The organism is Mesorhizobium sp. M0011, assembly GCF_040324155.1.
Classification (GTDB): Bacteria; Pseudomonadota; Alphaproteobacteria; order Rhizobiales; family Rhizobiaceae; genus Mesorhizobium.
Genome location: NZ_JAMYVQ010000016.1, coordinates 1 through 57,671, shown reverse-complemented (window position 1 = coordinate 57,671; position 57,671 = coordinate 1). Strand labels below are relative to the sequence as shown.

General features: G+C 58.8%; 50 protein-coding genes and 2 pseudogenes (1 of these 52 running past the window's edge). 25 read left to right on the top strand and 27 right to left on the bottom strand.

Annotation, left to right across the window (positions count from 1 at the left end):
- From NKK51_RS18370 to NKK51_RS18320, 11 genes are all read left to right on the top strand, one after another.
- Nucleotides 1-177, top strand: the end of a protein-coding gene (locus NKK51_RS18370; RefSeq protein WP_352554197.1) for a hypothetical protein. It extends 870 nt beyond the left edge of the window; the window shows 177 of its 1,047 coding nt (coding positions 871-1,047); its start codon lies beyond the left edge, outside the window; its stop codon occupies nucleotides 175-177.
- A gap of 87 nt (nucleotides 178-264) precedes the next feature.
- On the top strand, nucleotides 265-486 hold the full coding sequence (locus tag NKK51_RS18365) for a helix-turn-helix transcriptional regulator (RefSeq protein WP_352554196.1): 222 nt from the start codon (nucleotides 265-267) through the stop codon (nucleotides 484-486).
- Between the two features lie 44 nt (nucleotides 487-530).
- Nucleotides 531-1,388: a hypothetical protein gene (locus tag NKK51_RS18360; RefSeq protein WP_352554195.1), complete on the top strand. Its 858-nt coding sequence runs from the start codon at nucleotides 531-533 to the stop codon at nucleotides 1,386-1,388.
- Nucleotides 1,369-2,226, top strand: a complete 858-nt coding sequence (locus tag NKK51_RS18355) for a hypothetical protein (protein ID WP_352554194.1) — start codon at nucleotides 1,369-1,371, stop codon at nucleotides 2,224-2,226. The genes NKK51_RS18360 and NKK51_RS18355 overlap by 20 nt, the downstream gene beginning before the upstream one ends.
- A 377-nt stretch (nucleotides 2,227-2,603) precedes the next feature.
- Complete coding sequence (locus NKK51_RS18350; RefSeq protein WP_352554193.1) at nucleotides 2,604-3,080, top strand: hypothetical protein; 477 nt, start codon at nucleotides 2,604-2,606, stop codon at nucleotides 3,078-3,080.
- A gap of 186 nt (nucleotides 3,081-3,266) precedes the next feature.
- Nucleotides 3,267-3,785 carry a hypothetical protein gene (locus NKK51_RS18345; RefSeq protein WP_352554192.1) on the top strand — a complete coding sequence of 173 codons (519 nt, stop codon included), beginning with the start codon at nucleotides 3,267-3,269 and terminating at the stop codon, nucleotides 3,783-3,785.
- Nucleotides 3,786-3,956: 171 nt separating this feature from the next.
- On the top strand, nucleotides 3,957-4,472 hold the full coding sequence (locus tag NKK51_RS18340; protein ID WP_352554191.1) for a hypothetical protein: 516 nt from the start codon (nucleotides 3,957-3,959) through the stop codon (nucleotides 4,470-4,472).
- A 140-nt stretch (nucleotides 4,473-4,612) separates the two neighbouring features.
- Nucleotides 4,613-5,098 carry a hypothetical protein gene (locus tag NKK51_RS18335; RefSeq protein ID WP_352554190.1) on the top strand — a complete coding sequence of 162 codons (486 nt, stop codon included), beginning with the start codon at nucleotides 4,613-4,615 and terminating at the stop codon, nucleotides 5,096-5,098.
- A 206-nt stretch (nucleotides 5,099-5,304) separates the two neighbouring features.
- Nucleotides 5,305-5,571, top strand: a complete 267-nt coding sequence (locus tag NKK51_RS18330) for a hypothetical protein (RefSeq protein ID WP_352554189.1) — start codon at nucleotides 5,305-5,307, stop codon at nucleotides 5,569-5,571.
- Between the two features lie 482 nt (nucleotides 5,572-6,053).
- Nucleotides 6,054-6,680, top strand: a complete 627-nt coding sequence (locus NKK51_RS18325) for a hypothetical protein (RefSeq protein WP_352554188.1) — start codon at nucleotides 6,054-6,056, stop codon at nucleotides 6,678-6,680.
- A gap of 185 nt (nucleotides 6,681-6,865) precedes the next feature.
- Nucleotides 6,866-7,120 carry a DUF3768 domain-containing protein gene (locus NKK51_RS18320; RefSeq protein WP_352554187.1) on the top strand — a complete coding sequence of 85 codons (255 nt, stop codon included), beginning with the start codon at nucleotides 6,866-6,868 and terminating at the stop codon, nucleotides 7,118-7,120.
- Nucleotides 7,121-7,164: 44 nt separating this feature from the next.
- Here the strand turns inward: NKK51_RS18320 and NKK51_RS18315 are convergent, their stop codons facing one another.
- Together NKK51_RS18315 and NKK51_RS18310 are read right to left on the bottom strand one after the other, a co-directional pair.
- Nucleotides 7,165-7,431, bottom strand: coding sequence for a helix-turn-helix domain-containing protein (locus NKK51_RS18315; RefSeq protein WP_352554186.1), 267 nt, complete (start codon nucleotides 7,429-7,431; stop codon nucleotides 7,165-7,167).
- An 81-nt stretch (nucleotides 7,432-7,512) separates the two neighbouring features.
- Nucleotides 7,513-7,839, bottom strand: a complete 327-nt coding sequence (locus tag NKK51_RS18310; RefSeq protein ID WP_352554185.1) for a hypothetical protein — start codon at nucleotides 7,837-7,839, stop codon at nucleotides 7,513-7,515.
- Nucleotides 7,840-7,902: 63 nt separating this feature from the next.
- Between NKK51_RS18310 and NKK51_RS18305 the strand changes: the two genes are divergently transcribed.
- Nucleotides 7,903-8,433: a hypothetical protein gene (locus tag NKK51_RS18305; RefSeq protein WP_352554184.1), complete on the top strand. Its 531-nt coding sequence runs from the start codon at nucleotides 7,903-7,905 to the stop codon at nucleotides 8,431-8,433.
- Between the two features lie 502 nt (nucleotides 8,434-8,935).
- A complete protein-coding gene (locus NKK51_RS18300) occupies nucleotides 8,936-9,115 on the top strand; it encodes a hypothetical protein (protein ID WP_352554183.1) in 180 nt (59 codons plus the stop codon).
- A 30-nt stretch (nucleotides 9,116-9,145) separates the two neighbouring features.
- Here the strand turns inward: NKK51_RS18300 and NKK51_RS18295 are convergent, their stop codons facing one another.
- The 9 genes from NKK51_RS18295 to NKK51_RS18255 form a co-directional block, all read right to left on the bottom strand.
- Nucleotides 9,146-9,967 (bottom strand): SDR family NAD(P)-dependent oxidoreductase, encoded by an 822-nt coding sequence (locus tag NKK51_RS18295; protein ID WP_352554182.1) that lies wholly within the window; start codon nucleotides 9,965-9,967, stop codon nucleotides 9,146-9,148.
- A gap of 105 nt (nucleotides 9,968-10,072) precedes the next feature.
- A complete protein-coding gene (locus NKK51_RS18290; protein WP_352554181.1) occupies nucleotides 10,073-11,128 on the bottom strand; it encodes an alpha/beta fold hydrolase in 1,056 nt (351 codons plus the stop codon).
- A 25-nt stretch (nucleotides 11,129-11,153) separates the two neighbouring features.
- Nucleotides 11,154-11,894 carry a hypothetical protein gene (locus NKK51_RS18285; RefSeq protein WP_352554180.1) on the bottom strand — a complete coding sequence of 247 codons (741 nt, stop codon included), beginning with the start codon at nucleotides 11,892-11,894 and terminating at the stop codon, nucleotides 11,154-11,156.
- A 50-nt stretch (nucleotides 11,895-11,944) separates the two neighbouring features.
- On the bottom strand, nucleotides 11,945-12,727 hold the full coding sequence (locus tag NKK51_RS18280) for an alpha/beta fold hydrolase (RefSeq protein ID WP_352554179.1): 783 nt from the start codon (nucleotides 12,725-12,727) through the stop codon (nucleotides 11,945-11,947).
- A 171-nt stretch (nucleotides 12,728-12,898) separates the two neighbouring features.
- On the bottom strand, nucleotides 12,899-14,293 hold the full coding sequence (locus NKK51_RS18275) for an epoxide hydrolase family protein (protein ID WP_352554178.1): 1,395 nt from the start codon (nucleotides 14,291-14,293) through the stop codon (nucleotides 12,899-12,901).
- 264 nt (nucleotides 14,294-14,557) lie between these two features.
- Nucleotides 14,558-20,056 carry a trifunctional serine/threonine-protein kinase/ATP-binding protein/sensor histidine kinase gene (locus NKK51_RS18270; protein ID WP_352554177.1) on the bottom strand — a complete coding sequence of 1,833 codons (5,499 nt, stop codon included), beginning with the start codon at nucleotides 20,054-20,056 and terminating at the stop codon, nucleotides 14,558-14,560.
- Nucleotides 20,057-20,150: 94 nt separating this feature from the next.
- Complete coding sequence (locus NKK51_RS18265; protein ID WP_352554176.1) at nucleotides 20,151-20,774, bottom strand: response regulator transcription factor; 624 nt, start codon at nucleotides 20,772-20,774, stop codon at nucleotides 20,151-20,153.
- 50 nt (nucleotides 20,775-20,824) lie between these two features.
- Entirely contained in the window at nucleotides 20,825-21,196 is a 372-nt protein-coding gene (locus NKK51_RS18260) for a response regulator (protein ID WP_352554175.1), read from the bottom strand.
- The gene (locus tag NKK51_RS18255) at nucleotides 21,193-24,156 is read right to left on the bottom strand and encodes a PAS domain-containing protein (RefSeq protein ID WP_352554174.1); all 2,964 of its coding nucleotides are present in this window, start codon (nucleotides 24,154-24,156) and stop codon (nucleotides 21,193-21,195) included. Before NKK51_RS18255 ends, NKK51_RS18260 begins: the two co-directional genes overlap by 4 nt.
- 342 nt (nucleotides 24,157-24,498) lie before the next feature.
- Here NKK51_RS18255 and NKK51_RS18250 point away from each other — a divergent pair.
- From NKK51_RS18250 to NKK51_RS18235, 4 genes and pseudogenes are all read left to right on the top strand, one after another.
- Nucleotides 24,499-24,915, top strand: a pseudogene (locus NKK51_RS18250) (organic hydroperoxide resistance protein); the annotation flags it as partial.
- Between the two features lie 139 nt (nucleotides 24,916-25,054).
- Nucleotides 25,055-25,330 carry a hypothetical protein gene (locus NKK51_RS18245; RefSeq protein ID WP_352554173.1) on the top strand — a complete coding sequence of 92 codons (276 nt, stop codon included), beginning with the start codon at nucleotides 25,055-25,057 and terminating at the stop codon, nucleotides 25,328-25,330.
- A 404-nt stretch (nucleotides 25,331-25,734) separates the two neighbouring features.
- Complete coding sequence (locus NKK51_RS18240; protein WP_352554172.1) at nucleotides 25,735-26,337, top strand: recombinase family protein; 603 nt, start codon at nucleotides 25,735-25,737, stop codon at nucleotides 26,335-26,337.
- 159 nt (nucleotides 26,338-26,496) lie between these two features.
- Complete coding sequence (locus tag NKK51_RS18235) at nucleotides 26,497-28,245, top strand: adenylate/guanylate cyclase domain-containing protein (protein ID WP_352554171.1); 1,749 nt, start codon at nucleotides 26,497-26,499, stop codon at nucleotides 28,243-28,245.
- Between the two features lie 638 nt (nucleotides 28,246-28,883).
- Here the strand turns inward: NKK51_RS18235 and NKK51_RS18230 are convergent.
- Nucleotides 28,884-30,650 (bottom strand): adenylate/guanylate cyclase domain-containing protein, encoded by a 1,767-nt coding sequence (locus tag NKK51_RS18230; protein ID WP_352554170.1) that lies wholly within the window; start codon nucleotides 30,648-30,650, stop codon nucleotides 28,884-28,886.
- A 625-nt stretch (nucleotides 30,651-31,275) separates the two neighbouring features.
- On the opposite strand from NKK51_RS18230, the gene NKK51_RS18225 reads away from it, so the two are divergent.
- The 3 genes from NKK51_RS18225 (at nucleotide 31,276) to NKK51_RS18215 (ending at nucleotide 37,606) form a co-directional block, all read left to right on the top strand.
- Nucleotides 31,276-33,783, top strand: a complete 2,508-nt coding sequence (locus NKK51_RS18225) for an ABC-three component system protein (RefSeq protein ID WP_352554169.1) — start codon at nucleotides 31,276-31,278, stop codon at nucleotides 33,781-33,783.
- A gap of 98 nt (nucleotides 33,784-33,881) precedes the next feature.
- Nucleotides 33,882-34,475 (top strand): ABC-three component system middle component 1, encoded by a 594-nt coding sequence (locus NKK51_RS18220; RefSeq protein WP_352554168.1) that lies wholly within the window; start codon nucleotides 33,882-33,884, stop codon nucleotides 34,473-34,475.
- On the top strand, nucleotides 34,472-37,606 hold the full coding sequence (locus NKK51_RS18215; RefSeq protein WP_352554167.1) for an AAA family ATPase: 3,135 nt from the start codon (nucleotides 34,472-34,474) through the stop codon (nucleotides 37,604-37,606). The genes NKK51_RS18220 and NKK51_RS18215 overlap by 4 nt, the downstream gene beginning before the upstream one ends.
- 929 nt (nucleotides 37,607-38,535) lie before the next feature.
- Here the strand turns inward: NKK51_RS18215 and NKK51_RS18210 are convergent.
- From NKK51_RS18210 to NKK51_RS18190, 5 genes are all read right to left on the bottom strand, one after another.
- Entirely contained in the window at nucleotides 38,536-39,243 is a 708-nt protein-coding gene (locus tag NKK51_RS18210; RefSeq protein WP_352554166.1) for a hypothetical protein, read from the bottom strand.
- 32 nt (nucleotides 39,244-39,275) lie between these two features.
- Nucleotides 39,276-40,457, bottom strand: coding sequence for a gluzincin family metallopeptidase (locus NKK51_RS18205; protein ID WP_352443026.1), 1,182 nt, complete (start codon nucleotides 40,455-40,457; stop codon nucleotides 39,276-39,278).
- A gap of 79 nt (nucleotides 40,458-40,536) precedes the next feature.
- Nucleotides 40,537-41,259 carry a TfuA-like protein gene (locus tag NKK51_RS18200; protein ID WP_352554165.1) on the bottom strand — a complete coding sequence of 241 codons (723 nt, stop codon included), beginning with the start codon at nucleotides 41,257-41,259 and terminating at the stop codon, nucleotides 40,537-40,539.
- 5 nt (nucleotides 41,260-41,264) lie between these two features.
- Complete coding sequence (locus tag NKK51_RS18195; RefSeq protein ID WP_352554164.1) at nucleotides 41,265-42,419, bottom strand: YcaO-like family protein; 1,155 nt, start codon at nucleotides 42,417-42,419, stop codon at nucleotides 41,265-41,267.
- Between the two features lie 23 nt (nucleotides 42,420-42,442).
- On the bottom strand, nucleotides 42,443-45,604 hold the full coding sequence (locus NKK51_RS18190; RefSeq protein WP_352554163.1) for an AAA family ATPase: 3,162 nt from the start codon (nucleotides 45,602-45,604) through the stop codon (nucleotides 42,443-42,445).
- A gap of 662 nt (nucleotides 45,605-46,266) precedes the next feature.
- Here NKK51_RS18190 and NKK51_RS18185 point away from each other — a divergent pair.
- Nucleotides 46,267-46,797, top strand: a complete 531-nt coding sequence (locus NKK51_RS18185; protein WP_352554162.1) for a hypothetical protein — start codon at nucleotides 46,267-46,269, stop codon at nucleotides 46,795-46,797.
- Here NKK51_RS18185 and NKK51_RS18180 read toward each other — a convergent pair.
- Nucleotides 46,794-47,111: a hypothetical protein gene (locus tag NKK51_RS18180; RefSeq protein WP_352554161.1), complete on the bottom strand. Its 318-nt coding sequence runs from the start codon at nucleotides 47,109-47,111 to the stop codon at nucleotides 46,794-46,796. The genes NKK51_RS18185 and NKK51_RS18180 overlap by 4 nt on opposite strands.
- 603 nt (nucleotides 47,112-47,714) lie before the next feature.
- Nucleotides 47,715-48,077, bottom strand: coding sequence for a hypothetical protein (locus tag NKK51_RS18175; RefSeq protein WP_352554160.1), 363 nt, complete (start codon nucleotides 48,075-48,077; stop codon nucleotides 47,715-47,717).
- Nucleotides 48,078-48,493: 416 nt separating this feature from the next.
- On the opposite strand from NKK51_RS18175, the gene NKK51_RS18170 reads away from it, so the two are divergent.
- Nucleotides 48,494-48,784 (top strand): hypothetical protein, encoded by a 291-nt coding sequence (locus tag NKK51_RS18170; protein WP_127297388.1) that lies wholly within the window; start codon nucleotides 48,494-48,496, stop codon nucleotides 48,782-48,784.
- Nucleotides 48,785-49,296: 512 nt separating this feature from the next.
- On the opposite strand, the gene NKK51_RS18165 is transcribed toward NKK51_RS18170, so the two are convergent.
- Nucleotides 49,297-49,551, bottom strand: coding sequence for a hypothetical protein (locus tag NKK51_RS18165; protein ID WP_352554159.1), 255 nt, complete (start codon nucleotides 49,549-49,551; stop codon nucleotides 49,297-49,299).
- A 368-nt stretch (nucleotides 49,552-49,919) separates the two neighbouring features.
- Here NKK51_RS18165 and NKK51_RS18160 point away from each other — a divergent pair, with 368 nt between their 5' ends.
- Nucleotides 49,920-50,192, top strand: coding sequence for a hypothetical protein (locus NKK51_RS18160; RefSeq protein WP_127297385.1), 273 nt, complete (start codon nucleotides 49,920-49,922; stop codon nucleotides 50,190-50,192).
- Between the two features lie 716 nt (nucleotides 50,193-50,908).
- Here NKK51_RS18160 and NKK51_RS18155 read toward each other — a convergent pair.
- Nucleotides 50,909-51,082, bottom strand: a complete 174-nt coding sequence (locus NKK51_RS18155; protein ID WP_352554158.1) for a hypothetical protein — start codon at nucleotides 51,080-51,082, stop codon at nucleotides 50,909-50,911.
- A 593-nt stretch (nucleotides 51,083-51,675) separates the two neighbouring features.
- On the opposite strand from NKK51_RS18155, the pseudogene NKK51_RS18150 reads away from it, so the two are divergent.
- Nucleotides 51,676-51,792: pseudogene (locus NKK51_RS18150) on the top strand (amino acid synthesis family protein); the annotation flags it as partial.
- Between the two features lie 399 nt (nucleotides 51,793-52,191).
- Nucleotides 52,192-54,387: an adenylate/guanylate cyclase domain-containing protein gene (locus NKK51_RS18145; protein WP_352554157.1), complete on the top strand. Its 2,196-nt coding sequence runs from the start codon at nucleotides 52,192-52,194 to the stop codon at nucleotides 54,385-54,387.
- 11 nt (nucleotides 54,388-54,398) lie between these two features.
- Here NKK51_RS18145 and NKK51_RS18140 read toward each other — a convergent pair whose 3' ends face one another.
- From NKK51_RS18140 to NKK51_RS18115, 6 genes are all read right to left on the bottom strand, one after another.
- Nucleotides 54,399-54,917 carry a YHS domain-containing (seleno)protein gene (locus NKK51_RS18140; protein ID WP_352554156.1) on the bottom strand — a complete coding sequence of 173 codons (519 nt, stop codon included), beginning with the start codon at nucleotides 54,915-54,917 and terminating at the stop codon, nucleotides 54,399-54,401.
- A gap of 13 nt (nucleotides 54,918-54,930) precedes the next feature.
- On the bottom strand, nucleotides 54,931-55,521 hold the full coding sequence (locus NKK51_RS18135; RefSeq protein WP_352554241.1) for an ankyrin repeat domain-containing protein: 591 nt from the start codon (nucleotides 55,519-55,521) through the stop codon (nucleotides 54,931-54,933).
- A 152-nt stretch (nucleotides 55,522-55,673) separates the two neighbouring features.
- Complete coding sequence (locus NKK51_RS18130; protein WP_352554155.1) at nucleotides 55,674-56,186, bottom strand: OmpA family protein; 513 nt, start codon at nucleotides 56,184-56,186, stop codon at nucleotides 55,674-55,676.
- 10 nt (nucleotides 56,187-56,196) lie between these two features.
- A complete protein-coding gene (locus NKK51_RS18125) occupies nucleotides 56,197-56,856 on the bottom strand; it encodes a L,D-transpeptidase (RefSeq protein ID WP_352443206.1) in 660 nt (219 codons plus the stop codon).
- 188 nt (nucleotides 56,857-57,044) lie between these two features.
- Nucleotides 57,045-57,383, bottom strand: coding sequence for a hypothetical protein (locus tag NKK51_RS18120; RefSeq protein WP_352554154.1), 339 nt, complete (start codon nucleotides 57,381-57,383; stop codon nucleotides 57,045-57,047).
- Between the two features lie 98 nt (nucleotides 57,384-57,481).
- Nucleotides 57,482-57,671 (bottom strand): hypothetical protein (locus NKK51_RS18115; protein WP_352554153.1); only part of this gene is annotated, 190 nt, incomplete at its 5' end.

The window sequence follows — 57,671 nt, the reverse complement described above, 5'->3', positions numbered from 1 at the left end:
GCCATCAAAAAGTACCGCTATCGTCCTGGTCACAGATCTGGAGCTGCGCAAAAAATTGCTGGAGATTTATTAGAGTTTGAAGGATTGAAACTCGAGGAAGATGCCATAAACAGTTGGCTTACAACAGCTGTTGATGAGCTAGAGTACAGCGCTAGGGCAGAGCCATCGACCTCCTAACCGGAATTCGGGTTAGTTAAACCGAATTCGTCCTGACAGGATTTCCGAAGTTTATGTGTCTCGCCGCAACCAACCGCGGAGAGAAGAATGAACTTCGTCAATGGGCGGCTTGTTCGCCTCAAATCCATTATCGGCCCGAACGGCCTTGTGCCGATGAGCAGGTCCAATTGGTACGCCAAGGTGGCTGCCGGGCGCGCGCCAGAGTCAGTGAAGTACGGTCGCTTGAGCTACTGGCGGCTCGGTGAGATCGAACTGTTTCTAGAAAACCCTGATGCGTTTTATCAGGCTAAGACGGGGGGTGCCGAATGATCCCCCGTCACATTGCGGATGATCACAATGGGCCTCGGAGGCTCGTGCTGATCGCTTCAGGAGCGTCCAAAGCGGATACCCAAAACTTCGGTTCATCCGAAGTTGCCATTGCTAAGACGGCAGTCGAGCCTGGTCGGACTTCGCCGAGCGCGGTGCTCGACCGACCAGCACTGATGCGTGCCGTCGATGTGTGTTTGGATGCGGACGCTCACCAGCTTTTCTTCGGTTCATGGCGTGACAAGCTCGTGGCTTTGATCCCCGCCTATTGCCTGCTGTTGGCCGTCGCGAAGGACGGGGAAGAAGCGATGCCCGCAATTATGCACCATCCTTATATTGCGAGCCTGAAACGCCGTCCGTCAGCAAACAATCCGGCACTTTTTGCTGTGCGCCTGATCACAAAGCCGCAGCGGGAGGACGATCACAAGGTTGCGTCGGACTATGCGGCAATGCTGCTTCATGCGCTGCATGAAGGGATTGAATCAGAAGACTTCGCGGAATGGGCCAGCACGAAGACGTTGCGCGGGTGCCGTAAAGCGGCCGCTACCTCTCGTCGCGAAGCGAGGGTCGAAGCGGCGAGCCCAACCACCTCGAACGCTCATGTAGAAAGCCGCGAGCGACTTGTTGCAGCCCGCGATTGTGAGGACGGGCTCGACGACCGTTGTGACGATCAGGGGCATATCGAGCCGGCCATCGTTTCGAACGCGGATGACGACGAGCGGGACCTTGCGCCAAGGGTGAACTGGGAGGATTCCGACTGCATCATTGTCTGCAATGGGACGCTCGGACGGGGTAGCTTCAGGATGCCCTTGGATAACGATCTCCCCCTGCCTACTCTTCTCCGTCGCCTGGCGGATTGGTTCGAACGTCGAGAAGCTCGTTCCGATGAGCATGACAATGCGTAAGCGGCCCGAGAGATTTGACGCTCAGGCCGCACGAGATGCTGAGGCGTTGCGCCGTTTGAAGGTGCAGAAGGTACTCACTGAGGAGGAGCTGGCGCGCCTTCAGCAAGCGCGCTTGGCCAGGTTTGCCCGCGGTGGCGTCGACGAAAAGAAGTGGAAGCATCTGAAGCGCTGTCGCGGTTCTGAATGTCCTCATTCATCCTGCTCGGCTGCGTGTATTTTCGGCGAGCGCAAGGAATTGAACCGCGTGGTGCGGCAGACCAGGCGACTGTTGAAGAGTTCGCCTGCACTGCTGCACTTCGTCACGATCGTGGACCCGACCTACTTCCTCCAACCTGGCCAGTTGCACGAGCTGTCGGTCGATGGCCTGTTCCAGAGCCTACGTCGTCGGTTGCGTGACGCTCCCGATAACTGGAAGGCGGCTCGTGTCATCGGTGCGGTGGACATTGCCTACGATCGTGACGCGGATAAGCGGGAATGGTGGGCTCCTCACCTGCATCTAGCGATCGCCGTTGAGGCCGATGCGAAGGAGGTGCGACGCGTGTTGAAGCCTCGTCGGCCCGCCCCTCCAGATATGGTCGGTCGGAAATTTCGACCGGTAAAGGTCAAGCCGATCACATCGCTTGCCAACGCCATCGGGTACAGCGTGAAGCCGACGGTAGATGGACGCGAAGCGATCTGGGACCGGCGAGGAAATACCGATCGCCGGCCTTTCAAGGTGCCCGAAGCTGCGCAGCTCGAACACGATACTTGGATGCTTAGGATGCGACCGCGGGAGCGATCATTTTTGAGCGGAATGATGGTGCTTCGAGGCAAGGTTGTGGCGAGGAAAAAGGGATAGCCACCGGCGTTTTGAAGTGTTCACGGGAATTGGAAATGCGGAATTCGAAGGGGGCTGTTGCAGTACATATACCATACTACCCGCCAACTACCCCTTTGCAGTACATATACCATACTACCCGCCAACTACCCCTTTGCACCCACCAACTACCTCGCCTTCATCAACAACTCACCCATCGCCCCTTTTTGAAGTGTTCATCGATAGGTCAGCCATCGCCCCTTTGATTACCGCCAATATCCAGTGAGGCCCTCGCTCACTTCTGCCCGGCCTCATCGAAATTCCTCATCACCACCACCGAAATCGCTCAGCCGGAATCCAATTCCACCGGCCAGTAAAGCGCTGTGCGCGCAAATTCCAAGCGCAACAAGGAGAACACCATGGATAATATGCATAACGAAGCTCAGATCATCTTTCGAACAGGCCCTCTCGCCCTGGTCGAGTTTCTGCTGGATCGGTGGGATCAGAACTGGCCCTCGTTGACGGTGTCGGATACCTACGTGGGCTTATTCCGGACGCTGGTTCAGGATATAACGGACTCGAACGCCTTCGACTCCGCGCTACGCCCGAGAGACGATGCTTTGATAGGCATCCCCGACAACGTCGACCCTCGCACGATGTCGCTTGGATCGCTGTTCATCCACGGCGCGATCATGGCTCTCAGCATTCAGAACCGCGGCTATGTCGAACCGGACCGTTTGATCAGTCTGTTGCTTGAGCTGCTCGAACTGAAGCCGCAGTTTCGTGTCGAGCGCCATTACGAGCGCGTCCGTTTCATTAGCCGTCAGCCTTTCCCGATAGCGGACGGCCTGAGCTTGGACTTCGATGTTCGCGTCCCGAAAGCCCGCTTTTTCTAGAGCGAGGGGCGGGCTCAGGATCACCACCCGGCCGGTTGCTAGCAATGACCAGCTATCGCCTTCACCTAACCACACATGCCGGCAGACGAAATGTAGAGCGCTCGGCTCCGAGCAAACCAACCACCATCACTCACCAGAACGGATGAACCGGCGTGCCGCCGGATCCCCAATGCTCAAGGAGACCCCATGGCAAAGCACAACATTCCCGACGAGATAGCGGCCACCGGAAAGCAGTCCTTAAAGGTCATCAGCACCCAGCCCAGACTTTTTGATTGGTTGGGAGAAGAGGTTAAAAATTCGAAGCCGCAGGTAATGATGCCGAAAGGTTGGGTCGATCAATTCGATGAGATTGTGATGGCGGTTGGTGAAACCGGCTGGTGGCACTTCGACGGATCCAAGGATGACTTCCTTGAAGCACTTACTGACCGTGTGAACCAGTCGGAGTCCCTAGTTTCCTGCAGCAAAAACATCCAAAAACTTATTGGTGACATGGCAGCTTGCCCAGTCGATGTCCGGAAGAAAAGCGAGCTTCGGATTCATTGTCTCTTCGCGCTCATTTACCTCCTCGGACACCGCGGCGACGACAAGGTCGAGTACTGGCAAGACAAAATTGGATTGCACGCCAAATCACGCAAAGCCTTCGAACGCCACCGCAGCGTCAAGATCGATGTTTCTCTCAAGCCCAAGAGGTTCGTTCCGCGCTGAACTGTGAGGACGCGTGATGACAACTTCAGCTTCGAGCGAGGCCGAGCGGAAGGTTCGTCCGCAGCCCCGTTGAACTGAGCTAGTCGTTCGCAACGCGTCCAACTCGCGAATTCCAATTTCCGATGTCGGTAAAGCGCTTTGCGCATCAGAAATCCATGAAAGGAATACCTAATGCCAACAACCTGCTGCAAAAGGCAGATCCGCAAGATCACCGATCAAGTCGAACTTATCGATTGGCTGGTCGAGCAGGTGAAAACGCACGAGCCAAGGATGATCAGCGGCGGTGAAGTTGCCTGCTTCGATTCAATCGCGCAGGAATTCAGATACGGCTGGTTCAGAAAACCCCCTTGGGGTGATTACCTTTCTGCTGTTTTCGACACTATCACTACCCAGAATCGCAAGGTGCGCTGTTCGCCCCTCGTCGTTGGGCTCTCGGCCGAGGCTTTAGCCCGGGTGATCGACAGGCAGGGCGCTGGTGCGGAGGACTTTATTGCGCTCTTGCTGCGGTCGTTGCGGCTGCAGAAGCGCATTGTTGCCACGGAGCGCGACGGCGAAATCAGGTTCAGAAGTACGAAGAGATTTCGGGAACACTACGGCTTCCGCTGTGAAGTTACAGTCAAGCACGGCCAGTACACCGAGCTCTACAGGAAAGAGGTCGGCGAACCGCCACCCTCACACTGGGGATGATCGTCGCGAAGCCGAGTTGCTCGGCTAGACCGGCACCTCCCTCAACTCGGCAGCCAATTCCGAAGACCGCTACACACTGCGCTCCCAGTCTTCGACTGACGCAGAGAAGGATGTCGGCAACGTCAACAAAGGAGACCAAAATGGTAACTACTGATCGACCTCGCCTGATTTTGCGACTCGATCCATTTCTCAGCTGGCTTGAAAGCTGCATGCTGCATCGAGAGCCACAGATCCAAGTGACTGAACAAGCCGTGACCTATTTTCAGGCGCTGATGAGGGGCGCGCGGGCTTACGGCTACGTACCCGGATCGGGTCGTGCTGAGTTGCTGCAGCATGTATCGGACGGATTTATCAGTCGGGGCAAGCCTGCTTCCTGCCACTACGGGTTGAACTGGCTGTTGGTGGACGTATTCGGCGAGTTGCTGCTGGAAGACGAACCTCACATCGAGCTGCACGAGTTTTGTCGTTTTCTAGTCGCAGCACTTGAGCTGAAAATCAACGTGAAGGATCTCGGCAAGAAGGGCGTCCGATTTCAGTCGTGCGTCGAGTTTGACGGTGCGGAAGGGGTAGCCATCGACCTCACGATACCTAACAAACTCAGGGAGCCCATCGATCCTGTCTATTAGGGGCATCCTCGTGAGCAGCGGTCGGACTGGTGGCAAGGTGACGGCTGCCACGTTCGTCCGGTCCCTAACGTCAATGCTCGGGCTTGCTAACGAGGTCACTATTAGGGAACGCGAGGTCGGGCTTGAGGTCGTCAGCACAAGCCTCCTTGTCGATCACGGTTTCCGCATCGCTTTGAAAGCGACTTCCACAAGCAAGGAGAATTGAGATGCCAAACTCTAGACGCGTCACGCCAGCGCTGCGCAAAATCACCGAGCGCAACGATCTGATTGACCTACTTGTACAGGAGGTTAAGTCGTCTCCACCCCAGATCGATGTGCCGGACGGCTTTATTGAGGTGTTCGATGTGACAATGGACGAATTCCGGATCAATGGGTGTCATGTTGACCTCGGCAATCAATGGTCAGAAAACCTGGCAAATTCATTCGGCGTCCTCGCGAACAGCTCGAAGATGGTAAGGGCTGCCCTTGTGTGAAATGGATTCCTGCCATGATCCTTGCTCGCGTGATGCAACAAGGTTGGGACGTTGGAGCTGACTACTTATTCGTTGTGCTGATCAGGGCTCTGTCCCTGCAGACCGAGTTACGCATTACCGAAACGAAGAAGCATCTCCGGATAAGAAGTAGAAAGAAATTCGAGTCTGCGCATCACGCTGTCGTTGACGTTCGGGTGCCAAATTGCGGGGGTCGTGAGGCCGTCGAACACGAGGTGATCTGATAGCTATTCGATCCCGCCGATGCGATCCCGCGAATGCCGGACCCCCGGATCCGTATTGACAAATAGGAATATAATCCTGTATGCTGATGATGCAAGCTGCGTCGGCTTTCGCGGCTGGGCCAGACCTAACAGGAGATGAAAAATGACCTTTGAGCAGCGACCGAAAACGCCTTGGCGGCCGCATGAAAATCACTTCGAAGGGGGCCTTCTGGCCCCCTTCGCTTTTCTGAGGGCGGGAGAATGAATGTCGCCTCCGAAACCACCCGGTCACTGATCGTCTTTGGGAGGGATGATGCTCGCAAGGCCCACGCGTCAGTGTTCCTGCTACCGGATGTCGAAGCAGCGGAAGGTGCGGCCAGGCTGATGGGGATGCATTCGCATCGTGTCGAACCCGGCGAAGCGACCGATATCGTCATGCGGCTACCAGCGGGCAAACTATTCGACAGCGGCAAGGCCTTCGTGCCATTCGTGAAGGGGGAGCTTTACACCCGCATCGTGACCCTTGCGGGCGTCGCTGACGAGCCTCGGCCCCACTCGGCCGGTGCGAATGACCACGACAGCCCCGAAAACGCTTCAGCGGGCTCGCCTGAGGCAGTGGCGGGCCATGCCGATGAGGGCCAAGGGGGCGGTTCAGGCGATGGCGGCGGCGATGGCGGTTCGCCCGACCTTTGGGCTCGGTTGGCTGTTGGCGATGTCGTGCTGGCATCGGAAGGACCCGATGAGGGATATTTCGAAGCCCGGATCATGAAGACGAAAGCCAAGGGCATTTTCACGCTGAAATTCAGGGATTACCCGGAAGCCCCGCAGGTCGACCGCAGCTACTACCAGCTCGGCCTGATCCACCCCCGCGAGCTGGCGAAGAAATAAGCGGCCTTGCAAACGGGCCGGGTTCGTCCCGGCCCACCACCCTCAATCACTCATCAATTCGAAGGAACCACCTCATGACATGCTCAACAGAGCGCGTCGGTCGGCTATCGGCAGCTGATCGAACCGCGCGCACTCGGGCCTTAAACGACCTACTGCGCCAGACCGGCGCTGGGGGCCGCATCGTGATGACCGCCGGTGTCGCTGCACTGCCTGCCCAAGAGATCGGCGCCATCCTACTGGCCATCGCCAACTTCGACGCGTTCAACGAGGACAACGATCCCTATGACACCCACGACTGCGCTCTGCTGTACGTCGGCGATCGGCAACTGCTGTGGAAAATCGACTACTACGACCGGGCGCTGGCGAACCTTTCGCCAGATGCCTCCGACCCAGCCGTCACCATTCGCGTAATGACCGTCATGCTGCCGGAGGAATACTGATGCCCTCCGCTGCACAGGGCACAGGGGTACATTCGTCAGCCCCTTTAGGCTTGCTTCGGCTTTCTGCCGGACGACAACGGCATAGGCTGCCGAGCCCCTTTGGCAGGCTCGACCAAAAGAGCTGCGGCGGGCACACCAAGGACAATTGCCAAGGCATCCAACGTATCGATGGTTACATTCTCCGAACCGCGCTCGATGCGGCCAACGTAAGATCGATCAATCTCCGCCGCCAATGCCAGCCGCTCTTGCGACAAACCTTGCTCAGCTCGCAGCTTGCGGAGATTCCAACCAATGATCTTGCGCACATTCATTGTGGGCAAGAAAGCAATATAAACGGCTTGACAATCGACGGACTGGCAGTCCCCTATTCCTTGTGGGGATTGCTTCAGGTTCTAAGCAAACCGGTTTCGAAGCTTCAGGGGGATTGATATGAAAATTGCAGTTGGAATTATCGGAATTCTGCTTGGGATGATTTCGATGCTGCAGTCCTGCGCGGTCGCGACGGGCGGAAGCATCGCGGCCAACCATGATCTAGCGGGCGCTGGGTCTGTTGGCTTGTTGGTCGGTTTGCTGTTCTTTGTCGGCGGCGCCTTTGCCTTCGGCCTGCCGCTTGTCTCGGCGATCATTTTCGTCGTCGGCAGCCTGTTTGCATTCATCGCCGCCAGCGCCTTCACCGACATGAAGATTTGGGCCATCGCCGACCTGATCTTGGCCGCCATAGCATTCTTCGCATGGAGGAGCGGTCGGGCAAGCAGGATCAAAACGTCGGAAGGAGCGTCGAAATGACAGTGCTCCTGCGCGGCTTGATTGCACTCATTGCAACTCTTCCCATGCTGGCAGTCTCGGCACATGCCCAAAGTGCGCAGGACTATCTGACCCAGCAGGCAACGATGTCCTACGCCATGGAATGTTGGTTCCGCGGCAGCCAGATTTTGGGTGTTCCGTCGACCAATGGCCGGGATGATGAGGAAGGGTGGCAGTTTGCTGCCGATGCCGACGGCAATCTCTACGTCAACGGCACTCGCGCGCAACCCGGTCCAAAAAAGGTGACTATTGAGGAGAACGGCATCGGAGTGAATTCAGTCATCAATGTCATGATGGCCTACGTGCAAGCTAGAGCTGTGGGGCAACCTCCCGAACTAGCAGCAGCCGGAATATCCATGTTCATCTCGGTCATGAGCAATCGGCCGCACGAACGGTTTGCGGTCTTCGACTTCAATAACATGAAGGTCTCGTTCGCCGATTGGGACAAGCTCAACAAGGCGTTTAACGGAGGTCTCGATATTCAATGCTCCGAGCAAGGCGGTGAATGAGCAGGTCCAATCAAGGCGCCACTGCCGAGCAAATAGCCTCAGACACCAATCAATCGATAGCCAGTTGCGTAGCTGCCTATTACCCGTGCTCGATGCCGATCACTGCTTGACGAACCCGACCGCAGACTTAGCTAGCGACGGCATGACTTCTCACAGATACACCTCAGGAAGGAGCCCGACGAAACCTGCTCCTGGCCAGATGAAAAAGACCACGGAAGGCTGTTGACCTGCCGTTGGGACTTTCCTGTCCCAGGTTGATGCATAGCGGTCGATTCTTAGATTGTCGCCGCTATGTTATCGCCGCCCGCAAGCTGTGCCATGTTGGTTCACCCTAGTGGCACCTGTTTTGCATCGCCCGCGACAGCAGGGGAAAACCAACGCCCCAGCGAGTCCCGTTATCCCTGGGACGGCCCGCCGCTGCCGCGAATGGGGCAGCGGGCTTTTTTCTTATTCGGTGAGACGAAAGGTCATGCCGTAAGTTGGCTTCCCAAGGGAGGAGCCGATGAAAAAGGAAGGCGATGGGCGTGTGGTCAAAGGCAATCAGCAACTGCTTGCCCGGCGTTTGTCTGAAGAAGTCGGCATTTCAGAACCTGAGGCGCGCGCTCTGATCAAGCTTCTCGGCACGGACTGGAATTCGCTGCTTCGTATCAGCAACTGCATCTCCAGGCGGGCTTCATGTTAGGTCAGGCATCACGAGATCATGTGGGCCGGGTCACGCCACTTGTGTGTGGTTATCGGAGCTGATGCCGTAACGGGCAGCGGGAACCTTGAGCGAAAGATGAGGCATCATCGTTCTGCGAGCGCTCTCGTATGCGTCCCAGTCCGCGATATCGGGAAGCGAAGGGATGGTGATCCATTCACCTTGGTCAAAACCCGCTAGTGCAGCTTCGACCATTGCCTCGGCCCTTATCACCACTTCACCAGGAAGATCGTGCAACGACATCCCGGCCGTTTCCCAGAATTCGGTTGCCGTGGCCCCCGGAAGCACGGTTTGAACCCGGACGTTTCTTCCCCCGAGCTCTTTGTGAAGCGAAAGCCCGAGGGCGAGGACGAATGCCTTTGAGGCGCCGTAGACACCGTTCAGGATCTCGGGGGTAATGGCCAGAACGGATGCGAGGTTGATAATCGCCCCGCCACCTCTGCTCACAAGTGCCGGGGCAACAGCGTACGTCAACCGCATCAGTGCAGTAACGTTCAGGGCGATGATGTCGTCCATTCGGTCCACATCGGACGCCAGCAGTGGCTCTGTGGCGCCGATACCTGCGTTGTTCACCAGCATCGTGATCCTGGTGTCCGTTTTGAGCAGCGTTTCGATGCGGCCGAGATCATTTCGGTCATTAAGATCCGCAGGCAGGACTTCGATCGTCCTACCAGTCTGACCGATGAGGCGGTTTGCCAATTCGTCGAGACGCTCACGGCTACGAGCGACAAGGATCAGATCATAGCCTCGGCGTGCCAGCCTATCGGCGTAAATCGCGCCGATACCTGAAGACGCGCCTGTCACGACAGCTGTCCCGTTCGCAGAAATGCTCATGGTCGTTTGTCCTCTTGTTCCTTGCGCCGGCAATGGCGCCTGTTTTTGAACCCGATGCAGTCACGAGAGACTTGTCACCAACGCCTGACCAGGCCGGTCGGTCGTTCAGAAGGCGTCGACGTCGATGATCGCCTTGGCGAAGATCGTTGGGGCTTCCTGGGGCAGATTGTGTCCGATGCCGCCATTGATGGTCCGGTGCTCATATCTGCCCGGGAATTTCTTGGCGTAGGAACCAGGCTCCGGGTGCGGGGCGCCATTGGCATCACCTTCGAGGGTGATGGTGGGCACAGTGATGACCGGACCCGCGGCAAGCCGACTTTCCAGGTCGTCATGTTCCGGATCGCCGTCAGCGATGCCAAGACGCCAGCGATAGTTGTGGATTACAATGGCGACATGGTCCGGATTATCGAAGGCTGCCGCCGTGCGATTGAATGTGGCTTCGTCGAAGTCCCACCGCGGCGATGCGATTTGCCAGATCTGTTTTGCAAAATCATGCCGATATTTCTCGTATCCTGCCTGCCCACGTTCGGTGGCGAAGTAATATTGATACCACCAGGCAAGTTCAGCTTTGGGTGGCAACGGCATCCTGTTGGATTCACGGCTGCCGATCAAATAGCCGCTGACGGACACGAGTGCCTTGCAACGTTCCGGCCAGAGCGCCGCAACGATGTTGGCCGTCCGCGCTCCCCAATCACATCCCCCGAAAATCGCCGTCGAAATCTTCAGCGAATCCATCAGGGCTATGACGTCGGCGGCGAGAGCCGCTTGCTGGCCATTCCGAAGTGTCGCAGATGACAGAAAGCGCGTGGTACCATAGCCGCGAAAGTAGGGGACGATCACGCGGTAACCGGCCGACGCCAACAATGGCGCGACATCAACATAAGTGTGGATATCATACGGCCAGCCATGGAGCAGCAAGACTGCCGGACCGTCGGCAGGGCCGTCCTCGGCATAGCCGATGTTCAGCAGGCCGGCATCGACTTGCTTCAGTACGCCGAATGAAGATTTCCCCGTAGGCATTGTTCCAGACGGGGCGGCCTTGCTGCAGGCGTCTGTCGTACCCATCGAGATAAATTGCACGGCAGCTACCGTGGCTGCTGCCGTGCCGAAGAAATTTCGGCGACGGTGGTCGATTGTCTCGGACGTCCTGGTCATGTCCATTGCTCAATCCTCGCCGTTCACGCGATCATGCCCGGTCGATCGTCACATCGGTGACTTCGATGGTGATCGGCACGAATTCCTGGTTGGCAACGCCGTTGGCATCATGCAGAAGGACGCGCCTTCGTGTTGGGAACACGAAACCACCAAATCTCTTCGGGTCATACGTGTAGTGGGCAACAGGCGGGCTGCCTGTCACGTCAGGCGAGTAGTCCATCCTCCGAAGCATGAACTTCTGGTCATAGTAGAAGACCTGGTCGGCGTTGTGATTCGCGATGCTTTCCGGGAACTTGACGGCAAGCCGACGCCAGGTGTTCCGCTCATCTTCGCTCCACGGAGCTATTTCCGTCGCCTCGACGCCAGGATAGGTGAATGCGAACGGCCCCGTGAGATAGTTCCAGACAGCCGCGCTGGTAAAATAGGCCACTTGCAATGCATCCCACGGCGTGCTGGCATCGATGAAGCCTGTCGGAAACGATTTGCGCGGGTTGATACGCTGTTCCACCAACCCACCTTCGAGTGTTGTGATCGCAACACGCTCAGGGTCGAGTTCCAGCAGCGACATACGGTCTGGCCCGGTGAAAGGCGCGAACGTAATGTGCTCACGGTGGGGATCAATCGTGACTGTCTGGTCCGAATATACGTCCGGCCACCCCCTTGCTCCCCAGAAGGGGCCGCCCAGTGACATCTGTGCGGTGATCTTGGTGACTTTGGCCCAATTCTCCAATCCACCATGCGCATCGAGTACTGCCGTCAATAGCCTGTCCATGGGAATGTTCCTTTGTTGTCGTTTTTCGGATTCACATATGGCTTGGTCGGCTATTTCGCCGGGGCGCTTGCCGCCTGTTCAATCAACCGTGCCACCTCTTTCGGGTGGGAGACGAACGGAACGTGGCTGGATTTGATCTCGGCCGTGATTGCGCCCATGCGCTTGGCGTAGAACCGCTCCAGATCTGGATTGATGGCTCTGTCCTGCTTGGCGACTAGGTACCAGGACGGGATGGTCTTCCAGGCCGCCCCCGTTACGGACGAAGCGAACGCGCTACCGATGATGGGTTTCTGCGCCGCTGCCATCACGCTGGCTTCCGCCGCCCCAACGTCCTTGGCGAAAAGGTCGCGAAACTGCGCTTGGTCGATGGTGACGAAGCCCGCCGCATCGGACCTGAGTGCGTGGCCGAGGGCGGATGGATACTTCCCTGTGTGCGCGCCTATTGCCTCGCCGGCTTCAGGCGCGAAGGCCGCGATGTAGACGAGTGCCTTCACGTTTGAGTTCCCCGCCGCGGCACCGGTGATCACCGCGCCGCCATAGGAGTGACCAACGGCGACCACCGGACCCTTTTGAGCCTCGATCACTCGCTTGGTTGTCGCGACGTCCTCGGCAAGCGAGGTCAACGCGTTCTGCACAGCAATGACGGGGTAGCCGTCGCGCTGGAGGATCGGAATGATGTGCTGCCAACCCGTGCCATCGGCAAAGGCGCCATGGACGAGCACGATCGTCGGTTTCGCGGGATTGGAAGCGGCAAGGGTTTCAGCCGCCGCAACCGGCTTGCTTGGCGGGGTCCCAACAGTGCTGGCACCGGCTGGGCCGATGGCGATCAGCATTGCGAGCGAGATCTGAGCGAAGCGGATTTTGGTCACGGCAATGTTCTCCATGTGAAGGCGCGGCCATGAAGGCCAAGCCGATTGGGCTGCGATGATTGGTTCGGAATATGGCTTTTGCCGAATGGCCTCGCCTCGCGGTGGTGGCCGGCGCGCGCACTGCGCGCCGGCTTCTCACGTCAGTTGACGCAGGGACCGGAACGCTGCTCGCATTTCGGCGGAGAACAGTTCCGGTTCTTCCCATTGTGCAAAATGGCCACCCTTATCGACGACATTGAAGTAGATCAGCTTGTGATAGCTGCGCTCGGTCCAGCTTCTCGGCGCGCGGTAGATCTCGCCGGGGAAAATTGTGACCGCCGCTGGGATCGCGATGTCCACCGCGTTGAAGTTGTTCGCATTGTTCTCCCAGTAGAGTTGTGCCGAGGAGATCGCGCTGTTGGTGAGCCAGTAGAGCGTGATGTCGTCGAGCATCTCATCCTTGGTGAGCGAACGCTCAGGCTCGCCACCGCTGTAGGTCCACTGAGCGAACTTGTCGTACATCCAGGCGGCCAGGCCTGCCGGCGAATCTGACAGCCCATAGCCCACCGTTTGTGGCCGGGTGGTCATCATGCTGCCGTAGGCGCCATTCTTCGCAAAGAAGGTGTTGAGCTGGTCGTATGCTGCCTTTTCATCGGCAGCCAAACCATCCGGTGCCGGATCGCCGGCGCGCATGAATTTGGCAACTTCGGGGGGTACGGTCGCCGGCATGTTGACATGGATGCCAAGAAGACCCGCCGGTGCGTGATGGGCCATCTTATCACAGACCACAGAGCCCCAATCGCCGCCGGCGGCGACGTAATGTTTGTATCCCAGGCGCCGCATCAAAACGTCCCAGGCCAGGCCGATTCGATCGGCATCCCAGCCAGGTTCAGTCGGTTGATCCGAGAACCCGTAGCCTGGCATCGAAGGCAAAACCAGGTCGAATGCATCCTCGGCGGTCCCGCCGTGTGCGGTCGGGTCGGTGAGTGGACCGATTACCTTCAGAAGCTCCAGAATCGAGCCTGGCCAGCCGTGCGTGATGATCAGCGGCAGCGCATTCGGATGCTTGGACTTGACGTGGATGAACTGGATGCGCAGGCCGTCGATCTCGGTGAGGAACATCGGCAGGGCGTTGAGCGTCTTCTCCACCTTGCGCCAGTCGTAGTCGGTCCCCCAGTACCGCACGAGCTTCTGCAGATTGGCCAGCTGCACGCCTTGGGATTCGTCCTGCACGGTTTCCTTGGCAGGCCACCTCGTTGCCCGTACGCGCCGGCGAAGATCGACAAGTGCTTCTTCGGGGACATTGACCTGAAATGGGTAGACTGCGCCTTCTTGTGAGGCCGCTGCCGGCTGCGCCGGAAGCAGACTGAACGTGCTTGTCGCGCCCAGCGTTGCAATGGACGCCGCTGCGGACAGGGAGAGAAAACCGCGCCGGGAGGGGGATGACAATGCAATCGCAGTGCCGGTTCTCGGCAAGGATGGGTCACTGTCGCCGTGGCGACCTTCAGAATTGCTGCCGGCGCGAATACTTTGTGTATCGTGGGGGTTCATCTTATTCTCCTTCTGAGATTGTCCGTGACGTAGCCGAGAAATGAAAAGGTTTCTGCGGCTACTGCAAGGTCAATAAGGACAGAAGGGTCTCCCATATTATAGTAGACCAACGTGTCGGCGATACTTAAGCATCGGCCGGCTTGAATGTAGTCAGGCATCCTACAAATAGTCCAAGGCGGATACGCACGCCAATGGTCAGACTTCTTTGCGAGGTCGGTCCATCGGAGTTGCCTATACGGCTTGGAGTGCCAGGATCTCGCTCGCCTACACGCCCTGAGAGTGTACGTGGATCAGTTCCAACGATTGGGGAATTGAAAATGAAAATGTAGATCCAGGACCATCGTTTCCTGCCGCCCAGAGACGACCGAGATGGCTCTCGATGATGGACCGACTGACGGAAAGCCCCATGCCCATGCCGCCGTTCTTAGTGGTATAGAAAGCTTCGAAAAGTTTTTCTACGGCCAGTGGATCGAACCCCGCCCCCGTGTCCTTGACGATCAAGCGAACACAATCGGCGTCGTCCAGTTCGGTTCGGATCGTGAGCTTCCTGGGGCGATCCTCGACATGGCTCATGGCGTCTGACGCGTTCAACAACAGGTTCAGCATCACTTGTTGAAGTTGAACACGGTCTCCCATGATCGACGGCAGGTCGCGAGCGAAGTCGGTCTGCAACACCACACGGCTTCTCTGAAGCTCGGTCGACGAAAGTGCGATCACCTCTCGGGTAGCGTCGTTAAGATCCACCGACTCGGTCGTGGTGCCCTTCTTGCCAAAGAGGGCACGCAGTCGCTTGATTACATCAGCAGCGCGGTGCCCATCTCGGATCGACCGTTGCGCTGTTCGGCGAGCGCCTTCAATATTCGGCGGGTCCGAAGCAAGCATCCTAAGACAAGTTGCAGCATTCGTGACAATTCCCATCAGCGGCTGGCTAACCTCGTGCGCTATAGAGGCGGTGAGAACCCCGAGCGTCGTAATTCTTGCCACATGCGCAAGTTCGGATCGGGCTTTGCCGATGGCCTCGTCGGCCAGGTGGTTGTGTGTGACGTCGTGGATCGCCCCGATATACTCCACATGGCCATCCTTGTTGCGCGCGCCGTGAGCGACCAAATGAAGATGCTTCACCGACGCGTCTGGCATTTGAGCCCGGTACCGGTAATCAAGGTCAGTCGCAGGCCCGCGGGCGATATCGATCATTTCCTGCAGCAGCGCATGGTCTTCCGGATGTATGCGTGTTGCGATCATTTCGAGCGTGACGGTATTGCCCGGTTCGAGATCATAGATCCGAAAGGTCTGATCCGAGAACTCCACCGTGTCCAAATCCACGCGCCAGTAGAAGCTGCCCGTCGAACTTAAATGCTGCGCCTCCCTCAACCATGTTTCGCTGCGGCGCAAATTCGAATAGAGCTGCGCATTTTCCAGCCAAATCGCTGCCTGCGAGGCGAGGAAATCCAGCACCGCAACGCGATCCGACGTAAACGCTCGCGGGGTCAGGTTATTCTCCAAATAGAGTGCACCGATTACGTTCTTCTGTTTGAAGATCGGTAGGCACAGGACGGATCTGGGTCGATTGAGCGACACGTACTCATCTTCGCTGTCGAGCCCATCTGAAGACGCATCATCCAAGACCAGACGCTCGCGCGTGCGCAAAACGTAGTGGAGTGCCGAAGCTGGGAGATCAGATGGGCTGACCGAAACGCTTTGGACCTGCACATCCACGTTTCCCAGCGTCGTTGTCGCCTGCGCCTCGATTCGCGGTTCGTTGCCGTTCATGAGAACGAGCAGGCCGCGCTCCGCTCCAGCGTGCTCGACAGCCAGGCGCATTAGCTTTCCCAGTAGGGTTGGCAGAACCAGCTCAGCCGATAATGTCTGCGAAGCGTTGTCGACCGCCTCATCATCCATTTGCGCTCGCGGCGCGTCGATCATCGCAGCCGGCTCTTGCCTCATGGTGGACGAGCTTAAATTTGGATACCGCGCTTTGATCTGCCTGATCTTAGTGTGCCCACCCCAACGTTCATAGCAGGACACCGCGTTGCGGAGATAGGCGTCGGATATAGTTTCAAGCCCGCGCGCCGCGTGGAATTGCCCTGCCAGCTCGTTAGCAAGACCTTCGTTTTGAACAAACCCGTATTCGCGCGCGAGGCGGACTGCGTCTTCGTAGAGATGTTGCGCGACAACTTCCCGCCCCTCCAGCCGCGCGATTTCGGCGCCAACCAATGCCTTGCGATTGGAGAAATTCTCCTGGCAATTCTCGGCCGACAGGACGATCTGGTCGTAGTGCTTTGAGAGCGCCTCCGACAGCTTCTTGCGCTCGTCGTCGGAAGCTCCATCGATTGCAGCTGCGCAGGTGAGAGCTGAATAGAAATCGTACTCCGCCTCCTCGATGGACGACCGCATTGCCCATCGAATTCCCGCCACCTTCGCCGATGCTTCCAGCGCTGCCGCATAGTCCGCCAAAAAGAACCGCTCCTGAAGCCTGAACACCCAGTAATAGCAGACCATCATAGCCAGTTGAGGCTGCGCTTCTACGTTCTGATTCGCCCATTCCTCGTCCTCAGGGCTGCTGCCGGCGTGCGCACCGCGAAGGTTGCGGATGAGGGAGAGCTGTCCCAAGAAGCGATCTGCCGGCAGGCCCAGTTGAATTGTGCTTGCAAAAGCAAGCGCCTGATCGGCCTCGATCTGGACTTGGCTAAGTGGTAAGCCCGAAACAAGCAGATGTGTGATGAGATTTCTGGAGTTGTATGCGGCAAATGCCATGTCCCCCATTGATCTGCCGATCTCGAACGCCTGTCTCATCAGGGGTTGGCAGATGGGCAGGGGCTTGAACCACGGCATTGCGAAAGCGGCGAAGCATGAATACACACGGGCCTTGAAGCGGTCATCACTGCGTCGGTCCACAAGTTGGCAGGCAAGCTGGCCTAGGTTGTATGCCGTCGCGTAGTCCGAGAAGTGGGAGCCAAGGGTCATGTTCAATGCGGAATAGGCAACGCTGGAACTTTGGCAATGGCCATGTTCCAAACTCAGGTTTGTCATGCGCAGCAGCACGATTTCAAGCAAATAGCGATCAACAGCGTACGCGGCAGGAAACAGTTCAGTCAGCACCGCCATGATGGCGATACAGTCGGGATCGCTCATGGCTGGCAGGTCGATGAGTTCGTTCACCGGTCGGCGCGCCAGCTGGCGACGCATTTCGAGGTACTCCCGGCGAACTTCCTCTTCAGTTGGGCGCGATGACCAGTTGATGCCCTTTCGGGACAGGAATGCCAGTGCGACTTCTACCGCACTCTCGCTCCTGCCTGTGGTGAAGTAAAGGAGGACGGCGAGGCACACGACGTCGGCCTCATCCTTGAAGGCCGCTGCGTGCTGCGTCAGAACTGCAATCCGGTCCTCGGCTGCAATCAACTCACCGCCCACGATTTCGCATTCTGCCTGACCCAGTTCCAGATCAAATGTGAGCTTGTAATGGCGCTCCCAGCTGCCTTCTTCAAGCAAGCTCCGTCCCGCCGCAAAGTAGGTTTGCGCAGAGCGGTACGCGCTCGAATTTTGGGCGCGCTTCCCTGCGATCAAATGGAGTTGCGCTGCTAGATCACGTTCGGCGGTAAAAGCGATTGCAGATGAGCCCTGATGGAACTGGTTGGCGATCTCAAAGACTTTTTCCTCAAGGTCTTCTGGCGGGATTTGCGCCAGAAGCGCCCTGCCAATCCGCAGGTGGGTAGCAGCTCGTTCGGCAGGCGGAATCAAGGCATAAGCCGCTTCGTGCACGCGATCGTGCGAGAAAGCATATGTCCCATCAAAACGATGGATCAGGCCAGCCTGCACGGCCTCTGCCAAAAGCGCGTCGACTTGCTCGACCGAACGTTCCTGCACGCACGCGACCGTCAGACGATCCGCCATGTGACCAAGGCAAGCCAATTGACCCAGAGCGCGTTGTGTTCCCGCGGAATATCGGGTCAACTTGGTGGAGAGCAGCTGTCCCACATTATCTGTAATTCCCTTCGCGCGCACTCTGTCGATGTCCCACCGCCAGGATGCACCTGCGGACTGGAACGTAAGCAATCCCTCCTCGGCGAGTGCCGTCAAAAATTGCAGCGCGAAGAACGGGTTCCCGCCCGTCTTCTCAAATATCAAGCCGGCCAGCTCGCGCGTTTGTTCAACATCGGAATGCAGCGCGTCTGCGCACAATTGCGCTAGATCACCGACCTGTAATGGCCCAAGGAGTACCTCGGAAATATCTCTTGATACACTGCGGAGTGCCCCGAGTGTATGGAACAGAGGATGTGTTGGACCGACTTCGTTAGTTCGGTACGCACCGACCACGAGGATGTGGTTGGCCCGGGGATCTGTAACAAGGCCTTCCAGCAGTTCGAGCGTACCGGTATCCAGCCAATGGAGGTCATCAATGAACAACACCAACGGGTGCTCGGCCTTGGCGAAAACGCCCAGGAGGTTGCGGAAAGCCAGGTGGAATCGTGTCCTGGCAGATTTTGCATCGACCTGGGCGATCGTGGGCTGTTCGCCGATGATGAGTGCGAGCTCAGGAATCAGATCAACCATCAGCTGGCCATTCGACCCTAGGGCCGCAAGAAGGTTATCGCGCCAGCATCGCAATTCTGTATCACTCTTGATCAGCAACTGACGAAACAAGCCCTGCAAAGCTTGAGCCAGCGTCGCATAAGGAATGTTTCGTTTGTACTGGTCGGATTTCCCAGATGCGAACAAGCCGCGCCTTGGCACAAGAGATTTGTGAAGTTCGTTGACGACGGAGGACTTGCCGATACCGGCATATCCGGTGATCAACACCATTTCACAAGTGCCGCGCGTCATTACCCGATCTGAAGCGGCGAGTAGGACCCCAACCTCAGCGTCTCGCCCATACAGCCGTTCGGGCAAGAGCAAGCGATCCGAAACATCGTTCTCGCCTAGTTCGAAAACCGGCGTACTGCCGTTGCATGCCCAGGCTTCGAGGCACTTCACCAGGTCGGCCTCAACGCCGGCCGCCGTCCGGTATCGTTCCTCGGGGTCCTTCGCAAGCAGCTTCAATATGAGGTCGTCGAGGCAGAGGGGCAGACCTTTCATTCGCTGACTTGGCGGCAGAGGAATCCGGGCGATATGACAATGAATCCACTCCATTGGATCGGCGGCGGTGAATGGCAACTCGCCCGTAAACAGCTCATAAAGGGTGACCCCCAACGAATAGAGGTCGCTGCGGGAGTCCAAGGATCGATTCATTCGACCTGTCTGCTCAGGTGCCATGTAGGCAAAGGTGCCAGCGATGACCTCAGGTGGGCCAGGCATCTGCCTCTCTCTCCTCAATCGCGAAGCGATACCGAACCCGGTCAGGCGAACATGTCCCTCATTGTCAACGAAGACATTTGCCGGCTTTATGTCTTTGTGAATCAGATCGCTCTTGTGTGCTTGGCCAACAGCCCTCGCCAGATCGATCGCAATTTGGAAAGACTGGGTCAGGTTCATCTGATGTTGCTCCCGCGCCAAGATGACATTTAGAGGCTCCCCACCGCAGTCCTCCAGCACCAGCATTTGCCTCCCTTTTTGACGCGTAATGGCCAGTGGCCTCACCGCCCATGTTCGGTCGAGGTCTGCAGCCAGGGCCAGTTCGTGCGACAGCCGCTCTAGATTGCGAGCGGAGGGCTGCTGCCCGCCAAGGGAAAGCGCAAGCACGGGAGGCTTGCCGGCACAAGTGCCCCTCGAAAACACAAAGTTTCCCGTTTGGCTGACGACCTCAAACACATACCCCGAATAAGTCATCTATGGCCGCCTCGCAAAGCCTTACATAGCTCGATCTCAGAGAACCGCGGCAAACTGTACCGCTGTAGAAAGCGGGACCGGCTGGCCGTGGTCGTCACGTCTTCACCAGGCTTGTGGATCGAAGCTTGGCGTCCATGTTCACCAATTCGGCAAGCGAGCGGGCCTTCATCTTTTGCATCATCCGGCCTCTATGAGCCTTCACAGTGATTTCGCTGATCCCAAGCTGGAAACCGACCTGTTTGTTCATGAGGCCGGAGACCACCAAAGTCATAACCTCACGTTCGCGACGGCTTAGAGTAGCCTCATCAACCCGAAGAGCCTGCAATTCGGCTTCCCGGTCGATCGTTTCCCGGCTGTTCTCAATAGCTTGGCCTATCGCGTCCAACAGCGCGTCATCGCTGACGGGCTTCATGAGGAATTCAGCTGCGCCGGCCTTCATCGCCTGGACAGTCATCGGTACATCACCGTAGCCGGTTATAAAAATGATAGGCATATCAGCACGATCGGCAGTGATTCGTTTCTGCAGTTCGAGACCATTGAGGTCAGGCAAGCTGACGTCCAGTACTAAGCAATTCGGGACAGACACTCGCGGCCGCTCAAGAAACTCTTCGGCGGAGGCGAATGTTTCCGCCCGCGAGCCCGTCAGATTGATCAGGGCCTCGAGCGATTCACGCACGGAGACATCATCGTCAACTATGAACACAATCGGTTGCGACATGATTGGCCTCTATCGCTGGGTGAGCCGCATTTGCATTCCAAGAAAGCTTGTCAGGTCGCAAGAAGCGCTACGTTGAGAGCATCGAGTAATGCGGTCTGTGAAAAGGGCTTGGACAGGCAATCTACAGCGCCATCGGCAAGCGCGCGTGAACGAATCGCTTCGTTTTCATGTGCCGTCATGAAGACGATTGGAATAGATAGCCGACGGCGTTTGAGTTCCTGTTGCAGGCCAGGGCCTGTCATTCCTGGCATAACAACGTCTAGAACCAGACAATCAGTTCGGTCCATCCAATCGGACGCGAGAAATTCCTCTGCCGACGAGAACGCCTGAACCGCAAAACCAAACTCCCTGAGCAAGTCAGGCAGCGACTCGCGCACGGACTCGTCATCATCGACGACCGACACGAGTGACTTAGTTATCATCGATTGCTCCTCATAGCTTTTCCAATTCCCGCATCGGCAGAGATATGGTTGCGGCCGGAGCGGTCACTTTCTCTAGGCCGCTGCGACTTGCGAGGGATAGAAAACGCGAATGTGGCGCCCGGACCTTCATTCGAGGAGGCCCAGAGACGCCCTTGGTGACTTTCGATAATATGACGGCTGACCGACAGGCCGATCCCCATGCCACTCGTCTTGGTCGTGTAAAAGGCGTCGAAAAGTCTCTCGGCCGCGTGAGGCTCGAACCCCACTCCTGTGTCCTGCACAGTCAGGCGCACATGCTCACTTTCATCGCGATCTGTTCTGATCAGCAGTTGCCTGGGACGATCTTCAACGCCTTTCATTGCATCAGATGCGTTTAGTAAGAGGTTCAGAATAACTTGTTGAAGCTGAATGCGGTCGCCAGCTATCGGCGGAATGTCATCTCGGAATTCGGCACGGAGAGTGACGCGGTTTCTCTGGAGATCATTCGCCGACAGTGCAATCACCTCTCGCGTGGCCTCATTGAGATCCACCGACTCTGTCAGCTCGTTCTTCTTGGCAAAGAGTGCGCGCAATCGTACGATCACATCCGAAGCCCGTGTGCCGTCACGCAGTGTGCGCCGTGCCGTCTCTCGGGCCCCATCAATATTGGGGGGATTTGCAGCAAGCATGCGTAGGCACGTGCTGGCATTGGTCATGATGCCGGAGAGCGGTTGATTTACCTCGTGCGCGATTGACGCAGTCAGTGCTCCGAGTGTCGTGGCCCTGGCAACATGCGCCAGTTCTGACCGAACTTTGCCGAGCGCTTCCTCGGAGAGGCGGCGCTCAGTCACATCTTGAACTGCGCCGATGTACTCAAGCGCCCCATCGTGATCGCTGGTGCCGTGAGCTACGACGTGTAGGTACTTGACGGTCCCATCGGGCATCAATAGCCGGCACTCATACTCGAAGTCACTGCCGGCGCCCCGAACTCGCGCGATCATTTCATTGAGAAGCTCGAAGTCATCTGGGTGTATGCGAGATCCAAGCAATTCAATTGTTACCGGTACGCGGTGCTCAAACTCAAAAATTCGGTGGGCCTGCTCTGACCAAGTGATCTCGCTGGTTCCGACGCGCCACGAGAAGCTTCCCGTTAAGCTGAGTTGCTGAGCCTTGGACAAGAATGCTTCGCTCCGCTTTAGCGCGCTCTCGCTTCGCACACGTTCCACCGCAATACTTGCAATCTGGGAGAGTTGGGCAATGAGTTCGCGTTGAAATTCGTTGGGTGGCCCTGGCTCATACTGGTAGAAAGCCAGGGCACCCAAAGCTTTCTTGTCATGCGAGAGAATTGGCGACGACCAGCACGCCTTGATACCGTAGGACAGGGCAAGCGCTCGCCATCCATGTTTGTCCCACTGCAAATCGGTCGCAATATCCGACACGATCACCTGCTTCTTCTCGGAAGCCGCTAACCCGCAAGGTCCCGATGCCCTGTGGGCGGGTCTGCCATGCATGGTCTCGTTGTAGCCGGATGGAAGCGCAGGGCCGGCGCCATGCTGCCAGGTCGTTTCGTCCGGGCTGTAGAAAAGAATGCCACAATGGCATCCGGTGGCCATATCTTCGACTAGACGGCACAAAGCGTCGAGCACGACGGGAAGCGTATAGCCCCAAGCTATCATCTCGAGCAGTCGCTTTTCGTGCGCCAGGAGAGTTTCTGCCCTGTGCTGATCGTCCTCACTGTGTGTTCGTGCTACCGCGATGCTGGCGATGTGCGTCAGCTTTTGCATTAGCGACTGATGGAATGCGGTCGGCAGACCGCCATCGGGTCTATAGATCGCGAAAGTTCCGAGTGCCTCACCCGTTGCGGCGATAATCGGCGTTGACCAGCAAGACTTCAAACCGTGAGCCAGGGCAAGTGCCTGCCAGCCCGAATCATTCCATCTCGCATCAGTCGTGACATCCGAAACAATGACTTGGATCTTCTGACAAACTGCCATCCCACATGGCCCGGCCTCGGGACTGACGGTTTTGCCTTCGAGAGCCTTGCTGTATGTGGCCGGCAGTCCAGGGCCGATCGAATGCTCAACTTTCAGGCCTGCGCGATCGAGGAGCAGGACGCCGCTAACGCAACCGTTGGCCATCTTATCCAGTAGTTCGCAAAGTTCGTCCAGAACAACGGGAAGTGGGTTCCCAGATGCAACCATCTCGAGCAGGCGCTTCTCTCCCGAAAGCAGCGCCTCGGCGCACCTTCGCTCGTCAATATCAGTCTGGAGAAGATACCAAAGGACAATTCGTCCTTCAGCATCTCGCAACGGGTATCCCTGCGTATGAAACCAGCGATATTTTCCATCTGCACGACGCAGGCGCGCCTCATAGTCGTAGGGTTCGCCCGTCCGGACGCACTCCATCCACTTGACAAGAATGGCCGGCCGATCATCGGGATGAAAGGCCTTGCCTAAGGGCCGGTCTTTCAGCTTCATCTCTTCAAGCGTCACTCCGATATAGTCGAGCATGTATTGATTAGCGTGTTCGAACTGGCCGTCAGCGGACATGAGCGTAACGATCGCCGGGAGACCATCGACGATCACGCGGAAGCGGTTCTCCTCGACGCGCAGCGCGTCTTCCGCGTTCTTTCGGTCCTCGATATCGGTGTTTATTCCACACCATTTGATGACCTGGCCGTTGTCACCGACCAGCGGGCAAGCTCGGAAATGGAACCAACGGTACGCTCCATCGAAGCGCTGCATTCGAGCTTCAATGTCACCCGGTGCGCCAGAAGCCAGAATGGCTGCCCATTCGTCGGTCAGGCGTGACAGATCATCCGGATGCACCGAAACCTGCCAGCCTCGGCCACGGGCTTCGTCGGCTGGAATTCCGGTATACTCGCACCAGCGTTGGTTGACGAAGTCGGTATATCCATCCGGCAGTGCGCTCCAAACCAATCCGGGAAGAGCATCGACGACGCGGCTGAGTTCGTTCTCCATGTCGCCCTTTCGCTACGGCTGGTGAAGGCCGTCAGCACGAAGATGCGCCACTTCCACCTATGGAGTCGATGATGCTTAGGTGTTGGTTTCGATCCCATGCATCCGAACTTCGCGTCGCAGGCCGTGAAAATCTCGTGGGATATGCTGGCGGACTGAAAAGATGCAGAGCCGCCGGAGCATAGTTCGGAATGGCAAGAGGTGTGCGAGGGAGCATCCCGGGCGCTAATCCAAAAGTATCGGCGACACGTTAGTCCAATAGATGATCAACCAAATTTAACCGTAACTCGGAAGCACATTTGGCTTCGATCGCAGAAATGAAAATGTTCAACGAGGAAAATGATCATGACCCAATTAGGGAAACCAATATACACCGCCAAGACCCATACTGAAGGTGGCCGTGAACATGGTGCTGCTCGCAGCTCCGATGGTCGTCTGAATATCAAGCTTTCGACGCCCGGCGGCCCGGGCTCGGGCACCAATCCCGAGCAGTTGTTCGCGGCCGGCTGGTCGGCATGCTTCGAGGGGGCGATGGGAATTGCTGCCCATAAAATGAAGGTCGCCCTTCCTGCTGACTTGGCGATAGATGCCGAGGTAGATCTCTGCCTCGAGAACGGCGCCTATTCCCTTCAGGCTCGCCTCAATGTCAGCTTGCCCGGTTTAGAGCGTGAAATCGCCCAAGCCCTGGCTGATGCTGCTCACCAGACTTGCCCCTATTCCAAAGCTACCCGAGGGAACATCGACGTCATCATCACCGTCGTTGAGCCGCGCTCCACGAACGGTCGGGCAGCATTGCAAGGTTCGGTCGGCTCAGCTGCGGGCGACGTCCTGCCAGTCTAAACAAATCGCAGCATCAGCAGTTATCGAAGGTAACTGCATAACCCCAGAGAAGGACTAGACCATGAATATCAAAGCAATCTGCCTCGGCGCCTTTGCCGTTTGCGCTGTCGGAAGTGCGGCAGTTGCCGGCGCACTCGACGTCGCCGATAACCTCGCGCCATTCTACACCGACGCGTCGATGAAAGTCCTGAAGCCCATGCCTGAGTTCACGGCTGCGTTCATGGCCAAGCCAAAGCCCATGCGCGAAATGATCATGCGCGAATGCCAAGATGCGGCGATGAGCAAGCCTTATGCCGAGTTCTGCGCCGACGTGAATGCCCTGCGCGGAATGCAGTAGGTCGTCTCGTGCCGCACGTTTGATGACGGGCGGGCAAACTGCCAATCAAGTTAGCCCAGCTTCCGCCGGCAACAGCTTAGTGCCGGCGGTGACCGATGCCGGCCCAGAGACTCTCCGGGCCGCTCCTCCCCCAGCCTCCAGGCGAGCAGCCGGCATCGGTCAATCTTGAACGGAATGCGCTTTCAAAGCGACGCACCCAGGGCCTGAGGCGGGGGTCTGCGGGGTACACTTCTTTTCATCTTAACTCAGCTGCCTCGGTACGGCCCATGCGAGCGCCAATTTGGCCCATCAGGGTATACCCTTGCGTGGCGTAACCCGCCGGCGATACGTCAGCGTAACATCTGGGTTGACATCGACTATTTGTGACAAGGTAGCCTCAGGCCTAAACCTTGAGGTGACAGGCTATGGCTCGCATCGGTTACGCACGCGTCAGCACAATTGATCAAGATCTTGAAACCCAGCACACAAAGCTGAAGGCTGAAGGCTGCGAGATCGTCCGTGCCGAAAAGGTGTCGGGTGCAAGTCGCGACGGGCGCACCGAGTTAGCGACTGTTTTGGATTTCTTGCGGCCGGGCGATGAACTGGTGGTGACCAGGCTCGACCGGCTCGGCCGCGATACGCGCGACGTCCTAAACCTGATTTATGAATGTGAGCAGAAAGGAGCGTTTGTCACCGTCCTTGACCCACATGTCTCTACAAGAGGTGAGATGGGCCAAATTGTCTTGACCGTTCTTGGCATGGTCGCCCAAATGGAGCGCCGTTTCATCAAGGAGCGGCAGCGTGATGGTATCGAACAAGCCAAGCGCAATGGCGTCTACAAGGGTGGCCAGCAGCGCATAGATTACCACCGTGTGATCCAACTCCACGGTGACGGGGTCAAACCCACCGAAATCGCGCAAGCTGTTGGCTGTTCTCGAATGCAGGTTTACCGAATTTTGGACGGGAGAGCTAAGCTCCGAAGGGAACCGATCGACCTAGCGCAGCAACGCTCAGCGGCCATTGAATGACCAGAATGGCCGCAAGCGGAATGGCGGCTTCTGGCGTTCGAAGAACGATAGCGGACGTTCAGTCCGGCGGGCGGACGTTCTCTGGCGGCTAGTTGCGCATAGACGCGAGTGCTACGCTCACAGCAAACCGATTGAACTCTTTGCAGTCCAGGAGGCATCGTGGCGCGCTCGGAAAGAAAACTCGTGGCGGTTTTAGCAGCGGACGTAGTCGGCTACTCGCGTCTTATGGGGGCCGACGAGGCTGGGACTCTCTTACATCTAAAGACGTTGCGCGCCGAAGTGATCGATCCCAAGATTGCGCAATTCAAGGGCCGGCTGGTCGGCACGGCAGGCGACAGTCTCCTGATCGAGTTCCAGAGTGCCGTCGATGCGTTGCAATGCGCAGTCGAGACACAAAACCGGATAACGGCAAGCGATACTAACCTACCCGAAGGGCGGCGCATGACCTTCAGAATGGGTCTCAATTCAGGAGAGGTTATAGTGGATGGAACGACGATCTACGGCGACTGCGTAAACGTGGCGGCTAGGCTCGAGAAGGTCAGCAAGCCCGGGGGCGTCGTGATTGGGCGCAGTGTCTATGATCAGGTAAAGGGAAAGGTTCCCTATACGTTCGTCGACTTGGGCGAGCAGGCGATGAAGAACATTGCCGGGCCCGTGCATGCCTATCGGGTTCAAACAGAAGAGCGGGATTATCCAGAACCTTCAACGTCAATTACTTCCAACGATGACTTGCCACTCCCTTTCAAGCCGTCAGTAGCAGTGCTTCCGTTCACAAACATGTCGGCGGACCCGGAGCAGGATTATTTCTCGGATGGAATAGCCGAGGACCTCATCACCGAACTCAGTCGCAGTCAGAGTCTGTTCGTAATCGCACGCAATTCCTCGTTCGTTTTCAAGGGTCAATCCGTAAACACCACCGAGGTCGGAAGGAAGCTCGGTGTACGGTACGTCGTCGAGGGAAGCGTTCGAAAGGCGGGCGCGCGCGTCAGGATCACTGCACAGTTGATAGAAGCAGCAACTGGCAATCACGTCTGGGCCGAGCGCTACGATCGAAACCTCGAGGATCTTTTCGCCGTTCAAGATGAGGTGACAGAGAGGATCGCCTGGGCACTGGTCGGCAAGGTAGGCGCTGCTGAAATCGTTCGGACCAGGCAAACGCAAACGAGCCTCAGCGCGTACGACTCGTTCTTGCGCGGTCTCGATTCTATCCATCGATTCACTGAGAAGGACACCGTCTCTGGCGTTGAGTTCTTAAAGCGAACGCTAGGCTTGGAGCCTGATTCGTCGCGTGCGCATGCATGGCTCGCCGACGCTTACGCGACACTTTCGGTTTTCAGAGCGGACGAAGATATGAAGGTGTTGGCCATGCAGTCGGCCTTGCGGGCCATCGAACTCGGCGACGCCAGCGGACTGGCAGAGGCGGTCGTTGCCGCTCTTCATGGATGGAAGAAGGACTTCGACGTTGCCGAGACCCATTGGCAACGCGCGCTGAAGTTGGGTTCAACAAACCCGATTGTACTCGTCTGGGTCGGGTATATCTGCCTTTGGGGTGGTCAACTCGCAATGGCCCGCGAGATTGGCGAACGGCTCAGACGGCTAAGTCCACTCGAACACCGCGATGTCCACGAGCTGCTCGCATTCGTATACTATCTGCTCGGGGAATATGAGTCTTCGCTGGATTCGTTCCGCCGTTGGGACAACAACAACTATGATCGCGGATTCGCCAATCTGGCCGCGTGTTTGGGACAGCTCGGACGCACCCAGGAGGCAATAGCGGCTTGGGGTAGGTGCCTCGAGCACAAGCCTGGTTTCACCCTAGGTGACTACAAGCGCGGCTCTCCATATCGCCGGCAGGAGGACGTGGAGCACTGGCTTGAGGGTCTGCGAAAAGCAGGCATCTCAGATTAACGGATGACCGATCAACAAGCGGGGCGGTTCGTCGAAAGCGTACTGACAGTAGATTACTGACGAGTGACGTTCTTAGTGCAACCCGATCGGGTGAAGAACCGCGTCAGGTGCCTTCGACGTCAACAGCCCCTATTACTATATCCACGTTTATGCGGCCGCATGCATGGCGAAGCTCGGGCGTATCGATGACGCGCGGGCGCATGCCCGTTCGGCAAACAAAATCAAACCAGATTGGCCTAGCGTTGATTGGGGCTATCAGTACACAAAAGCAGAATAGGGAGCACGAGCGCGAACTGGCCCATCTGGCGATGGACGCTCTAGCGATGCACCTTGAGCGTCGGCCATCGCAGGTGGCCTTCACGACCGACCCCGATGAACTTCGATGGTTGGATCGACGAGTCGCTTCGCAAACGCGAGTTGCCTGTAAGGTACGATCCTCGTCGTTCGCCGTCAGGCGGCTGAAGCCGACGATGTCCGCCACCAGGATTGCCGAGGGAGCTTGCGGCGCTTCGGATTCCCGGTCCCCAAAACTCGGGGAATCACGAAGGACTAAGGAGATGCCGGGCGCCCCTATCGATTCTTTCGATGATATAGATTGATTCCGAGCTCCTTAGAAAACGGCTCCTTTTCCATACCGCCTAAATTGGCAAGCCGGCCAGACGCCAGCCATCAATAAAGGTCTGAGCAAAGCTCGGGCTCCTAAAGGGCAAGTTCGCCGCCTGCTCCCCTGCCGTCCAGTCTGGACTGCTAGCAAGAAAAAGACCGCCTTCCTCCCGTGCCTCTGGAACGCGATCGGCAAGGGCAAGCGCAGCAATTAGAGTCAATCTTGAGCCAGTCCCATATGTCTCGTCCCTGCTCAAGGTCACCACGGCTTCTTCGTAATGGCCGGAGGAAATCTGGGCCGTTCCCATCGTCCAGAAATACCAACCGGGTGGACGAGGATTCAAACGCAGCGCCTCTGTACAAGCTATCAGCGCCGCGTGCGGCTTGCCTAAGTAGACTTGAAGCTCACCCATCCATGCAACCGCATCTGCATTATTTGGATTAAGCCGAACGGCAGCATCAAATTGGATTTTTGCTTCATCCAAATTTCGATCATATAGCAGGACACAGCCCAGTATCCTGCGAGCATGGGAATCGGCCGGGTCGATCTCTACGGCTCGCTGGGCGTGCGTCAGAGCCTTTGCGCGGCTGGGTTCCTGTGGCTCTCCCCAGAACATCCAGCCAAATAAAAGTGAGATGGCAAGATTGCTGTGTGCTTCGCAGTAGTTTGGATCGATCTGAATGGCACGTTCCAAATCAGCGCACGCCTCACTGTTATCTGTTCTTGAAATGTTGCATTTGTCTCGCGACCTAACACAAAGGTCATAGGCTTCGAGACTTGACGGCCTGGAGCGAGCAGAAATATCCTTCACACCAATTTTGCCGGAAATCGCTTCAACAACGCGGCGCGTGACCTCGTCCTGAACATCGAAGATGTCTGCGATTTCGCGGTCGAAGCGCTCGGCCCACACGTGATTGCCGCCTTCTGCCGCATTGATAAGCTGCACATTGACGCGCAACCGCTTGTTGGATCGCCGGGCGCTGCCCTCGAGAACATATTTGACGCCCAAATCGCGAGCTATCTGACGAACGTCGGTGGGCTTGCCTTTATAGCCAAAGGTGGAGTTGCGGGCGATGACGAAGAAGCCGGACACATTCGACAGATCGGTGATGATATCTTCCGTCAGCCCGTCGGTGAAGAACTCCTGCTCCTGGTCGCCACTCATGTTGACAAAGGGCAAGACGGCAATCGAAGGCTTGTCGGGCAGTGCGAGCGGCTGCGAAAGCTTCTCCAGTACAAGGGGCTCAGCCGGTGCCACGGGCTTGGCCTTGGAGGGAACACCGACCTGTAGTGAATAAACACGGACCGGCTCGGTGATGTTCTTGAGTTGGACCTCACCGCGATCGTTGATCGCGATATCGAGCCTCGACTTAACCTGCCAATAGGCTTGCTCGGAAAGACAAATATTGCCAGGCTCGCAAATGCCTTCCAGGCGTGCGGCGATATTGACGCCATCGCCCATCAGGTCGCCGTCGCTCTCTTCCACGACGTCGCCCAGGTGAATGCCGATCCGGAACTCGATTCGGCGATCATCCGGCACCCCGGCATTGCGCTCAAGCATGGCGTTCTGCACTTCAATCGCGCAACGCACCGCTTCCACAACGCTGCTGAACTCGACGAGGCTCCCGTCGCCTGTGCGCTTGACGACGCGACCACGATGAACAGCGATGGTGGGATCGATGAGATCGCTGCGCAGCGCCCGCAGCCGTGCCAAGATGCGATCTTCATCTGCGCCGGCTAGCCTGCTGTAGCCGACCACATCCGAGACCAGGATCGCTGCTATTTTACGGCTCTCCCTCATGTCGTGCTCCCTCCATCCAGTCTGGCACTCCTGTCGAGCCAAAGGAAGATAGCTCCGAGCCCTTGGATTCCAGTCGTTCCAGACCAATGTTGGGCAGCCTGAGGCCTGGCCATTGGCGATGTCCGCTTTTGGGCGCAAAGCGGAGATCCGCTTAAGCCAACCTACACCTCAGCAGCCCGTTCAATCGCCGTGTCACATCAAGGTTTAGGCTCGACGCTACCTTGTCACAAAGAGTCAATGTCAACCCAGATGTTACGCCTGCACACCAAGGCAGTGTTACGTCACGCTGGGGTATACCCTGAAGGGCCCATTGGGGGCCGCGAAGAGACCGGCAGGTTCCAGGGAGTCGACTTGAGAGAGCCGCCACTCCCGACCACGGTCGCGCCTGCGGACGTCGAAACAGAGACCGATACAGAAGTACGAAAGCATAGGACTGCAGTCGATTTGGCAAGAGCCAATAAAGCCTTGCGTCATTTCGCCTGCCTCTCCATAACGTTATCCGCCGACTGTTAGCGACAACATGGTCGGAAATGGGGGAATCGATTGGCAACGATGCGTGCGATATGCCACGCCAAAATTAAGCTGTCGGAACGGCACACGCGCAGCACCGAAGGCGACCGGTCCGTTGGCTGATGCGTTGCTTCCGCAGGATATTCTCGATGGCGCGGCTGTCCGTGATCGGCCGAACCTGTTCGTAATCGGGAGCTTCGATCGGCGTATCACCTTTTATTCGCAGCAGGTCCGGGGGCTTTCTCTGGTTCATGCGCTGAAGGATCTGGGTTACCTCAACGCGAATCCGCGGATCGCCGTGGTCGGCGGCGGTGCGGCTGGCGTCGCTGCAGCGGCAGCTGCCGTGCTTGTTACGGAATCGCAGATCGTGCTGTTCGAAAAGGCCGGGGAGCTACTCCCCCTCCAGTCGACGACCGATCGCCGACGGCTCGATCCGCATATCTACGACTGGCCGGCGCATGACACGACGGATCCCATTGCAGACTTGCCAATACTGGACTGGGAGTCCGGATCGTGCCGTTCGGTGCGTGACGACGTTCTTGTGGGATTCAATGACATCGTGGTCAGGCTCGCGCCAAGGTTGCAGCCTCGTGTGCGCCATCAGGTTACGGCGCTCAACGTCGTACCGGATGGTTACCAGATCGAGTTCACCGATCTGGATAGCCCACTCCCCGCGCCAGGGAACGAGCTTCGCGAGCAATTTCACATTGTCTTGCTCGCGGTCGGCTTCGGAGTCGAGCCAATCGAGCCAGTTCCAACCATACAGAGTGCCAGCTACTGGACCGACGCCGGCGTGCCGGTTGCCGAGTTCGCGGGCCGACCGACTCCGCGCTTCTTCATCAGCGGAGCGGGCGACGGTGGGCTGATCGACTTCGTTGCCGCCGGCGCGCGCGATTTCGATCATGCGGGCATGATCCAGCTGGTTTCGAGCCATCCGGGGATCACTGCGCTGAAGCCCGCCCTTGCCGCAATCGATGTCCGGGCACGTGCGCGGGACGCTGCCGGCGCCCGTTTTGATTTCTTGGCGGCTTATAATGCCGAACTGCTGCAGCCGCTTAGCGACATTGGCCTAGTTGCTGCCGTCGCGCAGCAGCTGCGGCCTGGGGTCAGGCTGACGCTGCAGACACAGCACGCCGAACTGTTTGAAGTGTCAACCGCAACGCTCAATCGGCTCGCCGCCTATCTCACCATCAAGGCGATTGAGGGCGACCCGCAACGCACCTTTCGGCACCTGCAATGCGAAGCGGTTGCGCGAATGGCTCCGCCTGACCCAGCCCCTGAAGTCGCAGATTTCTGGCTCGATTGTGCCGGCGAGAGGGTCGCAGCGGATGCTGTCATCGTTCGCCGAGGCCCACGTCGAGATGTCGTCCGTGCTCCGTTCGCTGCTCATTTGGTAAGCCACGAAGCAATCCATAAGGAGTGGTTGACGCGTCATGGCGAGGCAACACTCGTACCGAAGCTGTCGAGCGCTGCGCGGACCTTGTTCAGAGAGGCTGCGCGCAAGGCGGACATCCCGCTCGCTCCGAGACTTCAGCGGCTGGCTGCGCATCAGCTGCCGATCTCAGTGCAATTGTTGCGCGAGGGAGGCAGTATCCGGTGGTCGGGCGCGATACCGGCTGAGCAGCTCCTGCGCTCGTGGAGCGAGCACCAGCCTTTTGAGATCATCCTTCCCGATGGCCCCGAATATCTTGGATCGGTGGCGGGCGCGGTTCTGCGCGTTGCCTGCCATAGTAACAATTGCCGGTTGCATGCGGCACCAGGGCAGTGGAGTCAGCATGTCCGGGCGCTCAGTGTGGAGTCACAGCACGCAGAGGGTATGGCGATGCCGGCCATCGTGGCCGGCAATCCCGGCGGTGCGGCTCAGAATCCGATCATGCTTCCACCAGATATTCTCGCGCGCAGGATTCACCGCTCGCTCGATAGCTGGTTGCTGGAGCGTCTTGATGCGCATCTCCAACCCTTCTTTGCCAGCAATACCGACCCTGGTCGACCTATTAACCTCAAGATCGCCACCGATCTACGGGCCGTCATGGCGGCTACATGGGCGACTTGGCACGCTTCGTTCACTGACGAGCCGGTGCTCCTCGGCCATTTCCTTCGCTTGATGATCTGCGCCGTCGACGATGACGATAATCGCGACGCCGCGCAGATTCTGGTCGGTCCCAACAAATGGGCGGTGATCCTGCGCGGCACTGCCGTCGCCCTCGCCATTGCCGCCGCCTGGGAGGCCACATCGCCGAAGGGCATCAGGCCCGGCAATCTTGTTCGCCTGCGCAATGGCGACAGCGCATGGGCCGGACATGGCTGCGCAGCCGATATGATCAATGGAGATGAGATGTCATTGTGCGCCGCGTCTTTCATGTGGCAGACTCAATTCGTTATTCTTGTCGTCAAAAGTGCCATCGAGGTCAGCCGCATCGCCGAACGCCCGTTTGCGCGGGTCGACACCGACCAGCCGGGGCTCAGCGAAACGGCAGGCTCTGGTCCGGTGATCATGTCAGTAAGCCGCGATTTCGTTGACGCGGTGGCGGCTGGTTTGGTCGAGCTGCGCGCGTTGCTGGCTGCCGTGGAGGCACGGCATTTCGAAGCGCTGGAAAAGACGATCGTGAAAGGCGCAGCATGACGGAAAGTTCGACTCTGTCACCCGGACTGGCGAATTTCGCCGAGCGGCTTCGCGCAGCGGCGCTGGCGCTCAAGTTGAAGGTTGAGGATCGGCCCGAATTGGCGCGTTCGATCTTCAACGGCGGGTCGACGAAGTCGACCACGCTCAGTCCGACCGATCTGCCGGCGGAGAGTCATGCCATTCGGATCAATCGTTTCAATATCGTGCTTGGCATTCTTCCTGACGTTCCTGCGATGGAAGCGGTGCTCGAGACGCTACGACGATACCGAAATCAATGTGTTGTCGCGCGCTCTTTCCTGGGGGCGAACGAGACGCTCGACCTGCAGCTGATGCTGCTGGGACCGCGGGCAAGCGAGCGGCAGGATGCCTGGCGGGCTATGGCTTTGATGGTCGAACGCGACGACCGTGTCGCACGCAAGCTCGCCTGGTTGCGGCCGGAGGATCCCAAGCGGGACGAAGAGAGCTTCGCCGATTTTCTCAAGCGCACCTTCCTCGCCCGACCATGGATGCATGCCGAGGGCCAGTTCGAAGATGCGGCGCTCGACGAGCTGAGCGGGACTGGCGCCACAGCGCCGGGTTTGCCGCGGACGACCGCCGACGAGTGGGAGCGCATTGCGCTCGATGAGAAGAAATCGCCGGACGACATCGTTACGGCACTGGTCAGGGCCTGGGAGCGGAGGGGACAGGCATGAGCGAGATTTTTCTATCCCGCGTCGCGATCCATGATTTCCGAACCTTTGGAAACTTCGAGATCGACATTCCGGCGGCGCCAGGCCTGGTTCTGCTCACGGGAACTAACGGCCTCGGCAAGAGCAGCTTCTTCGATGCGATCGAATGGGGCCTGACCAGCAAGATTCGCCGTTTTGAACCCTATCTACAGAAGGGCCGAAAAAAACTTGTCGAGAAGGATTATCTCACCCGGCGTGGAGCCGAGCCGGGATCGCATCGCGTGGCACTGACCTTTTCGGAAGGTGACCTCATCAAGCGCAGTGCGACCGGCGGTACCGCAACGGCGGACATCGTCGCGCAGCTCGCACGTCCCGATCGCCGCATTATCAATGATCTGGGCACGTATCTCGCCCTCACCCATTTCCTTGGGCAAGCGGCGCAGCAGCGGTTCACTAGCCGAGATCCCCAGGATCAGTGGCAAGCGCTCAAGGGACCGAGCGGCATCGACCGGCTCGAGCGCATCCGCGCGGGCCTGCGTGGGCGGCCGACCATCACCGCGTTCACCCGTCGGCTAGATAAAGAGCAAGGCATGGTAGCCGAACTCGAGCGCGAAATCGTGGACTGGCAGGGACGGATGACTCGCCTGAACAGGTTACGCGCGGCGGCGCGCGCGACCGGTGTGCTCACCGCAGTCGAGGTTGCTGCGGGAATTGACCAGCTCGAAGCTGACCTTCGGCAGCTTGTCGCCGATCAGCCGCTTGACGTCACAACCGCCGATGCTGGACAGCGTCTTTCAGCGCTCGGCGACCGCATCGGAGACACGCTGCGATCATTGGGCGACCGCAAAGCTGTGCTGGAGACCTTATCGACATTTCCAGCGCGATTTGCGATCAGCCAAGCCGAAGCGCGCCTCGACCATCCCAGCCTCGTACGGCTGCGAAGCGCAATAAGCGACGCGCAGGCACGACTCGATCGCGTATCCCAACTTGTTGCCACAACCAGCGATGCGGTCACGGCCCAGAATGCCGCGATAGCCACGATCGAACGGAATATCGCCCTACTTGGTGCGGCGCGGACCGATCTGGCGCGCCGTACGCAACTCGCAGAGCTGCGAGCGAAGGAAGCGCAGGATCGTAAGGCGCTTGCCGAGGCGATCGCCACCCATCGCAGGACGATCGCCGACGCCGATACAGTGATAGACCAATATAGCGACGCCGCAGCTGAAGTCGCGCGTCTGAGAAGCCTTGCCGGCTCGGCGCGCGCGCTCAACGAAGCCATGGCCGAGTGCGCAGATCTTCAGACGGAGTCTCGGGCGGCCGACACCGCGCTTGCCCAGGGGCACGAGGCAGCGGCCAGCGCCGCTGCCTCTCTCACTCCGCTCGAGCAGCGGTTGGCCGATCTCAATGACCGGATATTCGGCGCTGAGCGCGAACGTGCCGAGGCCGACCGGCACGCAACTGCGATCAGCGCCGCCCTGTCACAGATCGCCAGCCATGTTCATGAGGACGATACCGACTGCCCGGTGTGCCGAACGCAGTTCGAGCCGGGAGTCCTTAAGGCACTGGCGGAGGCCGCAGCATCGGGGAGCGATCATCGCCTCGCTCAGGCCGACGATGCGCTCGAGACTTTGCGGAGCGAACGTCCCGCACTCAGCGATCAGATCCGTCGCCTTCGAACCGAGGTGGCAGCTGTCGAGGGGCTCGAGCGGGCGGCAGCCGTAGCCGCAGACGCTGTGACGAATGCGCGCTCCGCCATCGCCCGGACACTTGAAACGTCTCCGGACGGCGATCTCACCCACCTTGCCGCGACGCGGGTGCGCGACGCGGATGCCGCGCTCGCGGCGGCGGAGGTAGCGCTGGAACCGCTAGCGGCGAGTGCCGCTGCTGCGAGCGAACAACGAACTTCGAAAGCCGCCGATCTCGATGAGCTGATCGCGCGTGACAGCCAATTCGGAGCCCGACTGACGCAGTTTGAGGGCGAAGATAAGGCGTGTGCAGATCGGATCGCGGCGCGCAATCTGTCAAACGTAACGATCGGCGAGCTTGGGATCAGGCTGACGACGGAACGCGAGCGAGGCGAAACCGCAAAGGCACAACTCGCCACACTTTCCGAAGCGGCGAACGCTGCGGTCGCGGAAGTTCAGCGGGAGCGAGCCGCACTGGATGCCGCTCAACGCGAGCTTGCGGCAGGCGAGCTGGTCCGCGGAACCGCCGAGCAGGCGGCGTGGCAGATGCAGCAGCGTTGGACCCGAGCGGGCCTCAATAACAGCCCGGGCCAAGCCGAGTATGATCGCGGTATTGCGGCGATCGAGGCCGTGCTGGCCGGACTGCGTTCGCTCGCCGAACGGCGGCTTGTGCTAGCCCGCGACAATGAAGATGCGCTGCTTCAGAACGAGATCGACGAGATCGTCGCGTCAATGCAGACAGCGGGTGGGGATAACGGCGTGCGCGAACCGGCGGCGCATCTTGGTGCACTCAAGACAAAGCTCGAGACTGCCCGCGCGGCGGTGAAGCTCACCACCGCCACACGAAGCGCAGTGAAGCGCTATTCGGAGAGTTTGCAGGCACAGGCGGACGATTTTTCCGCGCGCGTACTCGATCCACTCAACGAGGTTATCGACGACTTCAACGAGGCGATGCTGAGCACGCCCGGGGAGAGTATTCAGTTCAAGGCCGACACGCGGGTCGATGCGACAAGCTTCGGTATGGCACTGCGCTACCGAGAAAAGGTGGAGAATGCGATCGAGACGAAGAAGGACCTGCCGCCCCAGGTCGTGCTGAGCGAAGGCCAACTTGCGGCCAACGGCTTCAGCATCCTATGTGCGGCGAGCACCGCTTACCCCTGGTCGCGCTGGCGGGCACTGCTGCTTGACGATCCACTTCAGCATAATGACATCATTCACACTGCCGCCTTTGTCGACGTGATGCGCAACATGGTCGAGTTGAACGGCTATCAGCTGATCATGTCGAGCCACGATCGAGGCGAGAGCGATTTCATCGCGCGAAAGTTCGATGCGGCCGGCCTCCCCTGCTCGACCGTGTTTCTGACAGCCCCATCGGACAAGGGCGTCGTCTGGGTCCCAACCGAAAATAATCAGGCAGCGGCGAGGGTCATGCGACGGGACATGCAGGCATCGAGCGCCAACAGCGCCTGACGCTACGTTCGATGGCGGCGCTGGCGAGCTAAAAGTCGGATAAAGCGCCGGCCCGTCGATCGGGATCGATGCTCCAGCTCTGTGTATGTCTGTCTCGATCCGATCGGCGATGTCGAGCGGTGGCCGGTTGTCGCGGTGTGCGACCATGTGCAGAACGTCGCGGGTGATGAGGACGAGTGCATCCGACGTCGGGCCCCTAAGAATAATTGGCTTCCAAGCGTTCTCTTGCAAAGGCGGGCGGTCGGCAAGGTCACAGGCAGGGTCACGGAGGGCTAGTCTAGGTCGGACTGGAATGGCCGGTTTCGCGAGCGGCGAACGGCACAGTGAACGACCAGAACGAAAGCGCGAAGTGGTCATTGGCTGAAGATCAGGATGAATGTCTGCAACTGGCCGCTTCCTGCCTGTCCGGTTTCGGGCGGTGCATTCGGAAAGCGGACACACTCCTTGACTGCGCGGCGGCTAAAATGCCGTTTGCCGGACACGCCAAGGATGCAGAGGGCCTCTTGTATATCGATGTGATGAATCCTTCGCGTTCGTGTCGATGATCTCGGTCGGCGGTGAAACGACAAGCATTGCGTTGCGCTCGGATACCGCTACCCGCGGGGCACTTGGCCTGTGCACAACCGTGAAAACATCAAAAATCACCGCTGTCGCTTTCTTCGACGATTTTGGAGGTAGGGCCAAGGTGGGGAAACTCCCGTCGCCAGTTATGTGGCCGAGCCGATACGCGCGACGCCCGCCCTCTAGACCGAGGACAGCCCGAGACGAAGCCACGGAACGTCGGTACCCAACCCGCGGATGAGAGTCTGATCAGCCGTCGTCTCTGAGTTCCACCCCCGCCCTGTGCAGCTTCGGCCGATCCCACTGCATGGCAAACCTGCCAAGCAGGCGAGCCTCTTGCCTTCAAGGTTGACGGGGAACATGAGAGACTAGTCGTTCAGCTTTCCGCCACGGTGTCCCATCGTCATCTTGGATGCGTACATCGTCGGTGAACGCTTGCCTGGAAGGTTCGCCTCGAGGACGATCTGCTCGATAAACCCCTGGTTCATCTCGAATTCCACGCATTCGTCAAGCTTATCGACAAGCCAGAGCATATATTTCTCTGGGCCACCCTGTTTATTAAATTTCTTATCATATCCGCAATCGTCGAGAGGTATCATTTGAGGGAGAACTGGAAGAAGCATGATCTTCGGTTTTGGAAGATCGAAGCAATGTCCCTCATATGAATACCCGACAATAATTCCAGATGACAGCACCTTTCCGCTCTTATATGCTTCATCGAATGATACCACAGTGGAAATCACGATGAATCCGATATTTCGCACGGCTAAGGAAATCTGAGTCGCGTAGCCAAACTCATCGGGAAATCCGCTAATTCTTCGATTTGCAATCAGATTGAGAAATTGTTCCTTAGTAACTTTTAAATCACTCAATTGCTGTAGAAATTGGTCATTTTGACTTACATCATCCGATTGTGATCGAACTGATATTGCGAAGTCTGCGCTCTCAAGGTTTTTTGGATGGTTGGGGTAAACAAGATCTCCGCCGCCCGGGGCGATACCGTAAAGCCTGACCTGTGTTGCGTTGTAAGCGCCTGATGGAAACGTCAGTGTCGGTCGGTGATAGTCGTCGCTCATTTTCCTCGCTCCTTTTGTTGCAATCGATCAGTTCATAGAATCTCTCGCCATCTGAAGTTTTCTTCAAGCCTTTCCGCAAGCGCGGGCGCCACCCGGTCGCTGGCATCGACCAGCGTGGCAGCGGCATTCTCGAACGACAGGTCATCTGCATCGAGGCGCGGCCAGGCCTGAGCAAGTGCGAGGGCCACTTCGTCCCTTGCTCTGATCAGCATGCTCTTGAACATGAAGGGCCGAGCGCGAAAGGCGCGAGACGTGAAATCCGAAATGCGCTGCATGTCGGATTGGTCGACATCCTTGATATCGATCCCCAGCAGCCGCTCGTCGGCCAACCCCTCGTGCACCAGTGCCGCGTGGTAGACGTCGACGATCGTGTCGAACACAGCCCCCGTGAATGGCCGTGACCTGTCATGGATTTCCGCCGTCACCTCCGACATGCGGCGTGCGTTGCTGGCGAGGCGGATCTGCCGATCGCCAGTCAGCTCGGCAATCCGGTTCAATTCATTGAGAACAAGCAGGTTGCCATTGCAGTGCCGCAGCAGCCGGTCCATGCCGCTGTCGAAGTTCAGGAAGGACAAGAGCGAGACCAGATCCGAGCTGGCTTCGTGGAACGGTCCGAAATCGCCTTGAGTCAGGCCGCCGGATGGTGTCCCGAACAACGAAAACAAGATGGCGTGGCCGACCTCATGTGCGATCACATCGAAGTTGAGCGCATAGGGATAGTTGCCTCCGTCGATGCCGCGCTCCCGGCCGAGTTCCAGATAGCCATAGCCCGATTGCGCATTCTCCCAGTCGACGAAGGGGATGATTTCGAGCCGCTCGTACGTCTCGGCGAAATACCAGACAATCGGTTTGCCGAGGTAGCTTTCCCAGATGTCCAGCACGCGGCCGACCGAGGCGAAGGCGTGCGCAGAAAGGAACTGCCGCGAGGTCAAGGAAAGCTGATCGAAATGGCCGTCAAAGCCAGCCTCTGCAGGTGGAAAGATTTCGCCGACAAACGGTGGCAGATAAGGGTAGTCATAAGGCTCCTTGTCGAGGAGCGGATCGCGAACGTAGATGCGGTGATCTTCCGGGCCGGAGCGGATCAGATCGGGTGGAGTAGAAATCCATACTGTTTCGGGTGTTCCGTAACCCGAAAGGTGAGGGACCTGCGGGTAGACCAGGAACCGCGTTCCCAGCAATGGATCTTGCGCAACGACACGATCGACCGCGTCCAATCGCTTGGCCCCCTCTGAGGCTACCACGCTATCACGGCGCTTACGTTGCGTAAATCGTCGGCCCCAAAGAGGTCAGGGCCTATAACGCCAGCCCCGCATCATCCATATCCCTGGAGAAGGCCGAGGTTAGCTGTAATTCCGGCATGCGGTGTGCTTTTTCAAATGCTTGCTCCCGCAAAAGTTCGAGTGCCCGCAGGGCATCTTGCTTTTTTTGCTGGACGAAAGCCGCGCCGAGCTCCTTGCACAAATTCTCGACGTCGTCCTTGCCGTCGTGCGCCTCCCGGACCATCCGTGCCAGGGTGCGCTCGCGAAAATTGACGGCCTGTGCCGCACCCTCGAGCCTCGCCTGCTGTTCGGGTGAAATCACCCCGCGCCGGCAAGCAGCGCGAAGGGTCCGGCGCAGGTCAATCAGCGCATGCGTCAATTGAGCGAAATTCACCTCGGCCGGTCCATGCAATACCGCTACTGCGTCGTCGGGTGCAAAGGCGAAGCGGCGATACCATCGGTAGATAAGCCCGACGCCTTGCATATGGGGGAACAGCTCGGCTGCTCGAAGGGCACCCATGCTGGCCGCGCCGACGACGTGAATGCCGCGGCTGAGAGCCCACAGGATTTCCCTGTGCCGAACCGCCGGCTCGGTCTGAAAACCGCCATCTATGAGAAGGATCGCACTCGGGTCGAAATGCTGCACGGCCGAAACGATCGAGCCTTGCACGGCCGGGGGAAGGCATACCGCATCGACGACCTTCAATGCGTCGGAATGCGACACGGTAGGGCCGGTGAAGACGAGTTTCGGGCGCATAATCCCTACCCCTGCAAGAGCGGCTGCAAGGCAGGGATGACAATCCTGACAACCGACAGGGCGTCGAGCGGTTTCGTTCCCACCCGGATTAGGTGAACCGCATCGAACCCTCTCTCTTCGAGAATTGCCAAGAGGACCGACAGCCCATCCGACGCCGTGTTGAACTTCTGCTCGGCGAGCGCGCGGAAATCCACGCTGCGCGGGCCATCGCGGAGGAGCCGGCGATGCGCTGCGATCATCTGCCGATCGGGGTATTTCGGATAGGACGCGCGCGTCAGGTCATCGCGCGCGCCCGAGATCGCCGCCAGACGGGCCTGGGCCGCTTCGTAGATGGCGTGCGCCGCCGCGCCGACAGGACTGAAACCGGCGGCCGAGCCATCAGCCGGGTGATCCAAAAGGACCGTTTCCGTCGGTTCGTCTTCCAGCAGATGGCACCACACCACCGGTATGCCCAACGGCGACAAAGCTTGCCAAAGGCCGACCAGCACGTTCTTGGCCGCCAAAGTTTCCAGGAGATCGCGGAGCGACGGATCATCGATCGTCTCGGGATCGATGCGTTGACGGTGGAAAAAACCGTGGGTGCGGTATGCCGTGGCGATCGCGTCGCGTTCGATGCATTCAAGCATGCCATGAACGATGGCATCCGGCTCCTCGAAACCTGAAGCCAAACCGCTCGTCGATGCCGCAAAAATGCCGTCATGGGGCAGCGACGGTAACACATAGGCGGTGTGCACGAGTTCGAACGGGACCAGGTCGCGGCTGCCGGTAAGAAGATTGTCTGCGACTACCCACGCCGTCTCCCTGCCACGCCATCCGGGCGCGGTGCCCCACTGGAGATGCCTTTCGAAACGACCTGGCGGGATGCCCAATTGATCGGCACAGCCGACGACTGGTTTGAAATTCGCCACCTGCTCTGCAAAGAAGCTCTCGGCCGATTCCAGCATGGCCGATATCGCGGCTTGCGCCAGGGTGGCGCCCTTGCCTTGTGCGACCGCATTGGAGAGCGAGAAAGGTCTTGTCACCTGCACGACCGGGATGCCGAGCTGGTCGAGCCCCGTAATGTCGGCGATCCGCGTGATGCCCAAGCCTTCGCGCATCTTCATCAGGCTCGCCAGCGCCTCGTCGGGCGGCGGACCAAGGCGTTTATATCGCTCCAGCATCGCGGATGCTCTTGCAGGGCCGGCTAGTGCCGAACGGCCGATTCGGGATTGACGATCAGCGCGGCGCCCGGCTCGAGAGCGGATTTCGCATGTTCGACCCGATCGCGATAGCGCGACGACAGTTCAGGCGACAGGCCTGATGATTGAAGGGTCTCGTATGTACTGACGAGGAAGGGCACGGCGCTTTGCTCCGCGGCTATGGCAATGCTCTTTTCGAGGGCAGCGATTACGTCCGCCTCCGCATCGCCCTGGAGAAGAAGTAGCTCCGCCCTTCGCCTGTAGAGCTCTGCCAGCCAAAAGCGGCTGCCGCCGGCCTCGGCCTGCGCCACAGCCGAACCCAGCAGCGCGAGCGCCTCATCGACCTCGGCATTTCGTGTCAAAAGCTCTGCCAGCATGCCGCAATAGACCGGTTCGTCCTCAGGCGTCTGGAACTCGCCATGGAGGCCAAGGCCTTGCCGCATTTTTTCCCTGCCGCTCTCGACCTGGCCGGCGTTGCCGTCGCACCAGCCTTCGAAGATTTGCGCTGCGGCGGCGAGAGCGGGCATATAATAGCGCTCCGTCAAGTGGCGCAGATCCGCTATCACTCTTCGCAGCATCGAAAAATCGCGGCGATAGCAATGCAGCATCGCCTCGTTGAGATAGGCATGCGCGATGCTGCCGGCGTGTCCGGTTTGCTGCGCCCAGCTCCTAGCTTCCGACATTGAATGGATCGCGCTTGCCGGCTTTCCGGCGAACCAAAGCGACAAGGCGCGGTGGGCGAGCCCGCAGACCCTCGCGTCATGCCCGCCGAACAACGCAGCATTGGCTTTGCCCTGGCCGTGCTCATAGAGCGACAGTCCGGCGTCGACGGCCGCGATGCAGCGGTCGTGGCGGCCAAGATTGAAGTCGATTGCCCACACGCAATGCCTGGCCTGGAGTTGCACTTCGGCATCCTCGACATCCCTGAGATCGCTGAGCACGACTTCCGCGCGCTCGCCGTCCATGACAGTATCTGTGAACCACCAGCCCCAATAGATCGGGAACCACTTGGCCCGCTCGGCCACCGGCCGACGCCGGGCGATCACCACGCCGTCCTCGTACAATTTGCGGGCGGGCGCCGAGTTCGGACCTTCGACAGCGGTCAGGATGGGACCGAGCACGATCATTGCCGATAGCCGCAGCGCGTCTCGCGTATCGGCTGCCGCAACGCGCTCGCAGAGCGCCAATGCATGCTCGAGTATCTGCCTCGCTTCCGCCATTGCCGAGCGGGACGAGCTTTCCGTGCCTGCGATCACGAACTGAGCGATAGCGTCCTCCAGAAGGCCTGCGCGCTCGGCGTGCTCGGCAACCTCGGCGGTGCCCAGCCACCCGGCCAGGTTTCGGTTGCGGCTCACCGCGGCAAACAGGCGGCGATGCAACGTCTGCCGTCTCTTGCGCAGCGTTGCGTTGTAGATCGTCTCCTGGATAAGCGCATGGCGCATGCCATAGACCGGAACGCCGGAAGGCCGCACGCGCATCAGGAACCCGGCCTCGCTCAGCGAATCCAGCGCGTTTGCGATGATTTCGTCGTCGAGCTCCGGCAACAGGGCGCGCAGCAATTCCTGATTGAAACGATTGCCCGCGACGGCTGCGGCGCGCGCGACTTCGCGTGCCGGCCCCAGCGTTTCGAGCCTGGCCTCGATCACGCTTTCGAACACCGAGGCATGACTGCGCGTCGAGGTCTGCGCCAGCCGATCCGTTGCCGACGCCGCGTTCTCCGTCACCCACTGGCAGATTTCTTCGATGAACAGCGGGACGCCTCCGGTCACGCGTTCCACCATTTCGAGCAATTCCGGGGAAGTTGACGGCTTGCCTTGCGGCCACATGGCCGCGATCGCCAGCCGGGTTTGCTCGCGGTTGAGCGGCTTTAGCGAGATGTGCCTTGGATTCGATGCTGCCAGCCAGCTCCCGGATTCAGGGCGCGTGGTCGCGATGACAAGCGCCGGGAAGTGACGGGCTGACTGTGCAAGCTCAGCCAACAATTGTCTCGACGTCAGGTCGATCCAATGGATGTCCTCGACCACCAGGACGATCGGTCCGCTGGCGCACAGGGCTTCGAGCGAGTGGCGAACCGCCCAATTGGCTTTCGCGCGCATTGCCTCAGCGTCGATTTCCCTGAGCATCGGATCGGCTCCCGCAGCGCCGAGCAGGAACGAGAAGATGTCGATGATTTCGGGATCGCGGACGTCATGATCGCGGAATACTTCCGCCACGGCGGCAGCGCTCAGCTGTCCTTCGTTGCCGGCGAGATGGCCGCGTACGTTCTGTAGCAGCGGATGCAGCGCCGAGCGCAACCCGCCGGGCGTGCACTGGAAGAGCAGCAGTTTCGCGCGCTGTTGACGCGTGCGCCGGCGCACTTCGTGAAGAATACGCGACTTGCCGATCCCCGCCTCGCCCTCGATCACCACCACGCCGCCCTTTCGTGCGACGGCACTGGCCCATGCTTCGGCGATGGTGGCGAGCTCGGCCTCGCGATCGACAAGCGGACTGCTCAGCCGCCCGAATGCGAAGAAGCGGTCGACCTCGCGCTTGTGACTCAGCGCGCGCCAGACCAGCTCCGGCTCGGCAAACCCCTTGATCGCATGGGGCCCCCTGAAGCTGAACACATGCGACCGTCGCGCCAGGTTGCGCGTCGCGTCCGAGACCATCACCGTATCCGATTGCGCGATGGCCTGGAGCCGCGCGGCCATCGCGAAGGCAGGGCCGGTGACATTGTCCTGACCGGTGTCGGCGTCACCCTTGTGGATCAGCGTCATCGATGTCGCAATTCCGATCCGGACATGTAAATCGGTGCGGCCTTTGTCCGAACCGACGCGCCTGCAGGCGTCGATGATTTCGAGCCCGGCCCGGATCGCCAGCGATGCTGCGTCCTTGGCGTCTATTTCGGCAGGAAACAAAGCAACGCCGCCATCGCCGACCTCGACCTGGACGGTTCCCGAGCACGACGCGACCGCCTGTCTCGCCGCCCGCTGGAAGGCTGATATCAGTTCCTCGAACTCTTCGATGTCCAGGATGGCAAGAAGGTCGGTCGATCCGACCAGGTCGTAGCAGAGCGCGGTCAGTATCCGGCGCTCGTACCGGGCTTCGGACGCATTGTTGCCGTTGCCGCCCAGAAAACCTGTTGCCACCGAGGCCGCCGGCAACGCGACGGGACCCTTCTCCGACATGCTGCGATTTCCTCTCCGAGCGCAGTGACCGCAATATTAGCATGATGCTGTTCACAAAACACTTGATCCGTGGGCAGGGCAGGAAAAAGCCGATGCTGAGATCATCATGGGGCCGCTTTTGGTGGGCGGCCGGGATGACTGCGATGACCAAGATGCGTCGCAAAGCGGACACCAACGTAAGCCCAACTTATACTTCATCAGCCGTTCAGCCGTATGTCATATTGACGTTTAGGCTCGCCGCTACCTTGTTACAAATGGTTGATGTCAACGCAGACGTTACGCAACGTGTCGTCACAACGTTAGGGCACGTCAGGCTATACCCTGATTATCAGTAGTCGTCGAAGTGTCAGACAGGCACCGGTCTTGCAATTCCGTTACTCGATCCCGCTCTATCCCGCCTCGTCGGGCCAAAGCCGTGTCTGTCAAAGAGTTTCAGCGCTTGCTAGCGTCTTTCGTGCTACGCCGTCCCGCCCTATACCGTAGCGTTGCGTTGCAAAAACCGTAGCAGGACGTTCGCGGGCTGTTCCTCTTTCACCAGCGTTCTTGGCTAATCAAGAAAACCCTAATAAGCTTGGCCTTGATCGGGGGATCAGGCCTGTGGGGGAAGATCCTAGTTACAGCAAAGCAATGGCCGAACTCGCTGCCATGCGAGCACGGGGATATTGAGCAGCCTGATTTTGAAGCCGCGCGAAGCCTATCTGAAGGATAGGTACGGTGTTACCGGCCAACGCTCACCGATCCGGGTGCAACCATCCACCGCAAACGGGAAAGCCGAGGGTGGGGCAATTCAGAAAATGCTGGCTTTTATCGTGATAGGATTTGCCGCCTGGGCTTTGCTCAAAGCCTGCTCGCTTGATCGACAGTCGACCCCGGACGTTGCTGCCGTGAATATGCCTGTCGACGGCTTGCAATGCTTCAGCGGGTGGGACGGTTCCAGCGGTGAACTGGTCCGTATGGTCACGGATCGGCTTCGCGATCCTGACTCTTTTCAGCACTCAGAGACAAAGACATCCAAGCCGGACAAGAGTGGGCACCGTACCGTTCTCATGGAGTACCGTGCGAAGAATGGCTTTGGTGGCTATACTGTAGGCTACGCTACCGGATCACTGAAGATATCCGATTGCACCGTCACCAACTTCAGTTTGGTGGGCAATGAGACCACCACCATGAGGCAGCGGGCTTGCGCCCCCTAGACGCGCGCAGTGCCACTCTCCCGGCTGCCAAAATGCCGTGCCGGTAATGCGGCCGGTCGATCGTCACTTCGCCCTTGGTCTGATCCGCAGCCTACCTCAATGATTCCGACCAGTGCGCGAACAAACTCAACCACATCGTTTGCCGTGACGGCGGCCTTGTCGGGACTTTGCCCAATCCGCTCGGCGGCTGCGCAACATGACAGGCGGATGAAATCGTAGTGTGAATCTCTTTCATCCTCCGGCATCGCTGCCAATTTCATCGCTTGTCGATAAATCAACCGCAGCAATTGTTCGAGAGCTGCTCCGACACTCATGCGTGTGCTCCGCATTGGTCTACGGTCCGCCGGCTCCGAGGGGCGCGCGTTGGAACGTCGACGAGGAGGTGTTTCCCCCATCCCCCATGCTTTGTGGAAGGCTGCATCACGGCTGTTAATATATCGTTTATCGCTAATATAAGGAGATTCCGCGTCACCAGCGTTGGCAAAGCCCGGCCACCGTGAGGCAGCGGGCCGTCGCCGGGGCTGCCTGTGCAACAAAGGCCGTCGATCCGCGTTGAGGCTCGTCTCAGTGGAGCTTCGAGAATGGACCCGGCAACCGCAGCAGTAATGCTTTTACTCTCTTGCAGCCCAGGCGAGGCCACCGTCTGCACGCCCATTGAGGCCGCGCCGACCACATATGCGTCGTTGGACGCGTGTCGGGCATCTCTGAAAGACAGGCTCGCAGGTACGCCAAACGGGAAAATGGTCGGACGATGCCATCGTGTCGACGAGACTGTCACCGGTTCATTGCCCGCCGGGTACACCACCGTTGTTGTCACGCGGGGCGTTGGGAGCAAAGCCATCAGCAATAGCTACATCGTTCAACACAAAGAATAGAAACGCCCGCCACCGTGAGGCAGCGGGACAAATGCGACAGCTTCAGGCTGCACCGCTTTCCGAAGGCTTGACCGCGTGTTCCAATGCTTCTTCCGGCAGGAACGACCAGAGCAGCGCATCAACGTCCTCGGGCTGGAGGTCGCCGTATTTGCCAGTGGCGAACTCTTTCAAGAACTCGGCCTTAGTGCGGTGTTCCTCCATGGTGGTGCAACGATAGGCGCACACGGCGTTCAGGGCGTAGCGTTCGGCATCAGAAGCCTCATTGCGCTCGTTGATCGCCTGTTCAAGGCCGACAGCGCTTCGCCGTGCGCGCTCCTCCTTAATAAGCCTTTTCAGCGTCCGCAGATCGGCCTGTTCGGCCTTGCGAAGTGCAACGGTCGACTGCTTGCCGAGATCCGGCGCCACCTTGGCGAGCGTCGTCAGGTTCTGTTGCTGCTCGGCGTACCGGCGCTTGACGTCATCCCTCAGATCGGCCTCGACGCTCTCTAGTTCGCTGTAGCGACGACTGCGCGACTGGCCGCCGCCAATAGACGACGGGACGTAAAGTTCAGCGGTCTTGGGCAGCTACGCTCTTCCAGGTCGGTGGCCACATTGATCGCGGAAATGAAGCGGGCATAGGCAGCGTGCTTTGCCTCGATGAGGCCTTTCAGTTCAGGAGACACAATCCGCAGCATGGAAGCAGCTGGGGCCGGCCCTATTGCGGGCCGCTCCCAAAACGTTCAGGCTGTCCAGCGGGCTTTGGAGGGCCGAGGTGTCGAATTCTTGAACCACGGCAGGCCTGGTGTTCAGTTGCTTGCTCCATCGCAAATAAGCATGCCGGGATGAGCCGCATATCCATCGCCGAAGTGCTTGAGAGCGCCGCCGACCGCATCGCGGACATGTCGCGACCGGAGCTGCAGATCATCCTTCGGCGTGCCGCCCTGATGCTCCGAAACGTCGCAGGCGTGGCGCTTAAGCCGGCGACGGAAGATGCGCTGAACTCCATCGCCGCCGAGATGAAGATCGGCCGGTCGGATCTCATTCAGATTGTGTTGCGTGAGTGGCTGGAAACGACTGCCTATCTGCCAGTCCGGATGATTGAGGAGGAGAGCGAGACGGACGGGAGCGCATAGAGCCGGCGCTTCCGCGATCGCGCTATAAGGCACAAAGGCCGAATCGGCCCATATCTTCGCATGCGGCGGACCTGATTGTCCGCTTGGCCGGCGCCGCACAGCCCAAAAGCTCCCACCCTGGCGTCGGCCGTTTTATCGCTTCGGTTTCAGCTACGGCGTGATGTCCTCGCCCTTTGTGGTAGGCGCCCGTGCATAAGCCGGTCGGCATGTTCCGTGGCGATTTTAAGCAGAGTTGCAGCCGTTTCCTGTGGCGTCCACCCTTGCGCTTCTGAGGCAGTCACGAGAGCCGCGAATGCGGCTTCCAAGGCGACTTCGCAGTTGACCTCACGATCTGGGCTATCCTCTGGCAATATGGGCGGTTCAACCGATTGGGACATGAGGTACTTCTTCAAAGAGAGAAAGCCCGCGCCACTTGCGGGAGGCGCGGGCCGATCGGGAGCCGGTGAAGATCCCGATCTTCGGCAGTCACGGGGTGAGCATCGCGTGCCGCATGCAACAACTTTCAGAGATAGCTAATGTTCCGCGTCACCAGCCGAAGGAGGCAGCACCGGCCCAGTAGTGTTCCAGCGGATGAACTCGACTTCCTTGCCGGTCACTTCCCGCACGGCTTTCAAAAGCACCTCATGTAAGACGCGTGTCTGTCTGTAGTGGTCGCAGTGCGGCGATATGAACGGCTTGACGATGCTCAGGTGCAGCGCTTCCGCTGGCACCAGAAAGCGTTCGATTTCAGCCTGTGATAACTGCTTGGAAGGTTTCGATCTTGGCATTTGTGCGAACTCCGTTTGAGGGGGATCGCCGCAACGGCAGGATTATATTCCTCACTCGGACCTGGACGGCAAGGGCTATTCGGCCAAGCTGCCTTCCCGGTGGTGCATCGCCTCGAAGATCACCTCAAAGACGCTGTCGACCTCTCGTTGATCTCGTCGGCACCGATTCCCTCACGCTCCGCAGATTTCATCATTTCGTCAGCGAGGTCGCTAACCGCCACTGGATCATCAGTCATCGCGTTGGGCAGGTGCTCTGCCATCCACCGATCGAGAAAGCGATCCCGCGTGTGCTCATCAGCCGATAAGTTCAAAGCGCATATTCGGTTCCGCTACTTGACCCGTGAGACGGCCGCACCAGACTCCAGTGCATGGCTAGAGGTCTCAACATCGGCGATGAGGTGGCGATCGACGCCACCATTATTCGACGCGTCACTGACGACAGGATCAGCGTGTCAATACCGACCTACGGATTTCCCCATTCCGTTCGGGATAGCACCACGAAGGTGGTCAAAGGCCAGACCATGGAACTGATCGGCAGCGTCACACGGGTCGAGAAGGACGCCGTAACCGTCAGCCTGGGTGGCCCGGTGGTGACGGTCGCGCTTGATGTTGTGCGGCTGGTAACGCCCACAGTGCGTTAGTCAGCCAAGGACCATCCCAGCGAATACCACAGTGAGGAGCAGTGATACCGGCACGGCTAGCAGACAGCACAGCTCAATGGTCTTGTTATCTTGCCGCTTGTCCATCTCACCGCCTCGCATTGTTCGCTGTGATTTTGACGAACCGGGGTGGCCAATGGAAGCGAATCCGCGCGCGATGGGTTAGAGATGCTGTCGGGCGCTGTATATTAGCAACACCTTGAGCGACCCCCTGCTCATTAACTTGGACCCCCATCCCCGGCAGGCAGCACGGCGGCGAGCCAACCGACGAGCGGGAGAATTTCTACACCTGCCCCACGTGCGGCCAGCAGGTCGACATGCGCGACCTACGCCAAGTCGCTTGGCATGAATTGCCAGGGCACCAGCCCTTGGAACCGGCTCTTTCCACCGGCAGTAGCAGACGTCGGGCAGGAGTCGGCACGATCAAGCAGCCGAAGCATCGAGTTGAGTGACCGTGCCGACCATGCTGGGCACGAGGGTGGGCCTAATGACCAGGCCCCCTACGATACTAGACAATGGCATTGCTACCAATTACGCCTGATGGCCTATGCCGGATAAAGCGGAAGTCGCATGCTCTTGCCGCAGTGCAATAAATGGAACTGGCCTCCATGTGACACATTAACCCTATGAGCGGTCGATTCCCAAGGATGTAGCCGCTTAACAGGTTCGCCGCCGGCGCCCGAATAGGCGGCGGACTTCTAATGGCGCTCCTTCAAAAATCGGGCTTCACGAAGCGGCGAATTCCAGTCTGTGCCGATAAGCTTGATCAGAGCGCGCGCCTCGGGTTCTGAAATGCCGACTTCTCCAGACAAACGCCGGGCAAGCAGTTGCTGATTGCCTTTGTCCACACGCCCATCGCCTTCCTTTTTCATCGGCTCCTCCTTGGGAAGCCAACTTACGGCATGACCTTTCGTTTCACCGAATAAGAAAAAAGCCCGCCGCCCCATTCGCGGCAGCGGCGGGCCGTTTCAGGGATAACGGGACTCGCTGGGGTGTTGGTTTTCCCCTGCCGTCGCGGGCGATGCAAAACAGGTGCCACTAGGGTGAACCAACATGGCATAGCATGCGGGCGGCGATAACATATATGTCGACTAGCTAATGTAAGGGAACGGCCATTGGACAAGTAGAGAACCAAGTGGCACAGCTTGGACCTTCGCTGCGAAATGCAGGACGATAGTCCTGCTATAAACCCGCCGTGCGGGCCTAGCACGACGGGCTTGTCGAATGCGGCGACAACCTAAGAATCGACCGCAATGCATCAACCTGGGACAGGTCCAAGGCAGGTCAGCAGCCTTCCGTGGTCTTTTTCATCTGGCCAGGAGCAGCCGAGTTAGCATAGGTATCCTGTTGACCTGGCGCGGCCTGCTTGGCGCTGCCAGTTTGTTGACCGGAGCGCAGTCCTTGGCGGAGTTCGAGTTCGTTCCACTCGTGGTGGTCGAATCCGTGCCCGGATCGGTCGTAGTGCCCAGCCGCGGACGAGATCGTGGTTGCCATTGGCGCGGCGGACGGCGGACGACTCCACCCGCGGATCGCGGACCGTTTTCAGGACATGAAGGAGATGGAACAGGAAGCCGCCATGTAGTGCCTTGCGCAGCATCTCTTGTCGCGCCGCTGACAATGTCCGGTTTTGAGAATTGGCGCATGGGACCTCAAGTGGCCAACATTGGGCGCATTGCAGCCCGGCAGCGTTGGGGAAGCGGACGGTCGGTTCTCAGCTGTTGAAGGGGTGGAAGCCACATTCAGGATCTGACCCATTCCGGTCGTTCCCACAGCATCTCGGCGTCTCCAAAGTGGACATCTTGTCGAGAGAGCATTCCGTTCAGACCTCGTGGATGGAGGAGCCCGGCGCGTTGCCATTCTGAGTAACACCGCCATCCTCTGGCTATGCATAACATGGTCGCGCACACTCGCGTCCGAAGCAGGACTAGAATAGGCTGGAGCCAAAGCCGCTTGGACCGACCAGGGAAGGCGCAGGGCACGTATGGAGCGACGGCTTACAGCAATACTTGCTGCCGACGTGGTTGGTTACAGCCGCCTCATGGGCGAGGACGAGGTAGGAACGCTTGAGGGACTGAAGAGCTGCCGTCGCGAACTGATCGACCCCGAGATCAAGAAACACCACGGCCGCATAATCAAGCTAATGGGCGACGGCGCGCTCGTCGAGTTCGCCAGCGTCGTCGATGCCGTCCAGTGTGCTGCTGTGATCCAGCGCCGGATGGCGGACCGCAACAAGGGTATCCCCGAAGCCCGGCAGCTCCGATTTCGCATCGGCGTCAATCTCGGCGACGTCATCGTCGAGGGCGACGACATCTATGGAGATGGCGTGAATATCGCGGCGCGCCTGGAAGCGATGGCCGAGCCAGGCGGTGTGCGCATCTCCGGCACGGCGTTCGATCACGCGGTGCACAAACTGGATGTCGGCTTTGCGGATCTCGGAGGGCAGCGCCTCAAGAATATCGCCGATCCGGTTCGCGCCTATCGGGTTCTGCTCGATCCCGGAGACGCGGGGAAGATCTTAGCGGCGCCGCGCCGGCCAGGTTCGCCCATCATCATTTTGGCAGGCGTAGCAGCGCTGCTCATCGTCTTGCTTGCAGGCATTTTTGCATGGCAATGGCAAAAATTCTCCGCGCTTGAAAAGCAATCCATAGCAGTACTGCCGTTTACGAATCTGAGCGGCGATCCTGGCCAAGACTATTTGGCCGACGGCATCACTGAAGATTTGATTACCGATCTTGCGAAGCTTTCCGGGCTGGATGTGATCGCCCGTAACTCCGTCTTCGCCTACAAAGGAAAACCCCTTGTTTTGGCAGATGTTAGTCGTGACCTTGGCGTGCAATTTGTCGTTAACGGCAGCGTGAGGCGGACCGGCGATCATATCCGCCTCAACGCGCAGCTCATCGATATCGCCACTGGCGACAATCTATGGGCTAATCGGTTCAATCGCGGCATCGCGGACGTGTTTGCGGTCCAGGACGAGATGAGCCGGGAAATCGCCAAGGCGCTCGGTGTCCAAGCTTCGGCAGCCGAGAGAGAGCGAATGGCACGCCCGCCGACTGCAAATCTCGAAGCCTATGATACCTACCTCCGTGCGGAGCGGGAGGCGCGCACCGGTCGAGGCGACGGATTGCGCGAGGCGCTTGCGCTGTATGAGAAGGCGCAGAAGCTCGACCCCACCTTCGCCGAGGCCTTTGCCGCCGACGCACGGCTGAGTGTCTATCTTTGGCGCACTGCCTCCGATGATATCATTCAGAGCGCGCTTGCGCGAAAGAGAGCATATGAGAAGGCAAGCCGTGCTTTGGAGCTCGATTCGGATTTTTCATCGCCCTACGCCGTTCTCGGGATTTTGCAGGTCATGGATCGCCGCTATGAAGATGCGATCACCTCGGCGGAGCGTGCTGTCGCATTAGGCTCCGGAGACGCTGCGACGCAAATTGCCGTTGGTTATATCCAGCTGTTCGCCGGCAACCATAACAAAGCGGCATTGGCGGTCGAGACGGCATTGAAACTTGATCCCAATCTGGCTCCGATAGACCGGGAGGTTGTCGGGGTTGTCTTGCTTTTGCTCGGGGACATCAGGAAAGCCATTGAGACTCTCGAGCGCGCTCGCGACGATGCTCCAGAGGCGGGCAGCCTGAGGATTCTGCTCGCAGCGGCCTATGCCCGCGCCGGCCGCACAGAGGACGCCAAAGCGGCGATTGCGGACGGCCTCCGGCTGGTGACGAAGACCGAATCCTTGGCTCGACTGCGGTCGTTGGACGCGTTTCGGAATCACTATGCCCATCTTCGCAACGCTGAAGATTTGGCGCCGCTCATCGACGCCCTCCGCCTGGCAGGACTTCCCGAATGGCCGTTCGGCTTCACCGCCGACGAACAGGACCGGTTGAACGGCGCGGAAATCGCATCTTTTGTTGTTGGCAAGACCTTGAAAGGCAACCTCGAACCGGACGGGCTTCCAGCCATTATGCAGATAGAACAGGACGGCACGGCAGTCTTCCGAACGATGACACGAATGCTCACCGAGAGGGTCTACGTCGATCGCGACCTCTTATGTGAGCATAGCGAAAATATGTTTGGGCGGCCCATCTGTGGTCCCGTCTACAGACGCAGGGACGCTGCCGGCAACGGGTATTCTTACGTCAATACAGGTATGGTGTTTCACTTCGTGACAGTGAATTGAGCTCGCAAGACTCAGGGGTTATTGATCAAGTTCCAATCCGGCACATCGACTGCCAACTTTGCTTCGACGATCGGCCATTTTGCATCGCCCTTCGGAACAAGATCATCGGCATTGTCCGCAAAGGCGGCCGCGTTCCCTTCGTCGTAGATCAAGTAGAGCTTGCCATCGATGACCTTGAACGCTTCCGGATCGACATTGACGGTGACGGATTCGTGGAGTGCGACCTCGCCCGCGCAGTAACCGCCGTATTGAGGAGCGTATTTGGCAGGTTCGCTCATGAACATTTCCCTGTGTTCCTTGCTGGCGAAATGCCACGGCGTGCCAAGCCACTCATAGGAAAAGTCTTCGGAACCCTTCACGGCCTTGCCATCGGTGAAATAAGCGACCGTGTCGTAGCCCATGATCGCCACTCCGCCGAAGTAGCCGGTATTCACCGAGTCGGCCAAGGCAGAGCCTGCACCGGCCATCAAGGTGAGCGCACATATGACTGCCGACGCCGAATTGGAAACCAGTCTAATCGATCTGTTCATCTGCGTTCTCCGTTCAATCGTGGATAGCTTCGCACTTCGCAGCGTTCGCTTCGCCAAGGACGTTCGCCTGGCACGTCGCGCCATGCCGTTTGAATAGTTTTATGATGTCGGTATTGCCTTTCCAGAACGCGCGGGTAATCGGCATGTAGCCATGACCCTCGGCATGGTTCACATCCGCACCTTGCGCAATGAGGAATTCTGCGAGTTCGACATGGTTTTCCTCACCCGCTATCACCAAGGGTGTGACCCCAGACTTGTTAGCCGAGTCTTCGAGCACCGCCCCCTGTTCGAGCAACAGCTTGGCGACTGGGAGACTTCCAGAAAAGGCAGCCGCGTGGAGGGGGGTAAACCCGCCGGAATTGCGCGCCATTACGTCGGCGCCCTTGCTCAGCAGGAATTCCGCAATGGGAAGCTGATCGTCGAGAGCAGCAGCGATGAGGAGCGTTGCCTGGTCGCGTGCCCGGCTGTCGACGTCGGCACCGCCCGCCAAGGCTTGCTCCACGGCATTCTTGTCGCCGGCGGTGATGGAGTCGAACAACGGCTCACCTGCGACTACTCTTGTAGCCGTCAATACCAGCATAGTAAGTGCCAGCAGTCCGCGCATCGTGTAGAATAGCATATTAGCTTCGAATCATACAAGCTGCATTGGGCTCATCGGGGCAGATACCGGCGGACAGCGCGGCCGGATGTCCGCTTTGCAGCCATGCCGCGTCGCGTGTGAGACTCTGATTAGTTGACGAGCAAAACAGCTGCCCCCTACGACTCGTCCCCCTCATCGCGCAAATTAGACACAACGCGGCGGTTCTGCGACCTGCAGGCGGCGTCGGGGCAGTCGCGGACGAGCCTGTCCTTGCCGTAGCCCTTGGCCCACATGCGGTTGCGGTCTATGCCGCCGGCGGCGAGGTAGTCCATCACCGCACCGGCGCGCTGCTGCGATAGCGCCGTTTCACTTGCGCCGGGATCGTCGGCGAAACCCTGCAGCTTGAGCAGCCAGCGCGGATGCTTTGCTAACCAGGCGATCTGAGTGTCGAGGGTGGCCTTGGCGACAGAGTCGAGCGCGGCCGAACCTTGCGTGAAATAGGTGCGGCGGCCGACATTGAGGATAAAATCCTCCTCGCTCCCCGGCTGCACGTTCTGGAAGCCGGCAATCTTGGTGTTGGTGACGTCGGGTGTGGAAGGGGTCAGCGTGTTGCTGGTCGAGCAGGATGCGACGAGCACCAGCAGGCCGGCGGTGAGCAGCCGGCGCGTGTTTTCAATCATGCGGTTCATGAGGCGCCAATCATTCGACAGTTTTGGAAGCGGGCGTCTGGTCGGCGATGTGCGGCAGGACCTCCACCGCGGTGCCGATCGGGCACCGCTGGTAGAGGTCGATGATGTCTTCCGGGAACATGCGGATGCAGCCGCTGGAAGCGTCGGTGCCGATGCTCCATGGCTCCAGGGTGCCATGCAGGCGGTAGCCGATGTCAGCGCCGTCGCGGTACAGATAGAGCGCGCGCGGCCCGAGCGGATTGTTGGACGCGCCGCCTGCGATCATCGGCGGTAGGTCCGGCTTGCGCTTACGCATTTCGGGGGGCGGGACCCATCGCGGCCACAGCGCGCGGCGGTCGATCGTCGCGCGGCCGTACCATTTGAAGCCGTCCTTGCCTACGCCGACGCCGTAGCGGATGGCGGTCTTGTTTTCCATGATGAGGTAGAGGAAGTGGTGGCGGGTATCGACCACGACGGTGCCGACCGGCTCGCTGCTGAAATATTTGACGATCTGGCGATGCCATCTCTTGTCGATCTTGCCGAAGTTGGTCTTGCGATAGACAAAATTGTTGTCGCTGGCGGCACCGGCGAAAAAGGATTTTTCCGTCGCGGCTTGAACAATATTGCCGGTTGCACCGACCGCGACCAGCGCCAGGCCGCCGAGCGCCACACCCCTGCGTGATAAAACCATCGGCAATCCCCCATGCCTTAAGTCTGGCGGACCTTAGTTGAAAATGATTTCGCCTCAAAGTGGAAAATGCTGCAGCGGGCCGGATGCGGACTGGCGGCTTTTGAGCCCGAGTCCGGACCTTCGATACGCCTCGGACTCACGGGCCGAAGCCAATCTTTGCGACTTCGAGCCTCGAACCTGCCACGCATTCAGAAGCCGTACAACGCGATGGCGATTCCGAAGACGATGACGACCAAAATGCCGATGAAGGTCGGTGCGGTTATCATGAAAGCTGCCGGGACCAGGTATAGGTTGCGCCAAGCTAGCGTTGCCGTAACGATCGCGATGATGGGGGAGACCACGAAATAGACCGGGGTACCCCAGTCGTCACCGCCAATGTCGAGCCCTTGCTCAGCGACCGAAGGCACCATCGAAAACCAGCCCAGCATGATACTACCAGCTAACGCCAGGGTAGTGCCGCGAAGATCGCCTCGAACAGCCAGCACAAAGGCCGCCATGGCCGCAATCGTCTGGAGCCCGCCTGTCATGGCCACTGTCCATCCTGCCATCCCGGAGCCCGGGTTTGACACGCCCATGAACACATAGGCTACCAACGACAGACCCAGATACGCCTCCAGCGCCGCCGTTAGAAAGAGGAGCGGCCATACTGCCTTTTCCGCCGCTGATTTGTCTTGCTGCTCCCCGCTTGCATGTTCTGGTCTCCAAAATTCTGGGGGTTGTGTGCGTCAAGTTCTGCAAAATGGGCGATCATGAAGCTGGTCATGCGGCTTGGCGTAGAGCGAGCTTCTTGTGCTCGCGCAGGTCGTCCATGTTGA

What these genes read in the sequence shown, in the direction of transcription:
- NKK51_RS18365 (WP_352554196.1), top strand. Translation starts at nt 265, where the DNA reads ATGAACTTCGTCAATGGGCGGCTTGTTCGCCTCAAATCCATTATCGGC.
- NKK51_RS18355 (WP_352554194.1), top strand. Translation starts at nt 1,369, where the DNA reads ATGAGCATGACAATGCGTAAGCGGCCCGAGAGATTTGACGCTCAGGCC.
- NKK51_RS18350 (WP_352554193.1), top strand. Translation starts at nt 2,604, where the DNA reads ATGGATAATATGCATAACGAAGCTCAGATCATCTTTCGAACAGGCCCT.
- NKK51_RS18345 (WP_352554192.1), top strand. Translation starts at nt 3,267, where the DNA reads ATGGCAAAGCACAACATTCCCGACGAGATAGCGGCCACCGGAAAGCAG.
- NKK51_RS18340 (WP_352554191.1), top strand. Translation starts at nt 3,957, where the DNA reads ATGCCAACAACCTGCTGCAAAAGGCAGATCCGCAAGATCACCGATCAA.
- NKK51_RS18335 (WP_352554190.1), top strand. Translation starts at nt 4,613, where the DNA reads ATGGTAACTACTGATCGACCTCGCCTGATTTTGCGACTCGATCCATTT.
- NKK51_RS18330 (WP_352554189.1), top strand. Translation starts at nt 5,305, where the DNA reads ATGCCAAACTCTAGACGCGTCACGCCAGCGCTGCGCAAAATCACCGAG.
- NKK51_RS18325 (WP_352554188.1), top strand. Translation starts at nt 6,054, where the DNA reads ATGAATGTCGCCTCCGAAACCACCCGGTCACTGATCGTCTTTGGGAGG.
- NKK51_RS18320 (WP_352554187.1), top strand. Translation starts at nt 6,866, where the DNA reads ATGACCGCCGGTGTCGCTGCACTGCCTGCCCAAGAGATCGGCGCCATC.
- NKK51_RS18315 (WP_352554186.1), bottom strand. Translation starts at nt 7,431, where the DNA reads ATGAATGTGCGCAAGATCATTGGTTGGAATCTCCGCAAGCTGCGAGCT.
- NKK51_RS18310 (WP_352554185.1), bottom strand. Translation starts at nt 7,839, where the DNA reads ATGGCGGCCAAGATCAGGTCGGCGATGGCCCAAATCTTCATGTCGGTG.
- NKK51_RS18305 (WP_352554184.1), top strand. Translation starts at nt 7,903, where the DNA reads ATGACAGTGCTCCTGCGCGGCTTGATTGCACTCATTGCAACTCTTCCC.
- NKK51_RS18300 (WP_352554183.1), top strand. Translation starts at nt 8,936, where the DNA reads ATGAAAAAGGAAGGCGATGGGCGTGTGGTCAAAGGCAATCAGCAACTG.
- NKK51_RS18295 (WP_352554182.1), bottom strand. Translation starts at nt 9,967, where the DNA reads ATGAGCATTTCTGCGAACGGGACAGCTGTCGTGACAGGCGCGTCTTCA.
- NKK51_RS18290 (WP_352554181.1), bottom strand. Translation starts at nt 11,128, where the DNA reads ATGGACATGACCAGGACGTCCGAGACAATCGACCACCGTCGCCGAAAT.
- NKK51_RS18285 (WP_352554180.1), bottom strand. Translation starts at nt 11,894, where the DNA reads ATGGACAGGCTATTGACGGCAGTACTCGATGCGCATGGTGGATTGGAG.
- NKK51_RS18280 (WP_352554179.1), bottom strand. Translation starts at nt 12,727, where the DNA reads ATGCTGATCGCCATCGGCCCAGCCGGTGCCAGCACTGTTGGGACCCCG.
- NKK51_RS18275 (WP_352554178.1), bottom strand. Translation starts at nt 14,293, where the DNA reads ATGAACCCCCACGATACACAAAGTATTCGCGCCGGCAGCAATTCTGAA.
- NKK51_RS18270 (WP_352554177.1), bottom strand. Translation starts at nt 20,056, where the DNA reads ATGACTTATTCGGGGTATGTGTTTGAGGTCGTCAGCCAAACGGGAAAC.
- NKK51_RS18265 (WP_352554176.1), bottom strand. Translation starts at nt 20,774, where the DNA reads ATGTCGCAACCGATTGTGTTCATAGTTGACGATGATGTCTCCGTGCGT.
- NKK51_RS18260 (WP_352554175.1), bottom strand. Translation starts at nt 21,196, where the DNA reads ATGATAACTAAGTCACTCGTGTCGGTCGTCGATGATGACGAGTCCGTG.
- NKK51_RS18255 (WP_352554174.1), bottom strand. Translation starts at nt 24,156, where the DNA reads ATGGAGAACGAACTCAGCCGCGTCGTCGATGCTCTTCCCGGATTGGTT.
- NKK51_RS18245 (WP_352554173.1), top strand. Translation starts at nt 25,055, where the DNA reads ATGAATATCAAAGCAATCTGCCTCGGCGCCTTTGCCGTTTGCGCTGTC.
- NKK51_RS18240 (WP_352554172.1), top strand. Translation starts at nt 25,735, where the DNA reads ATGGCTCGCATCGGTTACGCACGCGTCAGCACAATTGATCAAGATCTT.
- NKK51_RS18230 (WP_352554170.1), bottom strand. Translation starts at nt 30,650, where the DNA reads ATGAGGGAGAGCCGTAAAATAGCAGCGATCCTGGTCTCGGATGTGGTC.
- NKK51_RS18215 (WP_352554167.1), top strand. Translation starts at nt 34,472, where the DNA reads ATGAGCGAGATTTTTCTATCCCGCGTCGCGATCCATGATTTCCGAACC.
- NKK51_RS18210 (WP_352554166.1), bottom strand. Translation starts at nt 39,243, where the DNA reads ATGAGCGACGACTATCACCGACCGACACTGACGTTTCCATCAGGCGCT.
- NKK51_RS18200 (WP_352554165.1), bottom strand. Translation starts at nt 41,259, where the DNA reads ATGCGCCCGAAACTCGTCTTCACCGGCCCTACCGTGTCGCATTCCGAC.
- NKK51_RS18195 (WP_352554164.1), bottom strand. Translation starts at nt 42,419, where the DNA reads ATGCTGGAGCGATATAAACGCCTTGGTCCGCCGCCCGACGAGGCGCTG.
- NKK51_RS18190 (WP_352554163.1), bottom strand. Translation starts at nt 45,604, where the DNA reads ATGTCGGAGAAGGGTCCCGTCGCGTTGCCGGCGGCCTCGGTGGCAACA.
- NKK51_RS18180 (WP_352554161.1), bottom strand. Translation starts at nt 47,111, where the DNA reads ATGAGTGTCGGAGCAGCTCTCGAACAATTGCTGCGGTTGATTTATCGA.
- NKK51_RS18170 (WP_127297388.1), top strand. Translation starts at nt 48,494, where the DNA reads ATGAGCCGCATATCCATCGCCGAAGTGCTTGAGAGCGCCGCCGACCGC.
- NKK51_RS18165 (WP_352554159.1), bottom strand. Translation starts at nt 49,551, where the DNA reads ATGCCAAGATCGAAACCTTCCAAGCAGTTATCACAGGCTGAAATCGAA.
- NKK51_RS18160 (WP_127297385.1), top strand. Translation starts at nt 49,920, where the DNA reads ATGGCTAGAGGTCTCAACATCGGCGATGAGGTGGCGATCGACGCCACC.
- NKK51_RS18155 (WP_352554158.1), bottom strand. Translation starts at nt 51,082, where the DNA reads ATGAAAAAGGAAGGCGATGGGCGTGTGGACAAAGGCAATCAGCAACTG.
- NKK51_RS18145 (WP_352554157.1), top strand. Translation starts at nt 52,192, where the DNA reads ATGGAGCGACGGCTTACAGCAATACTTGCTGCCGACGTGGTTGGTTAC.
- NKK51_RS18140 (WP_352554156.1), bottom strand. Translation starts at nt 54,917, where the DNA reads ATGAACAGATCGATTAGACTGGTTTCCAATTCGGCGTCGGCAGTCATA.
- NKK51_RS18135 (WP_352554241.1), bottom strand. Translation starts at nt 55,521, where the DNA reads ATGCGCGGACTGCTGGCACTTACTATGCTGGTATTGACGGCTACAAGA.
- NKK51_RS18130 (WP_352554155.1), bottom strand. Translation starts at nt 56,186, where the DNA reads ATGAACCGCATGATTGAAAACACGCGCCGGCTGCTCACCGCCGGCCTG.
- NKK51_RS18125 (WP_352443206.1), bottom strand. Translation starts at nt 56,856, where the DNA reads ATGGTTTTATCACGCAGGGGTGTGGCGCTCGGCGGCCTGGCGCTGGTC.
- NKK51_RS18120 (WP_352554154.1), bottom strand. Translation starts at nt 57,383, where the DNA reads ATGACAGGCGGGCTCCAGACGATTGCGGCCATGGCGGCCTTTGTGCTG.